Raw genomic sequence first — 44,226 nt, 5'->3', positions numbered from 1 at the left:
GAACTTGCGACCACACGCCCCCCAGACGCGTACTCTACCGGGCTGAGCTACATCCCGAATTGCGGATGCAAAAGTAGTGCTTTATTTTGAAATAGCAAGGGAATCGAATAAATTATTTTATTTCAAGTCTATTGTGTGTTGAAAATGAGTCAATTGCTAAAGTATAAAGGAGTTGCTAAAAAAACTGTAGTATGTTTCTTTATAAAACTTTAAAGGGTTCCAGTTTGTTTATGAAAGAATCTAAATAGCGTGGACTTTTTTTCTGTAATATAATACCAAGATTCCGGTCTTTGCTATATAAAAGTTGCTTATATTATATTTTTGTGCATTAATACATAATCGGCAAATGACAAACAAAATAAAAAAAGAGATATTAGAGATTAATGCTTTTGGTGAAGAATTCAGAATTTGTAGAAATTTGAAATATCTTCCTTTGACTACTTATCCCTCTTATACCCAGATAGGGCTGATCGTTTTTTGTTTGAAGGGCAGCGCACGTATTAATATACATGATAATGAACATTTATTGTCTGAAAATCAATTGGCTGTTTTTTTTCCGGGGCAACTTATTTCATGTACAGATATTAGTGATGACTTTTTAACGCTTACTCTCAATCTTTCGTCCACTTTTTATGATGATATTCTAAGTGGGATGCGCCGTTTTTCTCCTCATTTTTTTGTGTATATGAGAAGCCATTTCTGGTTTCCTTTAAATGAACGTGAGGTTGCTGGCTTTTATGGCTATTTTAACTTAATTTCTGATCGGGTAAAGCGGGAACAGTTTGCCTATCGGAGAGAGGCATTGATACATTTGTTGAGGTTCTTTTATCTTGATTTGTATAATACCTATCTTGATAGTTCCTTATTGATGGGAGGAACAAAGCCGGATGCCCGTAAAGAAGAATTGGCTAATCAGTTCTTTAAACTGATTATGTTATATTATAAGGAGAATAGAGAGGTGGCTTTTTATGCTGATAAACTATGCATAACTTCTAAATACCTGTCAGCGGTTATTAAAGAAGTGAGCGGGAAAACGGCTAAAGATTGGATAATTGAGTATATGGTTTTAGAGATTAAAGCTTTGCTTAAGAATTCAACTTTAAATATTCAGCAAATTGCTATTAAGACAAATTTTGCAAATCAGTCGTCACTGGGACGTTTTTTCAGGAAACATACCGGAATGTCACTTTTAGAGTATAGAATGCAGAAATGAAACAAACAAGAGATAATTTTATGTTAAAACGAAGATTTGTATATACAATTGTACTTCTACACTTCTTCCTCCTCAATTCATTTGCGGTAGGTTCGCTTGTGAAAGAGGAATGTATCCTTTTTATCAATGCTAATTCGGCTCTTTCGCCTTTAAGCAATCACATTATTAGTGAACTTATATATAAATTGCCTGTCGAATATAAAGGTATGACTATAGCATCTGAAAACCTTAATTTGATGCGGATATATGATGAACAACGGATGGATACAATCCGAAGGGATTTGTTTGCTAAATATGAAAACAGTAATCCGAGACTTATTATTATTATGGGGGGGAATACATGGGCCCTGATTCATAAAGAGTTGGAGGAGCGGTGGAAAGATACACCGGTTATTTTGTTTACAGAGAAAAACTACATCGGTCCTGTTGATGCTTATTTGCAGAAGACATCTATAACCCGTGAAGAACAAATACCAATACGAAATATTATAAAAGGGCGTAATATAACTTTAGTTTATGCACCGTTTTATGTAAAAGAAACAATTGATTTGATGTATCAGCAGATACCGAATATGAATAAGCTGATCTTTATATCAGATCGTAGATGGTTTAGTGTTCAAAATCGGCAGGAGGTAGCAGAAACTGTGGTGAAATATTTTCCGGATTTGCGATTACGCTTTTTTACTGAAGGACAGGAAAATATAAAAGAGGTAATTGATTCTCTCAAACAAGCTGATAAAAATACGGGAATATTATATTCGGCATGGGAAAACTATGATTCGTCTTCCGCTGATGTGGCGTTGTTACCACGTACCTATAAGAGGATAAATCAATATTCTGCACAACCGATATTTACATTGACTGATATGATTGGGCAGACTGGTTTGTTAGGCGGTTATTTTTCTTTGTCGAAAGATATCAGCAAAGCCATAGCCAATATTAGTCATAAGATATTAAGTGGAGTAAAGGCATCTGATATACCTGCAACGAAGGTTTATGCCGGGCCGGTTTTCAATTATGAAGAATTGCTTAGAGCTAGTTTATATCCTGACCTTTGCCCTCCGAACACGTTTTTTTATTACAAGCCTGTGAGTTTTATCGAGAAGAATAAATATATCTTGGCTACTATATTGCTGTGTGTACTTTTTGGAATAATTATCTTATTAGTACGTATCTATTTTCTGAGTAATATTCGTAAAATGCAATCAAAGCAGATTCAGCTGATGAGCAATTACAATAATTTGTTCAATGACATGCCTGTTCTTTATCTGAGGTGCAGATTGATAAAAGGAGAAGATGGGAAAGTTGATGATTATGTAATTAGCGACGTTAATCCAAGTTTTGAAAGACATTTTTATAAGAAAGAAGATGCTTTAAACAAACGGGGGAGTGTATTGAATAGTTCAGAGGTTTTTGCCAAACTAAAAGAATATATGGGGATGGCCGATCGGGAACAAAAACCAGTATCTTTTTCAATGCATGCGATGAATGGGCATAACTATGATGTACTTGTTATGGTTTCCAATCTTCCGGAAGTGGTTAATGTTTTCTGCATGGATACTACAGAACTAATTCATACACGCCAATCCTTACGAACGATTAATCATAAATTGTCTATGGCACTTGGTATTGCTGATATTACTCCTTGGAAATGGAGCTTGAAGGAGGATAATGTTTGGTTTGATAAAAGTAAGCTAATTGAAGACGATGAAAGATTTGTTGTGAAAGAAGGAGCTTTTGCTGTTCCTGTTTCACAAATTATGAAAAGTATTCATAGTGAGGATATAAAACGTGTGAAGAAGTTGTTTCAGGAACTGAAGGATGGTAAAAGAGAAAAAGTGAATGAACAGTTTCGCGTTTTTGCAGCTTCAAAAGGAGACTATGACTGGGTAGAAACGTGGGCTGTAGTTGATGAGGTGGATAAAGAGGGGCAACCACTTGCTCTTATCGGTTCTGTTTTGGTTATTACTGACAGAAAGAAGATGGAGCAAGAACTCATTGTTGCAAAGGAAAAAGCTGAAGAGGCAAACCGGCTTAAGTCGGCATTTATTGCTAATATAAGCCATGAAATACGTACTCCGTTAAATGCTATTATTGGATTTTCCAGCATACTCGATACCGTTCAAACGGAGAAAGAACGTAAGGAGTATTTACGTATCATAGAGCACAATAATCAATTGTTGCTTCAATTGGTTAATGATATTATTGATCTGTCGAAGATTGAGGCAGGAGCATTGGAACTTGTAACTTCTAATGTCTATCTGGATGACATGATGAGAGAGTTGGAAAGAGCTTTTCGTCCGAAAGCTAATACTGCTCATTTATCATTGAAATTTGATGACCAGCATGCCGAGTGTTATGTTAATGCAGATCGTAACAGGCTGATACAGGTATTGAATAATTTAATCTCGAATGCGATTAAGTTCACTGCTGAAGGAAGTGTGCATTTTGGTTTTTCCCGGTTAGATAATGGTATGCTTCGTTTTTACGTCACTGATACCGGACATGGCATCCCGAAAGAATATCAAAAAAAGATATTCGGACGCTTTGTGAAACTGAATAGTTTTGTTCAGGGTATTGGACTGGGACTCTCAATAGGTGAAACGATTGTGAAATGTATGGGAGGTGAAATTGGAGTTGAATCAAAAGAGGGTAAGGGGGCCACTTTCTGGTTTACAATACCCTATCAAGAGGTAAATTTGCAGTAGAAAGAGTAAACTACTGCAAACTTACTTATACATTAAATTTATATTCCCATACATTCCCGATAGAAATCGAACATCTCAAAGATCAGATCTTTATCAGCAGTTTGGTTAATGCTGATATCTCCGATATCTTTCAGCAAAGTAAAGTTAATTACTCCCGCTTTGTTCTTTTTATCGTGTAACATGAAAGCGTAAAGTTGTTCGTATTGTTTACAGTCGAAAGCGAAAATGCCATAGTTCTCCTTTATAAACTGTATGGTTTGTCGCATCTTGTCTTTGGGAAATCCGGCTTTAAGGTGTGACAGATACAGTTCGCAGACAATTCCCCATGCCACAGCATATCCGTGAAGAACAGGACGGTTTTCTGCGAGTGCCAGACTTTCAAATGCGTGTCCTACGGTGTGTCCCAGGTTCAATGCTTTACGTATACCATGTTCAAAGGGATCTTGTTCAACAATATTCTCTTTTACCTGTACAGATTGTCCTACAAGCTGTTTCAGATAGCTGTAATCAATACTTTCTGTATTAAAATTGAGCAATTCTGTCCAGTGAGCTGTATTGCTGATGAGTCCGTGTTTCAACATCTCCGCATAGCCAGAGAAAAAGTTTTGAGTGTCCAGGCTCCGAAGGAATTCTGTTTCGACCAGTACGCAGTTTGCAGGAGCAAATACGCCAACTTCGTTTTTTAGTCCGTTGAAGTTAATCCCGGTTTTCCCTCCAACAGATGCATCTACCATCGCTAATAATGTAGTAGGAACATTAATGTAGGCAAATCCTCTCTTGAAAGTGGCGGCGGCAAAACCTCCCAGGTCTGTTATCATTCCTCCCCCTAAATTAATGAGCAGCGAATGCCGGGTAGCTCCCTTATCACTCAGCACTTGCCATACGGAAGCCAGGGTCTCCAGCGTTTTGTGTATATCACCCGCTCCAATTGTTATTTCGATTGCATCTTTCAGATAAGATACTTCCTTCATTTGAGGCATACAAAGTCGGTGAGTATGTTCATCAGTCAGGATGAACAGGCGGTCGTACGGGCACCTTTCTATGGCCTGACCAAGACTCAACTCCAGATTCTTACATAGGATAACTTCTTGCTTACTCATAATTCAATTTGCTTTTTCTACTGCAAAAGTATATAAAATATCTTTTTTTGCTTACTTTTGTCTCATTAAAACGTCAAATCAATGAAAGCATTACTACCTGTCTATTGCCGTCCTCTGGGATATGTAATCCTGGTCTTCGCTCTTTTTATCCCTTTTATTCTCGTGATGATGGGAAAAGTGACTGATACTAATCTTCTGTTTTACAAGGAATGTACTAAGCTCCTGATGATAGTGGGTGCATTGATGATTATTTTTGCTTTATCCAAAAGTGAGAGTCGTGAGACGGAGCAAATACGTAACTCTGCTACACGTAATGCTATCTTTCTTACCGTATTGTTTGTTTTTGGCGGAATGCTTTATCGGGTAGCTACCGGAGACTTAATAACGGTAGATACTTCTTCCTTTTTGACTTTCCTCATTATGAATGTTCTTTGCCTTGAATTCGGGATGAAAAAGGCAATGGTAGATAAAATATTTAAAAGATAATTGTAGTCTCATTAAACCTTTTGCGTTGCCAATTGTCAAAAAAGCAATTGTTATTATTACAAACGCATAGGCTGATGAAAAAATTATCTATCTGGATGGTACTGTTGCTGCTATGTACCCTCTCCTCATTTGCACAAAACAAAATTATCACTGTCTCCGGACGTGTGATTGAAGAAGACACGAAAGAACCTGTCGAGATGGCAACGGTTCAATTACTTGCTCTACCTGATAGTACTCAGGCAGCGGGCATTACTACACAGAAACAGGGTGCTTTCACATTACCCAAGGTGAAAGCCGGAAAGTATGTATTGAGAATCTCTTACATTGGATTTATTACTCAGGAACTTCCTCTCCAGCTATCGGATAAGGCACCAGCAAAGAATGTGGGTACTATAACGTTGCATCCCGATGCGGTGATGTTGAGCGAAGCTGTTATTACGGCAGAAGCTCCTCCTGTGGTAGTGAAAGCAGATACTACCGAATATAATGCTTCGGCCTATCGTGTGGCAGAAGGAGCTATGTTGGAAGAACTGGTCAAGAAGATACCGGGGGCTGAAGTGGATAAAGATGGTAAGATTACTCTTAATGGTAAAGAAATTAAGAAGATCATGGTGGATGGGAAAGAATTTTTCTCGGATGATCCAAGTGTCTCTATGAAGAATCTACCCGCTAATATGGTTGAAAAGGTGAAAGCTTATGACAAGAAGAGTGATATGGCTCGTATTACCGGAATTGATGATGGTGAAGAAGAAGCCGTACTTGACCTTACCGTAAAGAAAGGAATGAAAAAAGGTTGGATTGGAAACCTTATAGCCGGTTATGGTAGCGAAGAACGTTATGAAGCAGGAGCAATGGTCAGCCGGTTCAAAGATGATGCAAGTATCTCTATCATTGGTTCGGCCAATAATACGAATAACAAAGGATTTTCTGAGTTTGGCGATGCCGGTGCGGGACTGAGCGGAGGGAATGCCGGTTCGGGTATTACTACTGCACGTTCGTTGGGTATTAATTTTGCTAAAGATACGAAGAAGGTACAGGTGGGAGGTAATGTGCAGTATGGTTACTCTGATAACGATGCTCGTCGGAAGACATCTACGGAAACATTCCTTGGAGAGCAGTCTTCATATGGTGCCAGCGAAAATACTTCCCGACGTAAACGTCATGATGTACGTGCTGACTTTCGTCTGGAATGGCGTCCGGATACATTGACCACTATTATCTTTCGTCCTAATGCGAGCTATTCTAAAACTGATTCGGAAAGTGCTTCAGGATCGGATACTTGGAACAATGTACATGATCCGGTGAACGCTAAGATAGCTTCTTCCTCTTCACATAGCGATAACTATTCACTGAATGGAAGTTTGATGATGTTTCGTCGCTTAAACAATAAAGGAAGAAACCTGTATGTAGGCGCTCGCTTTGGTTATAGCGATGGCGAAACGGACAGCTACTCAGAATCGCGTACAGAATTCTTTGAACTGGATAGTGTTTCAGATATTGCCCGATATACGAATCGTACGAGTGACAGTCGTAACTGGAGTGTATCTGCTTCTTATACCGAACCTGTATTTAAGAATCACTTCCTACAGTTTCGGTATGAATTCTCTCATCGCAAACAGTTGGCCCAATCTTTAGTTTATGATAGTATTAATGTTTATCCCTATCCGGAGTATCTGGAACGGGGATATGATAACAACTTGAGTACCCGTGTAGAAAACTTTTATGATACACATACTGCCAATATCTCGCTGCGTGGTATTCATCCGAAAATGATGTATAGTGCCGGTGTTGGGCTTACTCCCCAATCTTCATTGAGTGAAACAACTATCGGCCCAAATTCAGACAAACATTTACCTCAGCAAGATGTGCTGAATTGGGCTCCTTCTGTTATGTTCCGTTATATGTTCACAAAACAGCATGTGCTCACATTCCGTTATCGCGGTCGGAGTAATACTCCTGATATCGAAGATTTGCAGGAAGTAATTGATATCACCGATCCGATGAATTTACGCTATGGTAACCCGAACTTAAAACCTTCATTCAGCAATAACTTTATGTTGTACTATAATAAGTTCACTCCGGAAACAATGCGTAGTTTTAATCTTAATTTATCTTATTCTAATACGCTTAATTCTGTGGCTAACAAGATGACATATGATCCTCAGACTGGTGCTCGTACTTATAGGAAAGAAAATGTGAATGGTAACTGGAATACCCGGGGATATTTTTCGTTTAATACTCCATTGAAGAATAAAAAGTTTATTATATCTACCAATACGAATGCCCGTTTTAGTGATGCAGTCAGCTATACTACTGTGGGAAAAAGTAAAGATGCGAATCAGGAGCTAAGTACTACACACAACTTTGGAGCCGGACAGCGTTTGAATGGTAGTTATCGTTCCGATCTTTTTGATGTGTCACTCAATGGATCGGTTAATTACAATCTGGTGCGCAACAGCAAGCAAGAGAATAGTAATCGTGAAACATTTGATTACTATGTGGGAGGGGATACCAATATAAATCTTCCTTGGGAAATTCATATCTCAACTGATATTAATTGCCGTTTTAAGGATGGATATACCGGAGGATTCAATGACAACGAGCTTATCTGGAATGCACAAATCTCTAAGAACTTTCTTAAGAATAATTCAGCAACGCTTCGGTTTAAAATATACGATATATTGAAACAGCAAAGTAACTTAAGCCGTTCTATCAGTGAAACACAGATGAGTGATACGGAATACAATACATTGGGCAGTTATTTTATGGTGCACTTTGTTTACCGGTTCAATACACTTGGTGGTAAAGCTGCCGGACGGCGTGGTCCGGGTATGGGACCTGGTGGTGGCAGAGGTCATGGCGGAGGCTATGGTGGAGGGCGCCCCCGTTTCTAAGTTCACAGTAATTGTATAGAGAAAAAAGGTTCATGGTCCTATTATAGGACCATGAACCTTTTTTCTCTATACAATGCCAGTTTTTCTTTTCAAGATGTCCTCCTTTCCCTAGTGAGGAACGATGTACGAGATGTACATCTCGTGCAGTACCAGATGCACATGTGGAGCTGCTCAACATGTGCATCTCATACAGTACGACATGTACATCTCGTACATCGTTCCTTTATGGCTTCTTATCTGTTTGATTATAGCTTCCATTCCCGAAGTCTTAGTTGAATCTAATCTAATGAATCATATACTTTGATATACCAATCCTTTTCTCTACATTTGCTACTATGATTGATTGGAATCTTATATTCAGCCAAATAGCAACAGTGGCTTTCGATATCGTCTATTTCGGAGCCATTATCGGTACGATTATTGTTGTAATACTCGACAATCGTAACCCGGTAAAGACTATGGCCTGGATATTGGTCTTGATGTTCCTTCCTATCGTAGGTCTGGTTTTTTATTTCTTCTTCGGGCGTAGTCAACGCCGTGAACGTATCATTGGAAAGAAAAGTTATGGACGGCTTCTGAAAAAGCCGATGGCAGAATATCTGGCACAGGATCCCTCTATATTACCAGCTGAGTATGATCGTCTCATTAAATTGTTTCAACATACCAATCAGGCTCTTCCTTTTGAAGGAAACCGGGTGGAGGTATTTACCGGCGGATATTCTAAACTCCAGGCTCTGTTGCGCGAGTTGCAGAAGGCTCGGCGGCACATTCATATGGAGTATTACATTTTTGAAGATGATTCAATCGGACGTTTGGTGAGAGATGTACTGATAGAAAAGGCGCGTGCCGGAGTGGAAGTACGGGTGATATATGATGATGTGGGATGCTGGCATGTACCGCATACTTTTTTTGAAGTGATGAGAGAGGCTGGTATTGAAGTGCGTAGTTTCCTGAAAGTACGGTTCCCGTTATTTACGAGCAGAGTGAACTATCGGAATCATCGGAAAATAGTAGTCATTGACGGTGTGGTCGGCTTTGTCGGAGGTATGAATTTGGCCGAGCGTTATATGCGGGGATTGTCCTGGGGAATTTGGCGGGATACTCACATAATGCTTCAGGGAAAAGCTGTGCATGGCTTACAAAGTGCCTTTTTGCTCGATTGGTATTTTGTGGATCGTACGCTTATTACTGCCTCCCGGTATTTTCCGAAAATAGATTCATATGGTGACTCATTGGTACAGATTGTGACGAGTGAGCCTGTGGGTCCTTGGAAAGAGATTATGCAAGGATTGACGATGGCCATTTCGGGTGCAAAAAGGTATTTCTATATGCAGACTCCGTATTTTCTTCCTACCGAGCAAATATTGGCAGCTATGCAAACAGCTGCATTGTCCGGCGTAGATGTCCGCTTGATGTTACCTGAGCATGCTGATAACCGGATTACCCATTTAGGATCTCGCTCTTATTTGGCAGATGTGCTTCAGGCGGGAGTAAAAGTCTACTTCTATAAAAAAGGTTTTTTACATTCTAAATTAATGGTGTCAGATGATATGCTTTCTACGGTTGGATCTACCAATCTGGATTTTCGTAGTTTTGAACATAATTTTGAGGTAAATGCTTTTATGTATGATATGGAGACTGCTTTACAGATGAAGGAGATATTCATGACTGATCAAAGAGAAAGTACTCAGGTATTCCTTAAAAACTGGGTGAAACGTCCTTGGCCTCAGAAAGCATTAGAGTCAGTAGTGCGATTGCTTGCTCCCTTACTTTAATATACACTGTCTCTTCTTTTAGGCTCATCCGACAAATGTATCGTTTGTTAATATTGTTAATTGTCTTTTTAACCATTAGAGGGCTGTTTTGCAAGAGTGTACACTTTAGTATGTCAAGATTGTACACTCTTGTATGACAAAAGTGTACAATTAACACTCGGATAAGTGTACAGTCTTACCGATCATTAAAGTATAGGATTATATTCGCTATAAATCAGGATGTTACATCGGATTAAGTGTCCCTGTCCTAATCTTACATGTATTCTTTAAAAAAACGTGTAATTACTTTTTTGACAACTATGCATTTGTCGTACAAACCTTCTTTTTACTGTATAACCTTACCGCCTTAAAACTTTATTTTGCTTTTATCTGAAAAAAGAGAAGTTTACGCTTCCGTATACTCTTCTTTCTATAAAATGCGGATTATCCTCAAAGTTGTTCTGTTTACCATGTTCCAATACAAATAACCCTCCTTCTTTCAGAAGATTATTTTTAAATATCAATTCGGGTATGGTTTCCAGCTCTTTCAAATCATAAGGGGGGTCGGCGAAGATAAAATCAAACTGTTCTCGTGCTCCGTTGATGAATTTAAATACGTCACCACGGATGGGGATACATTTATCTGTCTGCACTTCTTGCATTATTTTGCAGATAAAGGAATGATGATCACGATCCTTCTCTATACTGATCACCCGGTCACATCCCCGTGATACTAATTCTATACTGATACTGCCTGTTCCGGCAAACAAGTCAAGAGCAGTTATTCCTTCTTCAAAATCAATGTAATTGGATAGTACATTGAATAAATTCTCTTTAGCAAAGTCTGTTGTGGGGCGTGCCTTGAACGTACGTGGTACGTCAAATCTTCTTCTTTTATATATTCCGCTGATTACTCGCATGTTAATAGGGCTTGCATATCAATATTAGTTTCAGGACTCATTATGAATGTCTGAAGAATGTATTTTCGTAATTCTTTTATTAGTATTTCTTTATCTGCCAGAATACCGGTAAGATGAAGTTCATCCCGTTCCTGATTAAAATCCAGCTGTTTCCAGGCATAAAGTAAATAATAAATGCGATCGGAAGTACGTTTACATTCAAAGGAGTTAACCAGTAGCAGATGTCCACGTTCATAACAAAACAAATCAATAGCATCTTTACGCAAGGATACATACATTTTTTTACTATTGCCCAACCGGCTTTTGGTTGAAAAGTACTCACTCAATGGACTGGCTTGTGAATAAAATCGTGCTTCGGGATATTGCTCTTTAAGGAATAGAAAAGCACTTTTATCCATTCCGAAAATAATTGTTATATTATTTCTTGGTAAAACATTATAGAGCACTGTTTCATTTTCCTTTTTAGGGTGATTGTGATAAAACAGTGTTTCTATTTGTTCGTTGTCGAAAAGCTCTGAAGGAACAGGAGTAAAACGATTGCCTGCCATCAGGATATTAATCCGTTTGTAAGGTAGGGTTAATAACTCCGTTTCACGAAAGACTTGCTTTAGATTCGCTGCGAGAGACAATGAAGGGGTGATCTCCTTTTCAAAAAAAGAGAGTGAACTTTCGTAAATCGGATTATAGATAGAAAAAGAAAATCCATCCGTACTCAGACGGATGGATAATGTATATTGTTCCGATTTACTATAGTCTATTTTATTATTCCCAGTTTCCGGCACCGTTATTAGGACTTTCAATAGAACCTACCATTAAACCACAGTATTTACCTAACTTAGTCTGAAGATCTTTCAAGTTAGCAATTTCTTGTCTGTCAAGACCATTCAGATAAGTATCGTATGGAGCCTTTACTTCAAACATAAAGATCGGAGCACCTGATTTAGCTGTATCATTCTTGATCGCCATTTCAAACTGAGCGCCATTTCCAAAAGGAATGTATCTCATTGAATCAGCGTTGAAACCTCTCGGATAGATTGTATCCAATACGGCTACCCACATTGTATCACGCTTAAAGTTTGTAAGCCCCATCTTTTCAACTTCGCTGTAATTACCTGTTTTCTTAGCTTTGTTGATGATAGCCATTGCTTTTTTCTCTGTCATACCATCGTCTAACTGCTTATCTGTCAACTCACCAACTTTATAAAGGAAAGGAAGTTTCTTGTTCTTTACAAAGTCAATCAATGTATCAAAGCTGGCAGTATACTGACCTTTGTTTAGATTACGAAATTCCATCTGTGCTTTACGAATGTCGATCAAGCGTGCAATAACTGCCTGATCTCTTTGCTTCTTAGCTTCTTCAAAGTTGATAGGCCCCATGATGCTCGAATAGCAGATATAGATCAAAGCAAGCGCACACAGACCTAATACGATATTAAATACTGTTTTCATGATAAATATGTTTTTTAGTTGTTATATTCGCATCGCAAAATTAAAATAAATAAATCTAAATTCTATAGTTCCGGGAACTTTTTTCTCGTACAAAAATGATAAATAACTATTTAGAAAGGCAAATTAAGGAAAATTTTCCTTATGAACCAACTTTTGAACAAGAAATAGCTGTAAAATCTCTTTCAGAGTTTCTGCTTTCTCAGACCAATGATGCCGTGTTTGTACTTCGTGGGTATGCCGGAACTGGTAAAACTTCATTGGTGGGAGCATTGGTGAGAACAATGGATAAGTTACAGCAAAAATCAGTTTTATTGGCTCCTACAGGACGAGCTGCTAAAGTATTTTCTGCTTATGCAGGACACCCTGCGTTTACAATTCATAAAAAGATATACAGGCAACAGTCTTTTTCGAATGAAATAAGTAATTTCTCTGTGAATGACAATCTTGCTACACATACTTTATTTATAGTAGATGAGGCTTCTATGATTTCTAATGAAGGGTTGTCAGGAGCTATGTTTGGTACAGGACGTTTACTGGACGACCTGATACAGTTTGTTTACTCTGGTACAGGTTGTCGTTTGTTATTGATGGGAGATACGGCCCAGCTTCCTCCTGTAGGAGAAGAGCAAAGTCCGGCACTTTTCACAAATGCATTGAAAGGATATGGCCTTGAAGTGCGAGAGGTGGATTTGACACAAGTAGTGAGACAGGTACAGGATTCTGGTATTTTATGGAATGCCACCCGTCTCCGTGAATTAATAGCGAAAGATGAATGTAATTCTCTTCCTAAAATCCGGATTTCGGGTTTTGCTGATATAAGGACGGTTCCGGGGGGAGAGCTGATCGATACGCTTACTGCTTGTTATGAACGGGATGGTATGGATGAAACGATTGTCGTTTGCCGTTCCAATAAACGGGCTAATATATATAATAAAGGTATAAGGGCACAGATATTGTATCGGGAGGATGAGTTGAATACCGGTGATATGCTTATGATAGCCAGGAATAACTATTATTGGACGGAAAAAAGTAAGGAAATGGATTTTATAGCAAATGGAGAGATTGCTGTTGTTCGTCGTGTACGTCGTACGCGCGAATTGTATGATTTTCGTTTTGCAGAAGTCGTGTTGACCTTTCCGGACCATGAGGATTTTGAGCTGGAAGCAAATTTGTTGTTGGATACCCTCCATTCGGATGCTCCGGCTTTACCGAAAACAGAGAATGACCGTTTATTCTACAGTGTTCTTGAAGATTACGCGGATATTCCTGTCAAACGTGACCGTATGAAGAAAATGAAGATGGATCCACATTATAATGCTTTGCAGGTGAAGTATGCTTATGCAATTACTTGTCATAAAGCGCAGGGTGGGCAATGGCAGAATGTGTTTTTAGATCAGGGATATATGACGGATGAGTATTTGACACCTGATTATTTTCGTTGGCTTTACACTGCTTTTACGCGTGCCACCCAAACGTTGTATTTAGTTAATTACCCGAAAGAACAAATTGTTTGATTGTACGATTTACAGACGAAACAATTACTTTTGTTTGTAAATAACTAAAACTATAACTTTTATGAAGACAAAACTATTACTCTTTCTCTGTTCCCTCCTTTTGGTCTCTTGTCAGGATGATGAGAAGTTTCAGGTTCTTCGGCCATTGGGCGGACAAGTGATTTCCGGTTATCAACCTTGTGCAAGTCTGGATTTGGGAATTCTTAGTCTTGAAGCTTTAGAAGTAAAGGACGGTGGCGATTGGACAGTAGTTTCCAGTGATGAGGCTGTTGTTAAGGCAGAAAAGGTAATTCCGGAAGGCGCATCTTACTCTTATTTATCAGTATATCCTTTAAAACAAGGGAAGGCGGTTGTGACTGTATCCAGTGAGAAAGGTGATAAAATATATATTCCCGTCACTGTAGGAACTTCGGTACGTACATTGGATGTATGGAGTGGAGAGCTGAATCATATAGAAGGGGTGAGTAAGGAAGATAGTTTGCTTATTGTCGAGCATCTTTATGATGATGTTTTTCTGAGAAAGGGTGGTTATTATCGTTTAACTTATTCAGAAAAGAAAAAAGGAAAACTGACAGTCTGTACACCGGATGGAAAGATGGAAGAAGGTACTTTTACGTGTGATCATGAATATTATGATTTGACTTTTGGTGGGAAAAACATTCATTATATGGTAATGTATAGTAAAACCGGGTCTCAAGAGGTCACCCGCACAGAAAACCGGATTCCATTTTATTTGGTGGAAGATGTTACTGACCGGTATAGAGCAGATTATCCTGCTATAAAATTAGTACAACGTGCCCAGAAAGTACGTTTAGCTGTTAATGACTAACTAAACTCTTTATATAAAGATGAAATACATTTATACTATTCTATTGTTAGCTATGTTGGGCTTGAGTATAGCTTCGTGTAGTGATGATAAACGTGATATTGTTTTTTTTACAGGTGATGCTCCTATATATCAGACTGGAACATGTGCTAATTTGATTTCTTCTGTAAGTCTTTATCCAATAAAACCTGAGGGGGAAATTATTGGCATTGATGGTGGGAACGGAGATTATTCAATAGCCGGTAATACGAATGAAGCAGTTGTTGCTGTTGTAATGACTGTTTCTGAGAAGTACAAGAGATTACAAATTACTCCTAAAACATTGGGTGAAGCAACGATAATCATTTCTGATGGCGATGGTAAGACTGCTGTACTGAAAGTTAAAGTCAGAGAGTATGGAAAGAGGATGGTAGTGAATGCTCAAGGAATCATTGTCAATGGAGAGGTGACGGATGAAAAAAAAGTTGAAATAGCCGATGGAATGAAAGAGACTTTTCCGGTTGCAATTAATGGTGGCTTTGAATTGGTGTCTGGGAAATTTGAAACATGGAGGGATGAAGGGCTACTTCGTGTTTATCATGAAAATTTTAAAGAAACTCCCGCTATCGGTAGCTATAGCTGGAAATTGATAATGGTGAATGACAAAGAAAAAATGGGCTTCTCTTTTATATTTGATGATAAGGAATATCAATTTACGACATCTATAAGGGAAGAACCGGAAACACGTAGTACTGATACGAATGCTTTGCAATTGTATGAAGATGTGACATCTCAATGTACTGTGGAATGTCCGGTAGGTACCAGAGTGTATAGGGGATATAAAATATATCTCGAAGACTTATAAGAGAATTTTTTTATAAGTAATCGTTCAAAATTATATGATACTATTATTGAAACGCAGATTATCGCAGATCCACGCAAAGCATATCATCTCTCAAGTATAGCGCAGCCATTTAATCTGCGAAAATCTGTGATCATTTTCGTTTCAATAAAACGCTGTCACATAGTATGAACTAAATTTGAAATACTACTTATTTTACAGGTTGAATTTATGAAGCAGGTATAAATGTTATGGCCTGTCCTCCTCCTTTAGCCATGATAATTTCCAGAGTGTCATTAACAGTAACCTGATAGGTCATTTGTTTGTTGTTAGTCAGACTGAATCATAACCTGATCTTTCCATCCGGTGAAGAAACATCAGAAGAGCAAGAGGGTGTACATGCGCTAAAAATAAAACATGTGACAGATACGATGGCATAAAGTATTTTCATAGTGAATGATATATTATGTTTAAACTATCAAAAATAAGAATAAAGTAGCAAGGAGAAATCAAAAGAGACTGCTTCAACGCATGAAACAGTCTCTTTACTAAAAATGATTTTTTTTAAAGAATCAATCAAGGTTATTTGACGACCACTTTAGCTGTTTGGCTACCATCATTGCCAGTTACTATCAATAGGTAAATACCCTGTGCAATTCCGTTTATCGGGAGTTCTGTTACATTTTCTGTTGCTTGTTTCTGCAACAATACTGCACCTTGCATGGTTACTAATTGAATTGATCTTGCATCAGCAGATTCAACATATAAAGTTTCTCCATTACGTACAGGAGTCGGATAAATGTTCAAACCATTTTTGCCCGATTCGGTGTTGTTTTCAACACCTGTACCTACTGGTATCTCCTTTTTAGCAATAGCGAAAATTGCAGGATATCCTCCGCTTACTTTATTTAATGTTACTGATTGAACTTTCTTAGTAGGATCTACTTGAACCGGACATTCGAATAAACGGAACTGATAACGGGTATCAATCTTATCGGCAGTTGCTTCCGATGTAATACCTGTACCAACACGTCCCAAACCATAAACACCCACTGTAGATTCATTACTTCCGAACCAGTCGCCGATAGTAATACTACCTGCTGATGCCGATGTACCGTCTGTGTAGTTCGCTGTCACTGATACTGTAGATGTACCATTGGCACTAATACCCAAGAAGTAAAGACTGTTGGCTCTTTGTTCCGTTTCAAACTCTAATGTTGCACTATTTGCTTCTTTTAAGAGTGTTGCATTATTTTGTGTATAATCTGCCAGCTGGTATTCAATACCATTTTTAGATGTAACGGCACCATTAGCGGGTAATGAGCCTTCGTCCTGTACGTTTGCTCCGTAGAGAATCCATCCCTGATCATCGAGTCCATCGCTGAACAGACCGGATACAGGAGTTGCTTCTGCCACTACGTCTACATTGAAACCAGAATTTATATTGATGGATGCAAAGATAGGTTCTTCCGGTAATTCACCTTCATACAACTTGCCATAAGCTTCTATTTCTGCTACTTTGAAATAAGCATACGCTGGTGCGGTTACAACCAATTTCAGATATCTTCCGAACATATCGTTTGTCATTACACTTGAAACCTCACTGGTAGGAGTGTAGTTTGCAGCTAATTCATAAGAATCATCCGAGTTCTTGAGTCCAATATACACTTTTATAGCTGAGGCTATCTGCTGTGCTTTAAAGGCTACTTTTGCGAAGTTATATATTTCACCACAGTCAAATGTGATAATTACATTCTCGCCACTTGTGTAACACAAAGCATCCCATGTTGTTGAAAGATCATTGTCTGTTAATACTGGTGTATCTGCACTTTGCCAGGTTGAACCGTAATACCAGTATGATGCCGAAGCTGTTTTTCCGGATAATACATTGGTATATGCCGGATCCTCTACTTCAACTTTGCATATCTTTTCGTTTTCCCATTCACCATTTGTCATTTTCACAGAGAGGTTTGTTGCACCCATTTTCTTGGCAGTAAGTTTAAAGGTAACTGTCTGAGTTGCTTTGTTTATATTGAAGTCGCTTATAGCTGCAATATCTTCGTTGTCTGAGGATACTTTTACGCCAAAGTTATCTGTTTCTTCGTCTCCGTTCAAATCATATTTTATCTCTATATCTTCAGTGGTATTGATATCTATTGTCTTATCTGCCGGCAAAGAGAAGAGCGGACCACCTTCAAGACCGAATACTTCGAATTCCCATATACGTATTGTGATTGGGGCATCCTCATCGTAAGGCATGAATTTTACATAACGCCCTACTATTGGTGCAATGTAATCATCTTTAGTGTTCTCAGGACGTCCCTTTTCGTCTACTACCGGTTCGGTCCATGTTTCAGCATCATTACTTACCCAAATCCTGAAGTTCTTGAAGTTGTCAGAATAATTTTCTTTATGTCCACAGTCGAATATACGGAAACGGTAAATCTGGTAGGACTTTTCAAGGTCGATAATTACCCAATGTTCTTTCTTGCCACCAATACACCATTTATCTCTGGTACTACCAGGTACTTCTACTCCGTCAATCAAGTTTGTAGGATCTTCCGGAGGAAGCGAACCGCTGGCAGAATGAATTGTTTTGCCAACCGAAATAATACTTAATGCTCCCGCTTTGGCGTCTGACACTTCAATCAGATTCTGAACGGTTTTCTCGGTTGTTCCTTCACTATTGCTGACTGCTACAGTGATGTTGTATATGCCTTCTTTATTAAATTTCAGTGTTAGCGTATTATCTTCCTGAGATACTTTTTCTGTGTTTTCAGGAATAGTCCATTGGTAAGATTCCGGGAAGTTAGTGGCATTGGCTGTAATTGTAATCTCTTCGCCCGCGTTTAACAATGTTTTGCTTGCCTTCAGGCTTACTACCGGCTTATCCAGAGCAGGATACTCAACAATTGTAGTTATTTCATTGCCTTCTTTAAGGTCATTCGTTACAGCTGTTACTGCTACTGTAACACTTTTTTCTTCGATGGAAGTGCGTGCAAACTTAGAAATATAGAATCCTTCGTTACGAGTTTGACCAACCAACTTCTTCTCTCCGTTACGAGTCATGTATACATTGTAATGGTGTACATCTTTAGAAGTTGAGGCATCCCATACGGCACGAATGTCACCACCATCTTGTGTCAGTTCATTCAATATAGTAAGATTGGATATTTGGGTTGAAGCCGGTGCATAGTTTGCTGGCAAGATACCTAATTGTCCTAATGTCAGTTCGTAAGCTTGTTGGGTAGCAGATTTAAAGTTCAATGCGATAACTGAAACAGTCTTTCCTGCCAGTGACGAAAGGTCTACTGTAGCCACATTCCAACCGTTGGATGTTGTGGCTGATCCTAAGTTGAATGTAGTAAATTCGTTGTTGTTTTCTGCAACCCCAAGTTTTACTTGTATCGTTGAGGCCGTTGCGCCTTTGAATACGAGCTGCAATTTATCGCCATTGGATATTGATAATTTTGTCTTATACAGGCGGGTCAGGTAATCAACATTGGCAGCTAAGGTACCTTTAACATTGATACTTGTTCCCATATTGTAGGCATCATCCCAGTTCAGTGAAAAAGCAAGGTCGTTTTTACGATCAGCTGCTACGTCTACCCACCATCTCCATGTTGGCATGATATCCTGCATACCCCGATGGTACCAGTCTTGTGTTCCTTTTTTCTCTCCGTTAACGAAGCGGTGTTTTCCTAAACCGGCACTGAATGAAGTTATGAACGGTAAATTCTGAATAGTAGAACGTTCGATAAGTGCATTTGCAAATCCCGGGAAGTAACCACCATCACGTGCGGCTGTATTGGAGGGGTCATGTTGCTCATTGGTCCAGTAGCGAGATTCATTGCTGAATACTTTATTCATAGCCGTATATGCTTTTGTACCGCAAGCATCTGCTGTTCCCAGATAATCTTTTACGACTTCTTTCCAGATAGGCTCTTCCGGATTGAAAAGGTCTATGGAACCATTATGTTTATCTGCCGGGAAAAGATTCTTGAAATAACTGGCATTTCCGTTCATACCACCTTGTGCTACTTCAATACCAAAATACAGTTTGCTGAAACACTCTTCTTTAGAGAAACCTAATCCTTCCATAGCTGCCATCTGTGAAGATATGTTGCTGCTTGAAGGGCTACCGTAATTCAAGAAATAAGATGTATTATGTAATTTCATCATATCTCCATAGCCTCCGATTGAAGTTCCACAGTCATACCATTGAATTTCCATTTCCGGATGACCGCCTTCCTGGGCACATTGATTGAAGTAATCAACCCATGCAGTCCACTCAGAAGAACTACCGCCGCCGGTTTCTTCATTGACAAACCAACCATCGAAACCATAGTAAGCAGCAATTTCATACATCTTCTTAGCGTATGGATATGTGCCACCTTCGTTAGTTAACATTTGTTTTACCCATTCAACTTGTCCTCCGAATGCTCCGGGAGGGAAGAATAACTGTCCCAACACTTTGACACCATTTAAGTGTGCTATGTCAGTAACAGGTGCTGATGGAGGAATGATGATACCTTCACCTGCAGAACCACCCCACCAGATAAGCAGGTCCATGTATTGCCAATAAGTTGGGTTATAACCAATGAAGTTATCGGCTCCCTGTGACGGAGTCTGGCTACACATCGGATTCATTGTCAGACAAGCTGCAACTTTTCCTTCTGTATGCTGGTTGGCATTTGCTTTGATGGAGGCATCGAGGAATCGTGGTTGCAAAGGTACTGTGCTGCGGTTGAACTTGGCATCCGGATCTTTTTCCGGTGACCAGTCTTTAATATTATCCGGATGCCAACATCCACCATACGGTTGTTGTGCCACGGCTACACAAAATACTGCAAATAGCATGATTAATGCAGAGAGTAATCTTTTGGTGCTCATAATACTTAAATTAAGAAATTAATAATAGGTATTGATTATTTGTTTCCTGCTTTGCCTTACCTAATAGCAAAGCAGGACTTTTTTTATTTATTAGCGAAAGTTATTGGGAGTCATTCTTTCCCCTCTGTCGTTGTTAGTATCGGCAATATCCCACCATACCCGTGTCGATTGCTTATTTTTACTTTCCGGCTTATTGGGATTGTCTTTTTCACTATATGGATATAGGACTCTCTTTATAAACTTCCCGGTAGGTACATCTTCGGAGTTGTTGTTCAGAATGTTTCTAAGACGTGGGTAGTCTGTTCTGCGAAACTCTGCCCATCCTTCATTGCCATTAGGGAAAACTGCTAACCATTTTTGAGTGATAATCTGCTCCAGCATACCTTCTTTGTTGTTGGTCGTAAATGGGTTCTCTACATCGCTTCCGTAAATTTTAAGACCATTAATATAACTTTCTGTATCGGCAGATGATATTTTGTAATAATTCATAGATGCCCGTATGCCGTCTTCAAAATACTGTTGAGGTGATTTGCCGGCACCCGACCAGTTTCTCAGGGAGGCTTCTGCCAACAGGAATTGTTGTTCGGCATAGCTCAACCACACTGATTCACGTGCATAACTGAACCATTTCAGAGGATCAAGTACTTTTGAGTTCTTTATATCTGTACGGGTAACACTGTATTTTGCTACGGTTTCTGTATGGCTGATATTATAGCTTCCGATTTCACATCCTGTGAAGTCATCAAAAGGCCGTTCCATATTGTTCTTCAGTTCATCCAGGGGTGTTGGTCTCCACCATGATATTGCACAACGTGGATCTATTACCTTTTCCTGCGGACCGGTTGCCATATCAATGATAACATATTTGGTACCTCCGGAACTTTGTTCTTTGTATCCCAGTTCCAGATCTTTAGCCAAAACACAATCTCCATTGTATGCAAAACTGCACATTGCCAGAACATTCTCCTGACCACCGTCATTGATTCCTCCTTGTTCAACCGGTGCATGGCGTGGAACAGTGCGCATATTGTCGGCATCACTTTGCATCAATCCCCATGAGTTGCTCATGGCAGCTTCTCCTTCCTGACGGGCTCTTTCGGGATCTACGTTAGAGATACGGAGTGCCAGGCGTAAACGTAGGGTATTGGCAAAACGTAGCCATTTTTCTTCGTCCCCGCTATAACATTTATCGTCGGCTGGGTTGAATTTGAATGCACACGCATTGGGTACAATACTGTCTACTGCCTGTTCCAATAAACGGAATATAATATCGTATGCTTTTTCCTGAGTATCATAGGGGACATCTCCTTCTACCACTTTGGCCTGTACATAGGCCGACAAAGGAATATCTCCATAGGTATCAGTTTGCATAGATGCCAGAAACGCCCAGTATATACGTGTAATATAAAATGCGTTTTTATATTTTTCGTAGTCTACGAATTTAAAAGTTTTCAGTAGATGAGAGTATTCACGTACGGTTCTGTCCGCATAAAAATGATCCCAACGTTTTGCCGACCAGCCATCTGTATAAGCATAGTTTGGTGAGTTAAACCTGAAGTTAGGATTATTGTTGGCTATGTATCCGCTGTACATATCATGTGTCAGGTTGGTTGTGATCTGATAGTCGTTGTAGCAACCCTCATAGGTCAATGAGCTGAAAATTGTTCCTGCATTGGCCTGTCCTTCTTTTAACTGCTGGATATCTTCGTCTGATATTTTATAGTTAATATTTAAGTCTGCATATTTTCCCTCCGGTTCTGGTTCGGGATCCGGGTCTGGCTGTTCTTGTCCTTCCACGTAGGGAGGATTGTACAGATCCTGATTTAAGTCAGAGAAGTCGTGACAACCTGTTAATACCGGGAAAAGTATAGAAGCGATGAGTAACTTCTTTAAATTGGATTTATATTGTAACATAACTATTTGTTTTTAGAATTTTAGAAACCAACATTGATACTGAAACCAAAAGTACGTGAGTAGGGCAGTGACGAGAAATCAAGTGCCTGTGAGAACATACTTGTGTCATATCCACCTTCCGGGCTTGTTCCGGGGGTATGTTTCATCAGATATGCCAGATTTCGTCCAACGAATGATACTCTCAGACTGGAAACAGGCGTTTTTCTTAAAAGTAGGCTTGGGAAAGAGTATCCAAATGAAATTTCTTTCAGACGAATGAAAGATGCATCATAAACAAATTCTTCTGCAACAGCCTGCTGACGTCCGCCTACTGCCTGATAAAATAGTTGGGCATCAATTCTTTGTGTGTTGACAGTACCATCTTCATTCACTCCCGGCAATAGTAGTTCGCCTCTTTGTTCCGTACGTTTGGAAATACCATGGCTGGTAGCGATTGCTTCGGATACGGAAACCACATCTCCTCCGAATTTCATGTCGAATAAAGCCGACAGGGTGAAGCCTTTATAAGTGAAGCTGGGAGTTACAGACATTAGTAAGTCCGGCTGTATGTTACCAATCGGATGGTCGAGGCTGTACTGCTCATCTGTTGTAAATACAGGTACTCCGTTCTTCATTATTATCTGACCGTTTTCGTCTCTTTTATACATTCGCTTGGCATAGATATCGCCTAATTTGCCTCCTTCTACTGCACCCACATATACAGGCATGAATTGATCGCCTTCAAAATAGATATGCTTTTTCTTTTCATTCAGTTCCTTTACAGTCGATGTGTTGTGAGAAAGATTTACGTTCAGATTGAATGTGAAATCTTTTGTTTGTACAGGAGTCGCATAGATCATGGCTTCGACACCTTTATTGACGATTAATCCGGAATTGATCCAGCGGAGCTTCCAGGGAGCAGCTTCCGGAATCGTCATAATCTGGTCAGTAGTTCGGGTATAATAATAGGTAAAGTCGAATCCTAAACGATTATTTAAGAATTTCATATCTAACCCGGCTTCGTAAGACCAGGATGTTTCAGGTCTCAGATTGTTGTTGGCCTTGGTCGATGATAATTCCGGTTTTGTAGCCTGTCCTTTCAGATATCCACCTTCCCATCGGTTATAAATTGCGTATGGAGGAGCGTCTTTACCTACCTTAGCTGCTGAAAGGCGTACTTTGGCGAAAGTTATCCATTCGGGCATTTTATTCCAATGTGTACGGACAAATTCGGATGCAACAAATCCCAGATTGAAGGAGGGATAGAAGTAAGAATTATTATCCTTTGGCAATGTTGATGACCAGTCATTACGGGCTGTAATATCCAGAGATACATACTCATTGTAAGCCATCTGTACAGAACCGAATACAGAATTGGTAGCTCTGCGCCAACCGTTTTCTGTTACGTTGTTGATATTATTGGCAAAGTTCCAGTACCATTGGTTCTTGTAGGTCATATTTTCTACATCACCACCGTATATATTCTGGTCACTGTACATAAAGTTGGCACCCGCCATGTAATTAAGCTGGAATTTTTCACCGAATTTATTGTTTCCAATCAGCAGAAATTCTGCATTCGATTCAAAGTGATTCTCTTCCTGGCGAGTCAGGCGGTCTTCTTCTATTTCCTGCATTGTATTATATTTCGTACCGTTGGAAAGATCCGATTCTACAATGCGGGTACGATAATAGTCAAATGCGTATTTTGCAGAGAGATACAACCAATCTGTAAAGTTCAGTTTCAGGTTGTAGAAACCGAATGCGCGCCAGCGTTCATCCTGATTCTGACGCTGTTTGTTCACGTAATATGGATTCAGGTACTCAGTGGTAGGAGGAGTCCAGTTCACATGAAACTTTTCGGGGGTTGAGTATTGTGACAAGTCAGAAAGGCGTATGTTATTGGGTACAAGGAGCAATTGCGAAACTTCTCCGTATGCACCATAAGTCGGACGGTTTTCTGCTTTCGTGTTTGACAGTGAAACTTTGGCATCCATTGACAGATATTTGTTCATTTTCATACCTGCATTCAGATCGATATTGATTTTGCGCAAAGATTCTCCGGTGAACATACCATCCGCATTTGAATATCCGAAGGAGGTACGGAAGTGTGCATCCTCTTTCATGTTTCCAATGGCTACGCTGTGGTTTTGTGAAAAACCGGTGTTGAAGTAGTCTTTCATTTTACTGCCATAGTTCAAATAGGGTATTTCTGCACCGTTCCATGCTGTCTTTAAACTTCCGTCCAATTCAGAACCGAAGCTATATATCGATTGAGGTGAATATTCACCATTATTTCCTTGTCCGTATTTCTTTTGGCGTTCCAACTCATCAGCAACCTGCGTCCATGTGAAAGTTCCGGAATAATTGACACCAAATCCGTCTTTCCTTGTTCCCTTTTTGGTTGTAACCAGGATCACACCATTACCGGCACGCGACCCATAGAGGGCTGCTGCATTTGGTCCTTTTAATACGGAAATGGATTCAATGTCTTCAGGGTTGATGTCGAATGAAGTGCTACCACGGTCTACTCCACCATACATTGAAGCACCCGAATAACTTTCTTCGGTGAAAGGTACACCATCTACAATCCAGAGAGGTTGGTTGTTGTCTGCTAAAGAAGAGTTACCACGGATGGTGATTTTGGCAGAGCCGCCAAGACCTGTTGTAGATGAGTTGATAGATAATCCGGCTACTTTCCCTTGCAGGGCATTGGCTACCTGAGCATCTCCGGTAGATGTCAGCGCATCCCCTTTTACGTCTTGAACGGCGTACCCAAGCATCTTTTTTTCACGTTTGATGCCCAAAGCGGTCACTACTACCTCATCAATAATCTGGGTGTCGCTTTGTAGAGTCAGGTTGATTATATTCTGTCCTTTGAACGGGATCTCCTGTGACTTATATCCAATATAAGAAAATGTGATAACGGGGTTTACTTCATTGGTTACTAATGCGTAATTTCCATCAAAATCTGTAATTACTCCGTTTGTGGTTCCTTTTACCAGTACATTCACCCCGATCAGTGGCTCACCGGATTCGTCAACGACCTGTCCGCTGATCTGTTTTTCTTTTCCGGTTTGTTGTTCTTTGTTGTTCTGATCCTTTTTCTCAGAAAGATAGATAATATTGTCTTCAATTTTGAAAGTAATATTTTTCCCTTTCAGTACCAGGTTCAAAACATCTTCTACAGCTGCGTTTTTTAATGACAACGGTTCTACTGAAATATCAGACAGTTTATCGTCATAAAAGAACTGAAACTTTGATTGTGCCTGGATTTGTTGAATAATGCTTTTTAAGGTAGTATGAGGTGTATTAAGGTTCAACTGAGCCATGCTCCATTGCACCGGAACTACCATGAGTAAAAGAATCAATAAAGCTCGGCATAATTTGGAGCTTCGAAAAGAATGATTGCTTTTCATACAAAAAATTTAATGGTTATACAATTGTTATATCTTAATCCTTAGAGGTATTATTATCCCCGTTTATATATGAAACAATAATGACGAAAATAACACTTACTGTAAATCTGTGTTTTTTTTAAATAAACTTTGTTTTTGTCCGGATATGGGGTCTCCGGCTGTCAGAACTTATATAATATGGCTTTTCCTAACGGGAGATACGTTTGGTCTTGCATTGTTTCATTCTGTTTCATTAGTCTGAGAATTTTGTTTCAATAGGTTGAGAAACTTTTCTCAATAGGTTGAGAAAGTTGTTTCAATACGATGAAACAAAATTCTCAAAGCATTGAAACAACAATAAGGTATAATGCGAATCACTCCCTTTACCTGCAAGCGTCATAAAACGTTTGAGAGTAAAGGGAGTGAATAGAAACTATCGCTGTGATATTACACGTGGACCGATAGTTTTAGTTCGGATGAGTTATTAATTCTTTTTCTCTTTTGAGAAGGAGTAAGGGAAATCAGCAGGTTGCGTACCTCTTTGCAAATTGGGTTGACTGCCCATATTGCATTTTATGACTCCACCTTTGAGTATATCTCCATGCTTCAGGTAATTCTTTGTATAGTCAGTACCATCAAACAGGAGTGATTCTATATATATATTATCATTATTGTTGTCAGGGGCATCAATTACCAGATTGTTGCCATTCTCCAGATGGAGAGTTGCTTTCTTGAATAACGGTGCGCCAAGTACATATTCGTCTGTCCCGGGACATACAGGATAGAAGCCTAATGCAGAGAACACATACCATGCCGATGTCTGTCCGTTGTCTTCATCTCCGCAATAACCGTCAGGACCGGGAGTGTACATGCGATTCATAACCTGGCGCAACCAGTATTGGGCTTTCCAGGGTTGTCCGGCATAGTTATATAGATAGATCATATGCTGAATGGGTTGATTGCCATGTGCATAGTTACCCATATTCATAACTGTCATTTCACGTATTTCGTGAATCACTTGTCCATAATAGCTTTCATCAAACAAGGGAGGAACGGCAAACACGGAATCCAGCATGTTGACAAATGATGTTTCACCTCCCATAAGGTCTATTAATCCTTGCGGATCGTGAAATACAGACCAGGAGTAGTGCCAGCTATTGCCTTCGGTGAATGCATCTCCCCATTTCAGTGGTGAGAAGGGAGATTGGAACTGACCGTCTTCATTGCGTCCGCGCATCAGATTGGATTCTTTGTCGAACACATTACGGTAGTTCATGGCACGCTGTGCAAAAAGCTTTTGTTCCTTCTTAGGACGGTTTAGTGTTTTGGCAAGCTGGTAAATACACCAGTCATTGTATGCATATTCCAGTGTACGGGCCGTGTTCTCATTGATCTTTACATCGTAGGGCACATATCCTAATTTATTATAATATTCGTGTCCCAGGCGGCCTGTGGACGATATTTGAGGATGAACATTCCCGGTACCGTGGATGAGTCCCTCATACAATGTTTTTACATCATCTACCTTTACACCTTTCATATATGCATCTACAAGTACCGAAGCGGAATTGTTTCCAATCATGCAACCCCTGTGTCCCGGACTTGCCCATTCGGGGAAGAAGCCACTTTCTTTATATGTATTGATAAGACCTTCCTGCATCTCTTTATTCATGGATGGATACATTAGGTTAAGAAAGGGAAACAGGCAACGGAATGTATCCCAAAATCCAGTATCCGTATACATATAGCCCGGTAGTACTTCGCCGTTGTATGGGCTGTAGTGAACAGGATTACCATTGGCATCCAACTCGTAGAATTTACGTGGGAAAAGAAGTGAACGATAGAGGCATGAATAGAATGTGCGGTACTGGTCGAGATCTCCACCTTCCACTTCTATTTTACCCAAAACTTCGTTCCAGGCATCTTTACCCTTTTGCACAAGCGCATTGAAGCTGTCGTTACCGAGCTCTTGCAGATTTAACATCGCTTGTTCCGGACTGATAAATGAAGAAGCTATACGGGCGTGCACAATTTCTCCTTTTTGGGTTTTGAAACCAATGACAGCTCCTGTGTGGTCTGCCGTTTGTTCAAGTACATTTTCGTTTAGAGATTGATTGGCAAAGGTAGCCTTGTATGTGAAAGGTTTATCGAATTCGATAACGAAATAATTTTTGAAATTCTGAGGAACACCGCCACTGTTACGGGTTGTATAACCAATAACTTTGTTTTGTTCAGGTAATACTTTTATGTATGAACCTTTGTCGAAAGCATCTACAACAATGTAGGAGTGTTCATTCTCCGGGAAGGTGAAGCGGAAAAGAACCGCACGCTCCGTTGGAGTCATCTCAGTAACAACGTCATGTTCGGCAAGGTATACTTTATAATAGTGCGGACGGGCTACTTCTCCCTTATGTGAAAACCAGCTGGCACGTTTTTCTTCATCAAACTCCGGCTTGCCAACAACGGGCATGATAGAAAACTGGCCATAGTCGTTAATCCATGGACTGGGTTGATGAGTTTGTTTGAAACCACGAATTTTATTGGCTGTATAAACGTACTGCCATCCGTTACCCATCTTACCGGTTTGAGGAGTCCAGAAGTTCATTCCCCAAGGCCGGGATATGGCAGGATAAGTATTCCCGGTTGACAGTTCATAGCTGGACTGAGTCCCCATCAGGGGATTGACATATTGTGTCCAGTCTTTTGCCTGAATAAAGAGTGTGCTACTTATAGCACAGATTAATAAAATAAGTCTCTTCATAATACTATGAATTTAGTGTTTTATGATGTGTATTAAAATTAGGGCAAAGATAATAATTGATTTTTTTCTATTTACTTTGAGCTGATATAAATATATTGTTCCCTACAATCTTATAGTCAATTGGAATTGAATTCTTTAATGAGTTTAAGACAGACTCTATGCTGTCTTTTCTTTTTAATACACCCGAGTATGTGTTGTCTATTTTTATATCGGGGGCCAGAATGATTTTTACGTCATAGAAACGTTCCAGCGTTTTTACAATGCCGTAAATATCTGCTTTCTCAAAAGGTATCAGGTTGTCATGCCATACTGCATCCAGTTTGCTGTCTACCTGTTTTACAATTAACCGTTTTGTAGCTCTGTTTAGTTCGGCCTTCTGTCCCGGAGAAAGAATAACCATTCCTTCGTCATTGTTTCCTTTTACTTCAATTTCACCTTCAATCAATGTTGCTTCGGCTGATGTACATGCTTTGTTACATTTGAAATTGAAAGTGGTTCCCAATACTCTGACTCTCATGGCTTCACTTTGTACAATAAATGGTTTTGCCCGATTCTTGGTTACTTCAAAGTAAGCTTCACCTTCCAGGTAGACATTTCGTTCCTTTGCAGAGAATGTCCGGGGATATTTTAATGTGGCCGATTGATTCAGCCATACTTTTGTACCATCCGGTAGTTGTATTTCTTCTACATTTCCATCGGATGCTGCAACTATTACCAGATTGCTGTTCAGGTCACTGTTGTAAATCCAGTAGCCTGCTCCCGTACCAGTTAGTAGGATAAGGGTGATAATAGCTGCATATTTCATCCAGTGCTGAATTCGTAATACCTTGTTTTGTTTTCTCTCTTCCTCGGTCAGTCTCTTATATAATTTCTTTTCAGCCAGATCCATCTTCCTTTTGTCAGAAGCATGGTTTTCTCGGCCCAGATGGTATATTTCTTCCATCCGGAATAGCTTACGTGCATTCTCATCTGATTCTTTTATCCAGAGATTAACCTGAATAAGTTCCTCTTCGGTACATTTTCCCATTAGGAACTTAGCTATTACTTCTTCGCTGAGATTATTCATTTTTTCTTTCATTATATAAATAGGAACAACTCAATCAATAAAAACACTTACTTATCTTAGAAAAAATAAGATGAATAAGAATATTAGATGATCCAGGCGTCCGCGTAGATATTTTAGTGCTTTGTACATGTGTGCTTCTATTGTACGTAGCGAGACGCCCATTGCATCTGCTATTTCCCTGTTTTTCATATCGTGCAAATAGCTCAGCTTGAATACCTCTTTGCATTTGTCAGGGAGTTCATTAATTGCATCATAAATTTCTTTTCTTAATTCACGGTCTTCTATTCGCCGGATTACTTCGTTATTATCCGGTTGATAGAATTCAACACGTTTCTGGTTAATTTCTTCTACTATTGCAATATACCCGCTTTCAATGTTTCGATGCTTTAATACATTGAGCGAACGGGTATATACAGCCCGATAGAGGAATGCTTGTATTTGTTCCCCTATCTCCATGGAATCTCTGCGTTTCCAAAGTTCTACAAAGACATCTTGTACTACATCTTCTGCTTCCTCTTCACCTACCAGACGTGTAGCGTAGAAGAGCAGATTGGGATAGTACTTACGAAAAAGAGCTTTGTAAGTGATATCAAAATCGTCCTTCATTCATAGTATTTTTAGGTTACTTATACCATACCGGACCGGGGGTATTACCCATTTCAAATTCAAGAGTTGCACCTTCCATGATCTGTTCGTGGGTGATGTAACTTTTATTATGAGGTTTACCGTCAAGTTTGGCAGCTTGTATATAAATATTCTCTTTACTGACAGTGGGAGCGAGTACTGTAAATGTATTACCGTTTGACAGGTGCATCTGCATTTCCGGAAAAAAAGGAGTACCAATTTCGTATTTTCCGGAAACAGGGTCTACCGGATAGAATCCCATTGCACTGAACACATACCAGGCGGACATTTGCCCACAGTCTTCGTTTCCACAAAGTCCGGCAGGAGAGTTCTGATAAAGCTCATGCATCACTTTGGCTGCGTATTGTTGAGTTTTCCAGGGCTGTTCTACAGCATTATACAGATAAATAACGTGATGGCTGGGCTCGTTGCCATGTGCATACTGACCGATCATACCGGTACTGAATATAGGCAGTTCATCATCTGCTGAAGGATGATAAGTGAACATGCTATCCAGCTTTTGAGCAAAACGCTCTTTACCACCGGTAAGGGTGATAAGTCCGTCGACATCCTGTTGTACAGACCAGAAGTATTGCCATCCGTTACTCTCGCAGATATGCGGGGTATATTCGTCTGGTGAGAAGTTTTTGATAAAGTTTCCTTTATCGTCTTTAGGTTGCATAAAAGAAGTTGCAGGGTTGTACAGGTTTTTATAGTTTAGAGAACGTTTGTAGAATTCGTCAGCGATCTCCTTTTTGCCCATCTTTTCTGCCATTTTGGCAATACAGTAGTCATCATATGCATATTCCAGTGTTTTAGATAAAGACCAGTTTTCTGCATTGTAGCTGTCTGCAATATTATAGGGGACATAACCTAATTTTTTATATACCCCGATACCCCGATAATTGTCAATGTTGGCAGTAGCTATACAGGCCTCCAACGCTTTTTCCGGGTCCACATCTGTTATTCCTTTCAAATAAGCATCAACGATAACGGGCACGGCATGATAACCAATCATCATGTCTGTTTCACTTCCATAGAAATTCCATACCGGTAAGCGTTTGTTTTGCTCGTAGAAAGCAATGAAAGATTTTACCATGTCGTTAGCACGTTCCGGTTCGGTATAGGTAAAAAGAGGATGTGCTGCGCGGAAAGTGTCCCATAGAGAAAAGGTACTGTAATTTACCCATCCGTCGGTCTTGTGAGTTTTTTTATCCGGGCCGTAATAAGTCCCGTCTACATCACTGTAAATAGTAGGAGCGATCATCGAATGATAAAGTGCTGTATAGAAGTTTACTTTATCATCGGTGCTATTACTTACTATCTCAATTTTAGAAAGTTGCCTGTTCCAGTTATCGTGGGTAAGATTGCGGTATTTGTCAAAGTTGTCATCGGGCACTTCTGATAATAAATTTTTAGCCGCTCCTTTCGCACTTACACCGGAAATCGCTGTACTGACGATGATTTGTTCACCTTTCTGTGTGTCAAAGTCAAAACGGGCTATAGTGGCTGTTCCAATATGATTTCCATCTTTTATAATAGCAGTAGTGTCTATTTGTACAGATGTGAAAGGCTTTGAAAAACGTGTACAGAAATAAATATGCTGATCACGTGCCCATCCGTCGGAAAAACGATAACCTTGTATGGTGACAGAGTCTACAATTTCAACTTGAGTGTCATTGGTAGAGTCCCAGTTCATAGCTTTTTTCAGATTGAGGAAGATAGCGGCTTTGGCTTCGGGAAAGGTATAACGCTGAATACCGCAACGTTCGGTAGCAGTAAGCTCTACATTGATGTTGTAGTCTTTTAATAATACCTGATAATAGCCGGCTGTTGCCGATTCATCGTTATGAGAGAATTTAGAGTGTATTCCTAATGGGGCTTCTGCCTCTTTATAAGGCAGGGTGACAGGCATAAAAGAAATATCATACAAATCACCGGCACCTGTGCCTGATAAGTGAGTGTGACTGAAACCGGCAATGGTACTATCCGGATAAAAGTACCCCGATATGCGGTCCCATCCGGGAAGTCCGTTATCCGGGCTGAGTTGAACCATGCCAAACGGAGCTTGTGCCCCGGGATATGTGTTGCCAGTGAAATCAGTACCAATGAAAGGATTGACATATTGGGTGTAGTCTGTAGATGCTTTTTCTTGAGAAGAAGTGCAAGCTGTGAGGATTAATACAAGGAGGAGAGGTGTATAGAGTGCTTTCATACAATGGGTGTTAGTGATTAACATCGTTTCAAAGCACAAATTTAAAAAATATAAGATGAATAAGTGACATAAAGTTAGAACTTTGTAGTTAATAAATAGAGGATTTTTCCTGTTTGGAGGATATAAAGAGAAAAAAAGAGGGGTGTACCATTCGATTTGTTGGTACACCCCTTACTTTTTATTTGATTTTTAGATTTAAATTCCAGCTAATTCCAGCACTTTTTCCACTGCCGCATTTAATCCGTCCGGATTCTTACCACCGGCAGTTGCAAAGTGAGGTTGTCCACCACCGCCACCTTGAATCAGTTTAGCTGCTTCTTTCACCAGATTTCCGGCTTTCAATCCGCTGGCTACAAGATTATCACTGATCATGACTGTTAGCATTGGTTTTTCATGATCAAGAGTACCAGCTACGAAGAATAGGTTTTCTGTAATCTCTCCACGGAGCTGGAAAGCAATGTTTTTCACTGTTTCAGCAGGTATGGGAGCACAGAATCTAATGACTTTGAAACCATTGATTTCTTGTACGTTCTTTAGTAGGCGTTCTTTTACCGAGGCCTCTTTTTCTTTCATAAAGTCTTCCAACTGCTTCTTTAATCCGGCATTTTCATCAATATACTTGCGGATTGCGATACCCAGATCGGGAGTATTATTGAAAAGAGCTCTAAGATCATTCAGTGTATCTTGTATGGTATCCAGCATTTCTTCCACTCTTGCACCTGTATAAGCTTCAATACGGCGTACTCCAGCAGCGACAGAACTTTCAGAAATGATCTTTATCATACCAATGCTTCCGGTAGCGGCAACATGTATACCACCACAAAATTCGATCGATGATCCGAATTGGATAACACGAACTCTGTCACCGTACTTCTCACCAAATAAAGCAATAGCACCCAGCTCTTTAGCTTCTTCAATAGGAATGTTGCGATATTCTTTGAGAGGAATATTGGCACGTATTTTGGCATTCACAAGGTGTTCTATCCGACGCATTTCTTCATCTGTTACTTTTTGGAAATGAGAGAAGTCGAAACGTAGAGATTCCGGTGTTACCAATGATCCTTTTTGTTCTACATGTTCACCTAAAACTTCGCGTAGTGCTTCGTCCAGCAAGTGGGTGGCAGAGTGATTGGCTGCACAGGCAGCACGTTTATCTGTATCTACGCACGCCATCATAGGAGCTTCCAGATGTTCCGGTAGTTTCTTGGTGAAATGGATAGGCAGGTTGTTTTCCTTTTTAGTATCAATAATCTCTATCGTTTCAAATTCACTTACCAATACGCCGGTGTCACCTACCTGACCGCCACTTTCGGCATAGAAAGGAGTACTGTCAAGTACGATCTGATAGAGGGTCTGATTTTTTTGTTTGATCTGGCGATAACGGAGGATTGATACTTCATATTCAGTATAATCATAACCAACGAACTCACTGGTTCCTTCTTTCAGGATAATCCAGTCACCTGTCTCTACTGCGGCAGCATTACGGGCACGTTGTTTTTGCTGTTGCATTTCGGCATCAAATTCTTCGATGTTCACAGTCATATTATTCTCACGGAGAATTAATTCTGTAAGGTCAAGAGGGAAACCGAATGTATCGTATAGAGTAAAAGCATCTTTTCCGCTGATTTCTGTCTTTCCGCTTGCTTTGGCATCGGCCATAGTCTTGTCAAGCAGACGGATACCTGTTTCCAAAGTACGCAGGAAGGCTTCTTCTTCTTCCTTGATAACTTTTTCAATTAATCCTTTTTGTGCAATCAATTCCGGATAAGCCTCACCCATATTTTCGATTAATACCGGAAGGAGTTTGTACATAAATGCCTGTTTTTGTCCGAGGAAAGTATATCCGTAACGAACAGCACGGCGTAGAATGCGGCGGATTACATAACCGGCTTTTGCATTTGACGGCAATTGGCCATCTGTAATAGAAAAGGCTATCGTACGAATGTGGTCGGCAATAACACGCATCGCCACATCTTGTTGTTTATCTTTTCCATATTCAACGCCAGCCATCTGTGCAATAGCTTTGATCATTGGCTGGAATACGTCCGTATCATAGTTGGATGTTTTACCTTGTAATGCCATGCAGAGACGTTCAAAGCCCATACCTGTATCAATAACTTTGGCAGGAAGTGCTTCGAGACTGCCATCGGCTTTACGATTATATTGCATAAACACAAGATTCCAGATCTCGATTACTTGAGGATGGTCATGATTAACAAGGTCACGACCGGAAATCTTAGCACGTTCTTCTGCCGGGCGAAGGTCTATGTGAATCTCTGAACAAGGACCGCAAGGACCGGTGTCACCCATTTCCCAGAAGTTATCATGTTTGTTGCCGTTGATGATGTGGTCTTTCGGAAGGAATTGTTCCCAGTAAGAAGCAGCTTCGTTGTCCCGTTCCAGTCCCTCTTCGGGGCTACCTTCAAATACTGTAGCATACAAATATTCCGGATTCAGTTTCAATACATCTACCAAATATTCCCATGCCCAACTGATGGCTTCTTTTTTGAAATAATCACCAAATGACCAGTTACCCAGCATCTCAAACATGGTGTGATGGTATGTATCATGTCCCACCTCTTCAAGATCATTGTGCTTTCCGCTTACGCGAAGACATTTCTGTGAGTCCGCAACTCTGTGGTATTTTGCCGGGTGGTTACCCAAAATAATATCTTTAAACTGATTCATCCCCGCATTGGTGAACATGAGGGTTGGATCATCTTTAATCACCATTGGAGCCGATGGAACAATCTGATGTCCTTTCGACTCAAAGAAATTCTTGAATGAATCTCTGGTCTCTTTTGCAGTCAACATATATCTTTTTAGCTTTGTTAGTTTTTCAGACTTCAAGTTTTTAAGTTTATACTGAATGTATGGAAAGAGTTCTTTGAAGATCTTAATAACTTAAAAAGTAAAGAACTCAAAAATATAAAAACTTAAAAAACAGTGCAAAGATAGCTTGTTTTTATTATTTTTGCCCCATTAACCATCGAAATATTTCCTAAGATGCGCAAAGTTTACTACATCTATAATCCGCGAACACAGACCTACGACCGAATTTATCCTACTGTCCGGCAACGGGCATTGAGTATTCTCCGTCGTCTTTTTATCGGTATGGGACTGGGAGCCGGTAGTTTTATTGTACTGTTGCTCATTTTCGGTTCTCCTTCCGAAAAAGAGCTGAGGATGGAAAACAGTCGTTTACAGGCACAATACAATGTGCTTTCTCGTCGGCTGGATGATGCGCTGGGAGTATTGCAGGATGTACAGCAGCGTGATGATAACTTATATCGTGTTATTTTACAAGCTGATCCGGTGTCTCCGGCTATTCGTAAAGCGGGATATGGCGGTACTAATCGTTATGAAGCGCTGATGGATATGGTAAATTCTAAATTGGTTGTGAATACTACACAAAAATTAGATTTACTTACTAAACAATTATATATCCAGTCTAAATCGTTTGATGATGTAGTGGCAATGTGCAAAAATCAGGATGAAATGCTTAGATGTATGCCGGCCATTCAGCCGATTTCGAATAAAGACTTAAAGAAGACGGCTTCCGGATACGGAACACGTATTGACCCTATTTATGGTACTGCTAAGTTCCATGCCGGTATGGATTTCTCTGCCAATCCCGGGACAGATGTGTATGCTACCGGAGATGGAGTGGTTGTTAAGATGGGGTGGGAGACTGGGTATGGTAATACGATTGAAATAGACCATGGCTTTGGATATCGCACACGGTATGCTCATCTCAGAGAATACAGAACGAAACTTGGAAAAAAGGTAGTACGTGGTGAAGTTATTGCCGGAGTAGGGAGTACAGGTAAAAGCACGGGACCTCATTTGCATTATGAAGTACACTTTAAAGGGCAGGTGATGAATCCGGTGAATTATTATTTTATGGATTTGAGTGCGGAAGATTATGATAAGATGATTCAATTGGCCGCTAACCACGGTAAAGTATTTGACTAAAGATGGGCATTAATACAGATAAGAATTTTAAGTTATATTATTCGATCGCTGAGGTTGCAGAGATGTTTGATGTAAATCAGTCTTTGCTTCGTTTTTGGGAGAAAGAATTTCCTCAGATTGCGCCTAAGACAAGTGGGCGGGGGGTACGTCAGTACCGTAAGGAAGATGTGGATACTATTGCGCTAATTTATCATTTGGTAAAGGAGAAAGGAATGACTCTGCCTGGTGCACGTCAGAAATTAAAAGATAATGGAGAGGCTACCATTCGTAACTTCGAAATAGTCAATCGCCTGAAAGATATCAGAGAAGAATTACTGTCTATAAAAAAAGAACTGGACGAACGATAAACGTTGTCCGGTTCTTTAACTTATCATTCGATTTTTAATATTTCTAGTTCTCTACACGTGTTACAGATTTAATATTCTGAATTTTTCGCAGGTTGTCACAGATCGCTTTTACATCATCTACATCGTGTACATAGAGTTGTACTTTCCCTTCAAAGATGCCGTCATTGGTTTCTATATCCAGCTTACGAATGTTTACGTTGAGTTGTCGTGAAATGACTTGAGTGATTTCGTTTAAAAGTCCCATACTATCTATACCTTTGATATAAATATACACAAGGAAAGAGAGTACTTTGTGTGTATCCCACGCAGTGGCAATAATACGGTTGCCGTAACTACTTTTCAGTTTGGCTGCCACCGGACATTGGCGCTTGTGGATGATGACGCGGTCATTTTCGTCTATATATCCCAGGACATCGTCTCCCGGAATAGGATGACAGCATTCTGCTATGATATATTGCTTCTGTAACGCTTCTTCGGTAAGCTTCAATATCTGTTTCGGATTGATAGCTTCTTTTTCCTGTACCTCTTTCTCTTCCGGTTGTTTTTCTTTATTACCTCCCCCAAAAGAGAAAGTCAGGTATTTTTTCCAGTTACTACTTTGCTTTTCTTTTAATTCATTCCTGTCAGCATCTCCTAGAATAATACTTTTGTTCCCTATGGCTACAAAGAGTTCTTCCTCATCCTTCATGTTATGCAATTTGGATAACTTTGCAATGATTACATTATCCGGGCGGATTTCCTCTTTTTTAAGAAATTCGTTAAGAAGCTCTTCTCCTTCTTTCTGGTTAATTTTCCGTTCCTTACGTAGAATAGCTGCTATTTTGGCACGAGCTCGCGCCGTGGTGGCAAATATCTCCCATTGGGGTTGTACACGTTGTGATTTGGACGTTAGAATCTCCACCTGGTCACCACTTTGTAGCTTGTGGCTCAAAGGGACCAGCTTGTGATTTACTTTTGCACCGATACAGTGACTGCCAATGTCTGTATGCAATGAGAAAGCAAAATCCAGTGCAGTAGAATTCTGAGGCATAGTTTTGAGTTCACCTTTTGGTGTGAATACAAATATTTCAGAAGCAAACAGGTTAAGTTTGATTGTATCCAGAAAGTCAATAGCGTCCGGTTGAGGATCATCCAGTATTTCCTTGATGGTTTTCAACCATTTCTCAAGTTCTCCCTCGTCTTCACTACCACCTCCGTCTTTGTATTTCCAATGAGCGGCAAATCCTTGTTCCGCAACGTCATTCATGCGCTCACTACGAATCTGGACTTCAATCCATTGTCCGTTGTTGCCCATCAGGGTAACATGCAGTGCCTGATATCCATTGGCTTTAGGGTGACTTACCCAGTCGCGCAGGCGGTCAGGATGAGGCTTGTATATTTTGGAGATAGATACGTATATATCAAAACAGTCATTTAGCTCTTCTTCCGGATTTCTGGGTTCAAAGATTATACGTACAGCGAGCAGGTCATATATTTCTTCAAAAGGTACATGCTTGGTTTGCATCTTATTCCATATAGAATAAATGGATTTGACGCGTGCCAGTATGCGATATTTTAATCCCATTTTATCCAGTTGCTCCCGGATAGGCGCGGTAAAGTCGTTGAATACCTTGTCTCGCTCGGCAGCAGTGGCATTTAACTTTTCTTCAATTTCCAGATATTCTTCAGGATGTTCATACTTGAAACTGAGGTTCTCCAGTTCTGTTTTTATTTTATACAATCCCAGGCGATTGGCTAAAGGGGCATAGATGTAAAGTGTTTCTCCTGCAATTTTATATTGCTTGTTGGGTAACATGGAGCCCAGTGTACGCATATTGTGCAGACGATCGGCAATCTTAATAAGGATTACACGAATATCGTCCGACATAGTGAGCAATAGCTTCTTAAAGTTTTCTGCCTGAGCCGATGCACGATCGCCAAAGATACCACCGGATATTTTGGTAAGTCCGTCTACAATTTGTGCAATCTTAGGGCCAAAGATGTTCTCAATGTCTTCTACTGTATAATCTGTATCCTCTACGACATCATGAAGTAAGGCTGCACAGATAGAAGTTGAACCTAAACCTATCTCGTTGCATACAATTTTGGCAACTGCTATCGGGTGCATAATATAAGGCTCACCGGAACGGCGTTTAATACCTTTATGTGCCTGATTGGCAAAATTGAATGCTTTTGTTATAATCTCAACACGTTTACGATGCTTGGTTGCAAGATAATCGTTCAGTAATTCCTGAAACGCCTGATCGATCATCTCTTCTTCTGCCAGTTCTTTTGGGGGTATATTAGTATCCATAAATGTCATCTTTTCATTGCTTTCTGCAAAAATAAGCAATTTTCAACTCGATGCAAGCAAAGATGTATTTATTTGTATATTTTCAGTTGTTTTCCAGCCGCAATCTTGGTATTTCGTAGTCCATTCCAGCTTTGAATGTCTTTTACGCGAACTCCATATTTAGCTGCAATGGTTCCCAGTGTTTCCCCACTTTTTATTTTGTGATAGGTGGGTGTTCCTTTTCCGGCAGAAGCTTTTGCCCTTGTATTACTCGGTGGAGTATTATCATTGATAGCAATCGTTTTCCGGTTTCTGAATAACTCATCAGCCCGGTGAGCATAAATAGTATCTTGCTGATCAATAAATATACTGATGTGGCTTTGTGGTAGGCGAAGCGTGTAGGATTTGCTATCTCCCGGAATTATGTTCTTTTTATATTGGGGATTAAGACTTTTGATCTGTTCGATACTAACTCCGCAGATGTCTGCGATCTGTTCAAAGTGCAAATTCTTATTTACTTGAATCGTATCTGTACTGGCAGGAATATTTGTTTCCATTGGGCAAATATTATGATCGCAGTAGTAGGTCATTACATAATTGGCTGCAATAAAAGCCGGTACATATCCGCGAGTCTCTTTGGGTAGGAGATTGTATATATCCCAATAATCTGTTTTTCCGTTTGCGCGGCGTATAGCCTTGTTAATAGTTCCCGGGCCGCAATTATAAGCGGCAATAACAAGGTTCCAGTCACCATATATGGCGTATAACTCTTTCAGATAACGTGCTGCCGCCCAGGTTGCCTTAATCGGGTCACGGCGTTCGTCCACAAGGCTATTTGACTCGAGGCCATACATCTTACCTGTAGCCAGCATAAATTGCCATAAGCCAGAAGCCCCCGCACGGGATACGGCAGAAGGATTTAAGGCTGATTCAATAATAGGCAGATATTTGAGTTCCAGTGGAAGGTTATAGGCATCAAGTGCTTCTTCAAAAATAGGCATGTAAAAGTTGCAGGCACTCAGCATAAAAGAAACTTGATTGCGTAGACGTCCTGCATACATATCAATAAATTTACGTACAATTTCATTATATGGCATTTCCATGATGGCAGGGATACGCGAAAGTCGGTCAATATATACGGAATCACTGAACAGTGGATTCACTTCAGAAGTACTGCAATCTTTACCTAAATCGATATAGTTTTTAGCTTTCCAGTCATTAAGCAGGCTGTCAAGCGGATAAGTCATACTTTTGGGAAGGTCAATACTTTCCTGGCGTTCGGTTCCGTTTTCTTTGATAATAACGTCTACACTTTGTGCTTTTACCTGTGTGCTTGCTAACAGGAAAAAGAGAATAAAGGGGTAATAGTTTTTTAGTTTTTTCATTCTTAGTTGTTGATCTTCAGTTGTTTTTAAAACCTAAAGCTACATTGTACACCTACCGATTTATTCATCGGGCGGAATTGGTCGTTAATAATTGTTGGTTCAACCCGCAGACTTAGATCCGGGGTAATATCAAAATTCGATAATTCTGCATCAACATAAGCGTCGATTACAGAGATCAGATATACGCCGATAAAAGCGAATATACTAAGATCGCGATAGCGACGGAACATATCTTTACGTTTTCGTAAAACTTCTTTGGCCTGACTGTCTGAATAACCTGTAGGAGGCAAAATGTCAAGATGACTGTTGGTTGTTGGGTCACTGTCCATGATATCCAGATAAGCTTGCGAGTAATCTTTGTACATCTTTCCATTCCAGCTTAGTGCATAAGCACATCCGGCAAATCCTCCATAAATAATGGGAAGTTTCCAGAATTTACGATTGTAAATTTGTCCTCCTCCGGGGAAAACGATTGCCAGCCAAGTGGCTTTTGTCGGATTAGGAGTCCATATCTTCTCCGGCAGGGTAGGAGGTACGGTATCTTTGGGTTGAGGTAGAACTACAGTTGTTTCTATCTCTTTGAGATTCTTTTTATTAACCTTATCCAGGCTATCAGCTACTATAGGAGCTACCGCCTGCATTGGGATACTATCTATTTTAAGTGCTGTGATACTATCTCTATTGAGTAGGGCCCTGTTTACGGTCAAAGAATCTTTCTCTGCCGGGCTATTGATTTCGCGGTGCCGGCGCGCACGTGCTTTAGGTGCTTCACGTACTGTTATGGAGTCGTGTGGTGTAACCTTAGCAGGTTCTTGTGCATACACATCAATCCCTGCTACCTGTAGAAAACAGAGGAGCAGGGTGATGATATATGGCTTGTATATCTTATATTTCCTTGTCATTTACTTCTTTAACGTGTCGAAGATTTCCATGATACGTTCCAGATCTTCTTCGTTGTTGAAAGGGATGCTGATTTTACCTTTTCCTTTCTCAGAACAGGTCAACTGTACCTTGGTGTTGAAGAATCCCGAAAGATGTTGCTTTAACATGTTGAATTCTTCGGGTAGTTTGGAACGCTTTGGTGTGATTTTGCGTGTTCCGCTTTTTACGGTTTCTCCTTCGCTCAGTGATTTTACAATCTCTTCTACTTTGCGTACGGAGTAATCGTGCTCCAATATTTCTTCGAATATTTTTACTTGCAGTTTAGGGTCTCCCAACGTAATTAATGCGCGGGCATGTCCCATGTCAATTTGTTTGTTTTGCAATGCCATCTGAATTGGTGCCGGTAATTTCAACAAGCGCAAATAGTTGGCAATAGTAGTACGTTTCTTACCCACTCGTTCGCTGAGACGTTCCTGAGTCAATTCATATTGTTCCAGCAAATGTTGATAGGCAAGGGCTATTTCTACTGCGTTAAGGTCTTCACGCTGAATATTTTCAATCAGCGCCATTTCCATTACGTTTTCATCATCGGCTGTGCGGATATAGGCTGGAATTGTTTTTAGCCCCGCTTTAAGTGAGGCTCTGTAACGGCGTTCTCCAGCAATAATCTGGTATTCATCTTCCGTAAGTTTACGCAATGTGATAGGTTGGATAATACCGATTTCAGAGATAGAATCTGCCAGTTCCTGTAACGCCGTTTCGTCAAACTCCCGACGTGGCTGATTAGGATTAACTGAGATTTGTGACAACTCTATCTCATTAATAGACGAAGAACCTTCGGTCTTTACTTCATCCATTGAAAGCAGAGCGTCTAGCCCGCGGCCTAATGCATTTCTTCTTTGTGTTGCCATATACCTCGTTTATTTACTATTTCTGTTGATAATTTCTTGTGCTAATGCCATATGGTTTTTGGCTCCGGTTGATTCTGCATCATATAAGATGGTTGGTATACCGTAACTAGGGGCTTCACTTAGTTTGACATTACGCTGTATTACGGTCTTGAATACCAATTCCTGGAAATGGCGCTTTACCTCATCGTAAATCTGATTGGCCTGACGCAGGCGTGAGTCATACATTGTCAGTAAGAATCCTTCTATTTCCAGTGCAGGATTTAGTTTGGATTTTATAATTTTGATAGTATTCAATAATTTACTAATCCCCTCGAGAGCAAAGTATTCGGCCTGTACAGGGATGATTACAGAATCGGCAGCAGTTAGTGCGTTAATAGTGATGAGTCCCAATGAAGGCGAACAGTCTATTAATATATAATCATATTCTTCTTTCAAAGGGGTTAATACTTCTTTCAATATCTTTTCGCGGTTCTTCAGGTTTAGCATTTCTATTTCTGCTCCTACCAGATTGATATGTGAAGAGATGACTTTCAGTGATTCAATTTCTGTGTCATGGATAGCATCCTGTACATCAGCTCTATCTATAATACATTCATAGATTGTACACTCTGATTGCTTAATATCAACTCCCAGACCGGATGAAGCATTTGCCTGTGGGTCTGCGTCAACCACCAGTACTTTCTTTTCGAGTGTAGCAAGTGAGGCTGCGAGATTAATCGTAGTCGTTGTTTTACCTACACCGCCTTTTTGATTGGCCAAAGCAATTATTTTTCCCATATTATCTAATTTTATCGGCTGCGAAATAAGTGATAATAACTCAGAGCACCTACGAAAAAAGAGAAACTTTACTGATTCTGTTGATAAGTCATCTGTTTTGTTAATAACTGAACAATGAAATCTTTATGTATTCCTTTTCCTGGCTTGCAAATATACATATTTATATTAAATAACGGGCCCCTTTTTTACTCACTTGCAGAAGATTAAGATTTGTAAACGCCTGCAAATGATTATACCGGAAAGTAAATAATAACTCCTGTACCTTCTCTGAATGCGTATAACTAAATATCTGCAAAGTCTGGATGAAGGTTTAAAAAAGGGGAGAGTTGGTGATAAACGTTCTTTTTGCTACTTTTGTACTGAATTATAAAGACTAAGGAGATTATTATGGAAAATAAGCGGCCTTTGATACTCATCTCTAATGATGATGGTGTCATGGCAAAAGGTATAAGTGAACTTATAAAGTTTCTTCGTCCGTTAGGCGAAATTGTAGTTATGGCGCCCGATACTGCCCGTTCGGGTAGTGGATGTGCAATTACTGTGACGCAACCTGTACATTATCAGTTAGTTCGTAAAGAGGTAGGATTGACCGTATACAAATGTTCGGGTACACCGGCTGATTGTATTAAACTGGCCTGGAATACAGTACTTGAACGGAAACCCGATTTGGTGGTAGGAGGTGTTAATCATGGTGATAATTCGGCCACGAATGTTCATTATTCCGGTACGATGGGAATTGTTATTGAGGGGTGTCTGAATGGAATTCCTTCTATTGGCTTTTCTCTTTGTAGTCATGATCCCGGAGCCGATTTTGACTCTGCAGGTCCGTATATTCGTCAAATAGCCTCTCAAGTATTAGACAAGGGATTACCTTTATTAACTTGCCTTAATGTGAATTTTCCTGATACAAAGGAAATTAAGGGAATTAAGGTTTGTGAACAGGCTAAGGGGCGATGGACTAATGAATGGGAAGCTTGTCCCCGAAAAGGAGATAGCAATTACTTCTGGCTGATAGGAGAGTTTACAGATGATGAACCGGAGAATGAGAAAAATGATCATTGGGCACTTGCTAATGGTTATGTTGCCATCACTCCGACCAAAGTGGATGTGACGGATTATGAGTTTATGAATGAACTGAATAAATGG

General features: G+C 39.9%; 28 protein-coding genes (1 of these 28 cut by a window edge). 11 read left to right on the top strand and 17 right to left on the bottom strand.

The window, feature by feature from the left end; genetic code table 11:
• Positions 1 to 346 precede the first annotated feature (346 nt).
• Together QX565_RS05435 and QX565_RS05430 are read left to right on the top strand one after the other, a co-directional pair.
• On the top strand, positions 347 to 1,213 hold the full coding sequence (locus tag QX565_RS05435; protein WP_221650365.1) for a helix-turn-helix domain-containing protein: 867 nt from the start codon (positions 347 to 349) through the stop codon (positions 1,211 to 1,213).
• A gap of 20 nt (positions 1,214 to 1,233) precedes the next feature.
• Positions 1,234 to 3,921, top strand: coding sequence for a sensor histidine kinase (locus QX565_RS05430; RefSeq protein ID WP_289291737.1), 2,688 nt, complete (start codon positions 1,234 to 1,236; stop codon positions 3,919 to 3,921).
• 38 nt (positions 3,922 to 3,959) lie between these two features.
• Here QX565_RS05430 and aroB read toward each other — a convergent pair whose 3' ends face one another.
• Complete coding sequence (aroB, locus tag QX565_RS05425) at positions 3,960 to 5,021, bottom strand: 3-dehydroquinate synthase (RefSeq protein WP_221650367.1); 1,062 nt, start codon at positions 5,019 to 5,021, stop codon at positions 3,960 to 3,962.
• Between the two features lie 81 nt (positions 5,022 to 5,102).
• On the opposite strand from aroB, the gene QX565_RS05420 reads away from it, so the two are divergent.
• The 3 genes from QX565_RS05420 to cls all read left to right on the top strand — a co-directional run bounded on the left by QX565_RS05420 (position 5,103) and on the right by cls (position 10,176).
• Entirely contained in the window at positions 5,103 to 5,507 is a 405-nt protein-coding gene (locus tag QX565_RS05420) for a hypothetical protein (protein ID WP_002559266.1), read from the top strand.
• Positions 5,508 to 5,581: 74 nt separating this feature from the next.
• Entirely contained in the window at positions 5,582 to 8,401 is a 2,820-nt protein-coding gene (locus tag QX565_RS05415; RefSeq protein ID WP_289291734.1) for a TonB-dependent receptor, read from the top strand.
• Positions 8,402 to 8,736: 335 nt separating this feature from the next.
• Positions 8,737 to 10,176, top strand: a complete 1,440-nt coding sequence (gene cls, locus QX565_RS05410) for a cardiolipin synthase (RefSeq protein ID WP_221650370.1) — start codon at positions 8,737 to 8,739, stop codon at positions 10,174 to 10,176.
• A 365-nt stretch (positions 10,177 to 10,541) separates the two neighbouring features.
• Here the strand turns inward: cls and QX565_RS05405 are convergent, their stop codons facing one another.
• Genes QX565_RS05405 through QX565_RS05395 form a run of 3 tightly spaced genes read right to left on the bottom strand, consistent with a single transcriptional unit; the run spans position 10,542 to position 12,524 of the window.
• A complete protein-coding gene (locus QX565_RS05405) occupies positions 10,542 to 11,075 on the bottom strand; it encodes an RsmD family RNA methyltransferase (protein ID WP_221650371.1) in 534 nt (177 codons plus the stop codon).
• Complete coding sequence (locus tag QX565_RS05400) at positions 11,066 to 11,875, bottom strand: DUF3822 family protein (RefSeq protein WP_289291731.1); 810 nt, start codon at positions 11,873 to 11,875, stop codon at positions 11,066 to 11,068. The genes QX565_RS05405 and QX565_RS05400 overlap by 10 nt, the downstream gene beginning before the upstream one ends.
• Entirely contained in the window at positions 11,838 to 12,524 is a 687-nt protein-coding gene (locus QX565_RS05395) for a hypothetical protein (protein WP_221650372.1), read from the bottom strand. The genes QX565_RS05400 and QX565_RS05395 overlap by 38 nt, the downstream gene beginning before the upstream one ends.
• A gap of 95 nt (positions 12,525 to 12,619) precedes the next feature.
• On the opposite strand from QX565_RS05395, the gene QX565_RS05390 reads away from it, so the two are divergent.
• The 3 genes from QX565_RS05390 to QX565_RS05380 all read left to right on the top strand — a co-directional run bounded on the left by QX565_RS05390 (position 12,620) and on the right by QX565_RS05380 (position 15,708).
• Entirely contained in the window at positions 12,620 to 14,038 is a 1,419-nt protein-coding gene (locus QX565_RS05390; RefSeq protein WP_221650373.1) for an ATP-dependent DNA helicase, read from the top strand.
• A gap of 61 nt (positions 14,039 to 14,099) precedes the next feature.
• Complete coding sequence (locus QX565_RS05385) at positions 14,100 to 14,867, top strand: hypothetical protein (RefSeq protein WP_221650374.1); 768 nt, start codon at positions 14,100 to 14,102, stop codon at positions 14,865 to 14,867.
• A gap of 19 nt (positions 14,868 to 14,886) precedes the next feature.
• The gene (locus tag QX565_RS05380; RefSeq protein ID WP_221650375.1) at positions 14,887 to 15,708 is read left to right on the top strand and encodes a hypothetical protein; all 822 of its coding nucleotides are present in this window, start codon (positions 14,887 to 14,889) and stop codon (positions 15,706 to 15,708) included.
• A gap of 558 nt (positions 15,709 to 16,266) precedes the next feature.
• Here QX565_RS05380 and QX565_RS05375 read toward each other — a convergent pair.
• From QX565_RS05375 to alaS, 8 genes are all read right to left on the bottom strand, one after another.
• Positions 16,267 to 20,577 (bottom strand): endo-beta-N-acetylglucosaminidase, encoded by a 4,311-nt coding sequence (locus QX565_RS05375; protein ID WP_289291728.1) that lies wholly within the window; start codon positions 20,575 to 20,577, stop codon positions 16,267 to 16,269.
• Between the two features lie 90 nt (positions 20,578 to 20,667).
• Complete coding sequence (locus QX565_RS05370; protein ID WP_221650377.1) at positions 20,668 to 22,491, bottom strand: SusD/RagB family nutrient-binding outer membrane lipoprotein; 1,824 nt, start codon at positions 22,489 to 22,491, stop codon at positions 20,668 to 20,670.
• A gap of 20 nt (positions 22,492 to 22,511) precedes the next feature.
• The gene (locus QX565_RS05365) at positions 22,512 to 25,886 is read right to left on the bottom strand and encodes a SusC/RagA family TonB-linked outer membrane protein (RefSeq protein ID WP_221650378.1); all 3,375 of its coding nucleotides are present in this window, start codon (positions 25,884 to 25,886) and stop codon (positions 22,512 to 22,514) included.
• 463 nt (positions 25,887 to 26,349) lie between these two features.
• Positions 26,350 to 28,626, bottom strand: a complete 2,277-nt coding sequence (locus QX565_RS05360) for a GH92 family glycosyl hydrolase (RefSeq protein ID WP_289291726.1) — start codon at positions 28,624 to 28,626, stop codon at positions 26,350 to 26,352.
• A gap of 67 nt (positions 28,627 to 28,693) precedes the next feature.
• Positions 28,694 to 29,692, bottom strand: a complete 999-nt coding sequence (locus QX565_RS05355) for a FecR family protein (RefSeq protein WP_221650380.1) — start codon at positions 29,690 to 29,692, stop codon at positions 28,694 to 28,696.
• 51 nt (positions 29,693 to 29,743) lie between these two features.
• The gene (locus QX565_RS05350; protein WP_002559281.1) at positions 29,744 to 30,298 is read right to left on the bottom strand and encodes an RNA polymerase sigma-70 factor; all 555 of its coding nucleotides are present in this window, start codon (positions 30,296 to 30,298) and stop codon (positions 29,744 to 29,746) included.
• A 16-nt stretch (positions 30,299 to 30,314) separates the two neighbouring features.
• Positions 30,315 to 32,531: a GH92 family glycosyl hydrolase gene (locus QX565_RS05345; RefSeq protein WP_289291723.1), complete on the bottom strand. Its 2,217-nt coding sequence runs from the start codon at positions 32,529 to 32,531 to the stop codon at positions 30,315 to 30,317.
• 195 nt (positions 32,532 to 32,726) lie between these two features.
• A complete protein-coding gene (gene alaS / locus QX565_RS05340) occupies positions 32,727 to 35,345 on the bottom strand; it encodes an alanine--tRNA ligase (RefSeq protein WP_289291721.1) in 2,619 nt (872 codons plus the stop codon).
• A 192-nt stretch (positions 35,346 to 35,537) separates the two neighbouring features.
• Here alaS and QX565_RS05335 point away from each other — a divergent pair, with 192 nt between their 5' ends.
• On the top strand, positions 35,538 to 36,506 hold the full coding sequence (locus QX565_RS05335; protein WP_221650383.1) for a M23 family metallopeptidase: 969 nt from the start codon (positions 35,538 to 35,540) through the stop codon (positions 36,504 to 36,506).
• Between the two features lie 2 nt (positions 36,507 to 36,508).
• A complete protein-coding gene (locus tag QX565_RS05330) occupies positions 36,509 to 36,853 on the top strand; it encodes a MerR family transcriptional regulator (RefSeq protein WP_002559285.1) in 345 nt (114 codons plus the stop codon).
• A 43-nt stretch (positions 36,854 to 36,896) separates the two neighbouring features.
• Here the strand turns inward: QX565_RS05330 and QX565_RS05325 are convergent, their stop codons facing one another.
• The 5 genes from QX565_RS05325 to QX565_RS05305 form a co-directional block, all read right to left on the bottom strand.
• Positions 36,897 to 39,146: a RelA/SpoT family protein gene (locus tag QX565_RS05325; RefSeq protein WP_221650384.1), complete on the bottom strand. Its 2,250-nt coding sequence runs from the start codon at positions 39,144 to 39,146 to the stop codon at positions 36,897 to 36,899.
• A 68-nt stretch (positions 39,147 to 39,214) separates the two neighbouring features.
• Positions 39,215 to 40,510: a lytic transglycosylase domain-containing protein gene (locus QX565_RS05320; RefSeq protein ID WP_221650385.1), complete on the bottom strand. Its 1,296-nt coding sequence runs from the start codon at positions 40,508 to 40,510 to the stop codon at positions 39,215 to 39,217.
• Positions 40,511 to 40,536: 26 nt separating this feature from the next.
• Positions 40,537 to 41,412, bottom strand: coding sequence for a DUF5683 domain-containing protein (locus tag QX565_RS05315; protein ID WP_221650386.1), 876 nt, complete (start codon positions 41,410 to 41,412; stop codon positions 40,537 to 40,539).
• Positions 41,413 to 42,303, bottom strand: coding sequence for a ParB/RepB/Spo0J family partition protein (locus QX565_RS05310; protein WP_002559289.1), 891 nt, complete (start codon positions 42,301 to 42,303; stop codon positions 41,413 to 41,415).
• A 9-nt stretch (positions 42,304 to 42,312) separates the two neighbouring features.
• A complete protein-coding gene (locus QX565_RS05305; protein WP_002559290.1) occupies positions 42,313 to 43,080 on the bottom strand; it encodes a ParA family protein in 768 nt (255 codons plus the stop codon).
• A 387-nt stretch (positions 43,081 to 43,467) separates the two neighbouring features.
• Between QX565_RS05305 and surE the strand changes: the two genes are divergently transcribed.
• Positions 43,468 to 44,226, top strand: partial view of a 5'/3'-nucleotidase SurE gene (gene surE, locus QX565_RS05300; RefSeq protein WP_221650387.1) — the 5' portion only. The gene runs 9 nt beyond the window's last position; only the first 759 of its 768 coding nucleotides appear in the window; the start codon lies at positions 43,468 to 43,470; its stop codon lies beyond the right edge, outside the window.

The sequence above is a fragment of the Bacteroides sp. 41_26 genome (genome assembly GCF_949740115.1).
Lineage (GTDB): Bacteria > Bacteroidota > Bacteroidia > Bacteroidales > Bacteroidaceae > Bacteroides > Bacteroides nordii.
This window is presented reverse-complemented; position numbering and strand designations above follow the sequence as displayed.

Bases quoted from the DNA above. Each gene is read 5' to 3' on its own strand.
- QX565_RS05435 (WP_221650365.1), top strand. From the start codon at position 347: ATGACAAACAAAATAAAAAAAGAGATATTAGAGATTAATGCTTTTGGT.
- QX565_RS05430 (WP_289291737.1), top strand. From the start codon at position 1,234: ATGTTAAAACGAAGATTTGTATATACAATTGTACTTCTACACTTCTTC.
- aroB (WP_221650367.1), bottom strand. From the start codon at position 5,021: ATGAGTAAGCAAGAAGTTATCCTATGTAAGAATCTGGAGTTGAGTCTT.
- QX565_RS05420 (WP_002559266.1), top strand. From the start codon at position 5,103: ATGAAAGCATTACTACCTGTCTATTGCCGTCCTCTGGGATATGTAATC.
- QX565_RS05415 (WP_289291734.1), top strand. From the start codon at position 5,582: ATGAAAAAATTATCTATCTGGATGGTACTGTTGCTGCTATGTACCCTC.
- cls (WP_221650370.1), top strand. From the start codon at position 8,737: ATGATTGATTGGAATCTTATATTCAGCCAAATAGCAACAGTGGCTTTC.
- QX565_RS05405 (WP_221650371.1), bottom strand. From the start codon at position 11,075: ATGCGAGTAATCAGCGGAATATATAAAAGAAGAAGATTTGACGTACCA.
- QX565_RS05395 (WP_221650372.1), bottom strand. From the start codon at position 12,524: ATGAAAACAGTATTTAATATCGTATTAGGTCTGTGTGCGCTTGCTTTG.
- QX565_RS05390 (WP_221650373.1), top strand. From the start codon at position 12,620: ATGATAAATAACTATTTAGAAAGGCAAATTAAGGAAAATTTTCCTTAT.
- QX565_RS05385 (WP_221650374.1), top strand. From the start codon at position 14,100: ATGAAGACAAAACTATTACTCTTTCTCTGTTCCCTCCTTTTGGTCTCT.
- QX565_RS05380 (WP_221650375.1), top strand. From the start codon at position 14,887: ATGAAATACATTTATACTATTCTATTGTTAGCTATGTTGGGCTTGAGT.
- QX565_RS05375 (WP_289291728.1), bottom strand. From the start codon at position 20,577: ATGAGCACCAAAAGATTACTCTCTGCATTAATCATGCTATTTGCAGTA.
- QX565_RS05370 (WP_221650377.1), bottom strand. From the start codon at position 22,491: ATGTTACAATATAAATCCAATTTAAAGAAGTTACTCATCGCTTCTATA.
- QX565_RS05365 (WP_221650378.1), bottom strand. From the start codon at position 25,886: ATGAAAAGCAATCATTCTTTTCGAAGCTCCAAATTATGCCGAGCTTTA.
- QX565_RS05360 (WP_289291726.1), bottom strand. From the start codon at position 28,626: ATGAAGAGACTTATTTTATTAATCTGTGCTATAAGTAGCACACTCTTT.
- QX565_RS05355 (WP_221650380.1), bottom strand. From the start codon at position 29,692: ATGAATAATCTCAGCGAAGAAGTAATAGCTAAGTTCCTAATGGGAAAA.
- QX565_RS05350 (WP_002559281.1), bottom strand. From the start codon at position 30,298: ATGAAGGACGATTTTGATATCACTTACAAAGCTCTTTTTCGTAAGTAC.
- QX565_RS05345 (WP_289291723.1), bottom strand. From the start codon at position 32,531: ATGAAAGCACTCTATACACCTCTCCTCCTTGTATTAATCCTCACAGCT.
- alaS (WP_289291721.1), bottom strand. From the start codon at position 35,345: ATGTTGACTGCAAAAGAGACCAGAGATTCATTCAAGAATTTCTTTGAG.
- QX565_RS05335 (WP_221650383.1), top strand. From the start codon at position 35,538: ATGCGCAAAGTTTACTACATCTATAATCCGCGAACACAGACCTACGAC.
- QX565_RS05330 (WP_002559285.1), top strand. From the start codon at position 36,509: ATGGGCATTAATACAGATAAGAATTTTAAGTTATATTATTCGATCGCT.
- QX565_RS05325 (WP_221650384.1), bottom strand. From the start codon at position 39,146: ATGGATACTAATATACCCCCAAAAGAACTGGCAGAAGAAGAGATGATC.
- QX565_RS05320 (WP_221650385.1), bottom strand. From the start codon at position 40,510: ATGAAAAAACTAAAAAACTATTACCCCTTTATTCTCTTTTTCCTGTTA.
- QX565_RS05315 (WP_221650386.1), bottom strand. From the start codon at position 41,412: ATGACAAGGAAATATAAGATATACAAGCCATATATCATCACCCTGCTC.
- QX565_RS05310 (WP_002559289.1), bottom strand. From the start codon at position 42,303: ATGGCAACACAAAGAAGAAATGCATTAGGCCGCGGGCTAGACGCTCTG.
- QX565_RS05305 (WP_002559290.1), bottom strand. From the start codon at position 43,080: ATGGGAAAAATAATTGCTTTGGCCAATCAAAAAGGCGGTGTAGGTAAA.